Here is a 57,671-nt window from a genome sequence, read left to right on the forward strand (position 1 = left end):
GAAAATAATAGCTCCGATTATATCTTCTGCAAGAGCTCTAAATATAATTATAAAAAAATGGCTGAAGAAATATAATAGAAAACCTGATTTTATAGTTTTTGAAGGGCCAGAAGCTGGAGGACACTTAGGGTTTAAAGTAGAAGATTTAAATACAGATATATTTAAAGAACTGAGTGAAATTTTAAAAGTAAAAAATCAATTTGAAGAACATATACCACTTTTTATAGGTGGTGGCTTTGGAACTAAAGAGCATTTTGAAAAAGCACTTGAAGAAGGTGCTGACGGAGTTCAAATAGGAACTGGATTTTTGTTTACAGAAGAATCTTCGTTAGATAGAAGAGCTAAAGAAAATTTATTGAACTCACATAATCAAAACAAAGTTGGTGTAGAAGTAATAAAAAGTCCAGTTGGACTTCCAGCTAGAGCTATTGGTACAGAATTTGTTGAATATACTGTTAAAAATAGATTTCCTTCTAAGCACTGTGTGAATTGTATATCTACGTGTGAACCGGCAAGTACACCTTATTGCATAAATGAGGCTTTAATTAGAGCGGTTAAAGGTGATTTTAAAGAAGGATTATTTTTTTGTGGAACAGATATTAAAAATATAAAAAAAATATCATCTGTAAGAGAATATATAGCAAGTATACTTGGAGGGAAAGATGAGTAAAGTAGCAGTAGTATTTGGAGGACAGGGGTCTCAATATAGTGGGATGGGAAAAAAGTTATTAGAAAACTATCCTGAAATTTCTAATATATATTCTATTTTGGGAAAAGAATTATCGGATATTTCTTTTAACGGAGATATAGAAATTATTTCAAAGACAGACAATTTACAACCTATTATGTTGGCGTTTCAACTAAGTGTAGTTAAATTGATAAAAGAAAATTTAAATATCAGCGCAACTTGCGGGCTTAGTTTGGGAGAATATGGAGCATTGGTTTTAAGTGAAGTGATTGATGAGAAAGCAGCTTTGGAACTTGTAAAAGTTAGAGGCTTTGAAATGAACTTGGCTTCTAATGAAGTTGAGAGTGGGATGTTGGCTGTGATGAATTCAAATGAAGATGATTTGAAAAACTTTATAAATAATAACGAGTTAAAAGATAGAGTCTATGTAGCAAACATAAATAGCTCTAAACAAATTGTTATATCAGGAGAAAAAACTGGAATTCAAAAATTACAGATAATATTAAAAGAAAATGGAATAAAAGCTATTCCACTTAAAGTTAGTGGAGCATTTCACACTCCTTTTATGTATAGTGCGGCAAAAAATTATAAGCAGTTTCTTAAAAATGTTAAATTTAGCGAGCCAAAGATGGATTACTATCCTAATTTGAGTGGTGAAAAATATAACGGAGAAGAGATGGTAGATTTGTTGTGCGAACAAATAGTATCACCAGTTCTTTTATATAAGACTTTGAAAAATATGGTTGATGATGGAGTGGATACTTTTATCGAAATAGGTCCAGGAAGTGTAATTTCATCTATAGTAAAAAAAGAATTTAAGGGAATAGATGTACAGACGTTAAAAAATGACGATGAAATAATAAATTATATTGAGAGGTTTAAAAATGGAGAATAAAAAATTTGCTCTTGTAACAGGCGCAACAGGTGGAATAGGAAGTGCAATAGCAAGAGAGTTAAAAAATAAAGGCTATTCTTTGATAATACATGGTAATTCAAACGTTGAAAAATTAGAAAAACTAAAGTCAGAACTTGGAGAAGATGTATTCACAGTAGTAGGGGATTTATCTAAATTTGATATTTGTAAAAAAATCGTAGATAAATGTTTAGAGATAGCTGGCAGTATAGCTGTGTTGGTAAATAACGCAGGAATCACTAAAGACAATTTAATAATACGAATGACAGAAGAAGATTTTGTTGAAGTAATAGAAACTAATTTGAACAGTGCATTTTATCTAACTAAGTTATTGTGCAAATCAATGATAAGAAAAAAATTCGGAAGAATTATAAATATAACTTCGATTAGTGGAGTTCATGGAAATGTAGGACAGGCTAATTATTCATCTGCAAAAGCTGCAATGATAGGTCTCACTAAGTCAACAGCTAAAGAGTTAGCTTCTAAGAACGTGTTAGTAAATGCAATTGCTCCAGGATTTATTGAAACTAAGATGACAGATAAGTTGGGAGAAGATACAAAGGCGAAAATACTTACTGAAATACCACTTAGAAGAATTGGACAGCCTGAAGAAATTGCAAGTGTAGTCAGCTTTTTAGTATCGGATAGTGCAAATTACATAACCGGTCAAGTTATAAATGTTGATGGGGGAATGGGAATATGAGAAGAGTAGTTGTAACGGGAATAGGGGTTCTATGTCCGATAGGAGATGACCAAGTTTCTGTTTTAGAAAATGTTAAAAATAAAATATGTAGTATAGATAAAATAACACATTATGATACAATAGAGCGAGAGGTAAAACTTGCGGCGGAATTGAAAAATTTTAATGCAGATGAATACTTTGATAAGAGAGAACAAAAGAGGCTGGACAGAGTTAATCAACTTGGTATAGTCGCAGCTAGAAGAGCTTTAGAAAATGCTAAATTAACTGTTGAAGAAGTAGAGCAGATGAATGCGGGGGTGTATGTTTCTTCCGGAATAGGTGGTTTGGGAACTATAGAAAAAGAACACGAAAGAGGAATGAAGAGAGGATTTGATAAAGTTAGTCCTTATTTTATTCCAATGGCAATTTCAAATTTAACTGCATCAAACATTGCAATGGATATACACGCCCATGGTTCATGTCAATGTTTTGTTACAGCATGTGCAAGTTCAACTAATGCAATAGGAGAAGCTTTTAGAAATATAAAAGATGGGTATGAAGATATTATATTTGCAGGTGGAAGTGAAGCGAGTATAACTGAACTTGGAATAGGTGGCTTTACATCTATGAAAGCACTTTCTACATCACAAGACTGTGAAAAGGCTTCTATACCATTTGATAAAGACAGAAGCGGTTTTGTAATGGGAGAAGGTTCTGCAATATTAGTTTTAGAAGAATTAGAGCACGCTAAGAAGAGAAATGCAAATATTTTAGCTGAAATAGTAGGATATAGCACTAATTGTGATGCTTACCATATAACGTCTCCAGCTCCGAATGGAGAATATGCGGCTATGGCAATGGAACGAGCAATTAGAGAAGCAGGCATAGATAAAAAAGATGTTGATTATATAAATGCGCATGGCACTTCAACAGATTTGAACGACAAGTATGAAACTGCTGCTATAAAAAAGGTTTTTGGCGAAGACACTGATGTATTTGTTTCTTCATCTAAATCTCAAATAGGACACTTACTTGGAGCTTCTGGAGCAGTTGAAACAGCTATAAGTATTTTTTCTATGAATGAAAACATTCTTCCACCTCTTGTAAATTACAAAAATTTAGACCCTGAATGTAATTTAAATTTTGTAACGGATATAAATGAGTATGAAACAAAATATATGTTGAAAAATTCTTTGGGATTTGGTGGACACAACGCCACTTTAGTTATAAAGAGGTATTAAAATGAAACTAAATTTTGAAGAAGTAAAAAATATTTTGCCACATAGAGCACCTTTTTTAATGGTAGATAAAATAGTTGAGTTAGAAGAGGGCGAAAGTGCTGTAGGAATTAAGTGTGTTAGTGGGAATGAGCCATATTTTCAAGGGCATTTTCCAAACTATGCAGTGATGCCAGGGGTATTGCAAGTTGAAACGGTAGCTCAAGTTGGAGCAGTAGCTATTTTGATTAATGAACCAGGGAAAAACGCTTTTCTTGGTGGAATAAAAAAAGCTAGGTTTTACAAGCAAATTGTTCCTGGAGATTTATTAGAAATTCATTGTAAAATAATAAATAAGAAAGGGAATGTAGGCTTTGGAGAAGGATACATAATTGTAGATGGCGAGAAAGCTATGAGTTGTGAGATTTCTTTTGCAATTGCCTAAAATATAGGGAGGCTATTATGTTAAATGAAAAATTTTCAGAAGTTTATGATAAATTTAAGTTGAATTTGTATAAGAATATGTTCCGAAATTTGCAGGATAGAGAAGCAACATTAACTGCTACAGAAACATTTACAATTGAGGTTATACATGCACTAAAAAGACCAAGAGTGAGTGATTTAACTGAGTTTTTAGAAATGTCTCATCCTAATATTGCTTATAAAATAGCTTCCTTAGTTAAAAAGGGATATTTGAAAAAAATTCAATCTGAAGAAGACAAGAGAGAATTTTATTTAGAAGTAACTCAAAAGTTTTATGATTATTATGAAATGAAAGAGGAATATATAAACATAGTCATGGACAGACTAGAAGAGAGGATAAGCGAGGAAGATTCTAAAAAACTGGAAGCTCTTTTAACTATAATGAGCGAAGAGTTAATGCCTGAGGTAACAAATTTTATAGCAAAACATGAAAAAAATGATACAAAATAAAACAAAAAGGACATTTTAAATTTTACTTTTAAAGTGTCCTTTATTTTATATTTGATTTAAATTAGTTTAACACTCTTTTAAAATATCGATTAGATATTCTTTAAATTCTTTACCAAAATCCTTATCTTTTAATGCATACTCAACTGTTGCTTTTAAATAGCCAATTTTTGAACCAGTATCAAATCTTTTTCCGGTAATTTTTTGGCCCATTATCTTTTCATATTTTAATAGTTTCAAAAGTGCATCTGTGAGTTGAATTTCGCCGCCATAGCCTGGTTTTGTTTCTGAGATTAAATCAAATATTCTAGGGGTTATAACATATCTACCTATTATTGCAAGGTTTGATGGAGCGGATTCTATAGAAGGTTTTTCAACCATATCTACGATTTCATCATTGACAAGTTTAACAATACCATATTTATTTACATCATTCTTAGGGACTTCAAATAAACCTATTACACTTAAACCTGTTTTATTATACATTTCAATTAATCCCTTTGAAGCATTGTCATTTAAATCTATTATCTCATCTCCTAAGAGTAATAAAAATGGCTCATCAGAAACAAAAGATTTTGCGCAATTTACAGCATGACCAAGTCCAAGAGCTTTATGCTGTCTTATGAAGTGTATCTTAGCAAGAGAATTTAATTCATTTATTTGTTCAAGTTCATTAATTTTATTAGTAGATTTAAGTTTTTCTTCAAGTTCGATATTTGAATCAAAATAGTCTTCAATTGAATTTTTATTTCTTCCCAATATAATTAAAATCTCTTCTATACCAGCTTCAACAGCTTCACGAACTATGTATTCTATATTTGGAGTATCTATTATCGGCAACATTTCCTTTGGAACAGCTTTTGTGAAAGGTAGAAATCTAGTTCCCAAACCTGCCGCTGGAATTATAGCTTTTTTTATTTTCATAATTCACCTCTTAGGTTTATAATACAACAAAGTATAAATCTTTTAAAGTTTTAAGAATTCATAGTATAATTAATAATAAGAGGTGAAAGAAATGAGACCGACAAGAGAAAAAGCATTTAAGTTATTAAAAGAATATACAGAATCTGAAGCATTGATAATGCATGCACTACAAGTAGAAGCTGCAATGATTGAATTTGGAAAAATGTTTGGAGAAGATGAGGAACTATATGGAATAGTTGGACTTCTTCACGATATAGACTACGATAAATATCCAGATGAACATTTGAAATTAGCTCCAAAGATTTTAAAAGAAAATGATATAGACGAAGATATAATAAGAGCAGTTATGTCACATGGATATGGAATGTGCACAGATGTTAAACCGGAATCAAATATGGAAAAATCAATTTATACAGTAGATGAATTAACGGGGATTATAAACGCTTGTTGTTTACTGCGCCCTTCTAAGTCAGTATTGGATTTAAATGTAAAATCAGTAAACAAAAAATTCAAAGATAAAAAATTTGCCGCAGGTTGCGATAGAGATGTAATACTTAATGGGTGTGAGATGCTTGGCATGGATAAAAATGATGTAATTGAACATACTATTAAGGGACTTAAAGACAGAGCAGAGATAGTTGGATTAAAGGGTGAACTCTAAGGAGATACTATGTTTAAAATTTTAGTTGTAGATGATGAACCTAAGATAAGAGAAGTTATAAGAACTTATGCAGAATTTGAAGGCCATACAGTAATTGAGGCTGAAGATGGTCTTGATGCTATTGACAAAGTCAAAGAACAAAGCTTTGATGTAATAGTAATGGATATAATGATGCCTAAATTAGACGGGTTTTCGAGTTATAAAGAAATAAGAAAAATAGCAGATATTCCGGTGCTTATGTTATCAGCAAGGGGAGAGGAATATGATAAGTTATTTGGATTTGAAATAGGTATTGATGATTATGTTGTAAAACCTTTCTCCCCAAAAGAATTAATGGCGAGGTTAAATGTAATAGTAAAAAGGCATCAAAAAACTGTTGAAAATGAAACTTTGGAATTTGAAGGATTAAAAATTGATTTAGACGGAAGAGATGTATATGTAAATTCAGAAAAAGTTGATTTAACACCTAAGGAATACGATCTTTTAGTTTATTTAGCAGCTAATGAAAACATAGCATTGTCTAGAGATAAACTCTTATCAAAAGTATGGGGATATGATTTTTATGGAGATGATAGAACGGTAGATACTCATATAAAAATGCTTAGAAACTCAATAAAAGAGTACAGAAAATTTATCATCACAGTGAGAGGAATGGGCTATAAATTTGATACGTCGAAATTTGAATAATAAAGTTTTAGATAAAAAGAGTATGATGTTCAATTTTTGGAAATATTTCATGCTTTTTGCAGCTTCTATTTTATTAGCTCTTTGGTTATTCCAGATAGTTTTTCTAAATAGGTTTTACGAAACAATGAAAATTAGAGAGGTAACTAAGACTGGTGATACATTAAAAAACGAGTTCAAAGATAAAAATTTTGAAAATATAATTTTAAACTATTCACAAAACAAAGGGATGAATATAGAAGTTATAGACGAGGAAGGATATTTAGTTTATCCTCTTAATTGGGTGGAAGTCATAATGAACCCAAGGGTGTTAGATGAGAAAGGATTTGAAGAATTTTTTGAAAATGTTGGACCTGGAAAGAAAATGTATAGGGTAACGTTGAAAAAATTTAAATACCTCGAGAATTCGTCTATTGTATATGGAGGATATTTAGGGAAAGAAAGTGGCAAAGACCACTATATGCTTATTAAGACAAACTTGGAACCGGTAGACTCAGCTGTAGATATATTGAAAAATATTTTGTTGATTGTATTGGGATTATCTTTTGCACTATCGGTTATACTATCTTATTTTATTTCAAAAAGGTTATCAAGACCGCTTGTTGAAATGTCAAAAACAGCTAGAAAACTTGGAAAGGGAAACTATGAAGTCAATTTTAAGTATGGCTATTATACAGAGATAAACGACCTTTCAAAAACACTAAATTATGCAACTAATGAGTTGACTAAGACGATTGAAATGAGAAAAGATTTAATAGCAAATGTAAGTCACGATTTAAAGACTCCACTTACTGTAATAAAATCTTATGCTGAAATGATAAGAGATATTTCTGGAAGAAATGAAGTGCTTAGAAATGAGCATATAGATATAATTATTTCAGAATCAGATAAATTAACTCAGTTGGTAAATGACTTGTTGGATATATCTAAAATTGAATCTTCACTAGAAAGTATAAAAATGGAAAGGGTTGATTTGATAAAATTATCTCACATTGTTGCAGAGAGATTTGCTCTCCCAGAAGATGTAATAACTATAGAATCTAAAGGAGAATGTACTATATTTGCGGATAAGAGAAGGATAGAACAAGTTATATATAATTTTATAAGTAATGCTGTAAAATATACAAGAAAGGACAAAAAAATTGTAATCAAAATTTTTGAAGAAGATGACGAAGTTATTTTTAATTGCATAGATAATGGGGTTGGAATAGCAAAAGAAAATTTAGATTTAATTTGGGACAGATTTTATAGGATAAGAGATAATCACACTAGACCAAGGGTTGGAACCGGTTTAGGGCTTCATATTGTAAAAAGTATATTAGAAATACATCAATATAAATATGGAGTGGAGTCAGAGTTAAATAAAGGTTCAAATTTTTATTTTAGGGCAAAAAAATATAAATAATTTTAAGCATATGAAAAGGCTAAAGGTCAATAAAAAGGACTTGAGGCCTTTTTTTTATTGTGCATAAAATAAGATGGATATAAACAAAAAAATGATGTAGAATAGAGGTAAGTGGAAGATAGTGGTTTGAAGTGGTATATAATGGTGTGAAATGTTAATAGGCGAATACAGACATACCTTGGATACAAAAGGAAGGGTTATAATTCCTTCAAAGTTCCGAGATGAATTAAAAGACAATTTCATTATTACCAAAGGATTGGACAACTGCCTCTTTATTTATCCTCAAAGTGAGTGGATAAAAATAGAAAATAAGTTGAAAGAATTGCCTTTGACAAACAGAGATGTTAGAAGTTTTGTGAGAACTTTTTATTCTGGTGCCATAGATGAGTCTTTGGACAAGCAAGGAAGAGTTGTAATACCACAGTCACTACGAGAACATGCTAGCATTGAAAAAGATGTTGTAATTATAGGAGTAAGTACACGTGTTGAAATATGGAGTACGGAAAATTGGGATAATTACAATGATTCACTTGGGTTATCATATGAAGATATAGCTGAAAAAATGCAAGAATTGGGGATTTAAAATGGTTGAATTTGCACACAAGTCCGTTTTATTAAATGAGACGATAGATCTTTTGAATGTAAGAGAAGGTGGCATATATGTGGACGGCACTATAGGTGGAGCTGGGCACTCATGTGAAATTCTTAAACGCATTGGAAACGATGGTCTACTAATAGGTATAGATCAAGATACCAATGCACTTAAAAAAGCTGATTCAGTGCTTAGTAGAATAGGTTCAAACTATAAACTATTTCATTCCAATTATAAAAATTTTGAAGATATTTTAAATGAGTTAAACATAGATAAAGTTGATGGAATTCTATTGGATTTAGGCGTTTCTTCATACCAATTTGATGAAGGCAGTAGAGGTTTTTCTTATAATTATGATGCTAGATTGGATATGAGAATGGATACTACATCTAATTTAAGTGCTTGGGAAATTGTAAATGAATATTCAAAAGAAGAACTTACTAATATAATAAAAGATTATTCTGAAGAAAGATTTGCATCTAAAATAGCGGATAATATAGTTAAAAAAAGAAATATAAAGTCAATAGATACAACTTTTGAATTAGTTGAGGTAATAAAAGAGGCGATACCTTTAAAATTTAGAGTAAAGGGTGGCCATCCTGCAAAGAAGACTTTTCAAGCTCTTAGAATTGAGACAAATGATGAACTTGGAGTGTTGAGAAGTGCATTAGATAGTATGATTAACAGATTGAATAAGAATGGAAGAATAGCAATAATATCTTTCCATTCTCTTGAAGATAGAATTGTAAAAGAAACTTTTAAATACAGATTTTTAGATTGTATATGTCCACCCGAAAGTCCTGTATGTATTTGTGATAAAAAAAGAGATATTGAAATAATTACGAGAAAACCGGTAGTGGCTACTGAAAAAGAATTGAAAGAAAATAATAGAGCCCACAGTGCTAAGTTGAGGGTGGCAGAAAAAATATAGAGGTATTGTATAGATGTCTGAGCAAAGAAAATTTAGACAAGTAAAATTGAATAGCAGACAATTAAAAGTCAAAAAGAGAAAAAATTTGGCAAAACCATTGTATATGACGATAGCTATTGTTATTATAATGTTCTTAGGGGTTTCTATAGCATATTCTCATTTATCAAGCATAGATAAAGATATAATTGCAAAAGAAAAAGAAATTTCTGATTTGAAAAAGACTAAATTAGCTTTGGAAGCAGAAGTTAAGAGTATAAAAAGTTCTACTGAAATACAAGATGAAGCAATGTATAAATTAGGAATGGTATATCCATCGCAAGACCAAATTGTTTATGTAGATATAAGCGAAAATAAAAGACAGTTGGATGTGAATCATAATGTTTTTTTGAGTCCAATTTTATCGGTGCTTAAATCCTTCACTAAGGATTAGGGGGAAATATAATTGAAAGTAAATTTAAAAAGAGCTCGTGAGATAAATAGTTCGCAAAAGAATGCGAATTTTAAGATAAGTTTGATTTTTCTCGGGATGGCTCTTTTCTTTTTTATAATAATAATTAGAATTCTGTACATAAATATAGTAAGAGGAGAAGAACTAACCAGAAAGGGATTAAATCAGCTAACGAGTACAGAAATAGTTCAGGCTGACAGAGGTATAATTTATGACAGAAATAATAAAGAGTTAGTAGTAAATATAACCAAGTCAAATGTATACTATAATATGGATTTTAAAAGAGGAGATACTTACTCAGATAAGGAAATAAAAGAAAAAAAGAAAAAAATTGAAGAAGATTCTTTGGCTATTTCAAAAGTACTGAAAGTTCCTAAAGATGAAATAAAGAAAAAAATGGTTGGAGATAAGGTAGTACAAATTGTGTCTAATATAGATAGAGATACAGCAAGTGCATTAAGAGAACTCAAGATAGAAAAACTGTCTTTAGATGATGTGCCAAGGAGATTTTATCCTAATGGAAATATATTATCTAAAGTTTTGGGGTTTGTAACTGATGATGGAAATGGACAATACGGTCTTGAATCTAGTTATGATGGAATAATGAGTGGAATAGCAGGGAAAAATATTTCTATAAAAGCTAACACTCGTATGCAAATCCCACTTACAGACGAAGAATCTTATGCTCCAAAAGAAGGTCAAAACTTAATTCTTACAATAGATGACAATATACAAAAATTTGCTGAAGAAGCAGCTGAAAGATCGAGAATAAAGCATAATGCCGAAGAAGTCAATATAATAGTTCAGAGTACCAAGACCGGCGAAATTCTTGCCATGGCATCTTCACTAAGCTATGATGCGAACAACCCTAAATCTCCTGTTGGAGATGCTCAAAAGAAGGATTGGGATTTGCTTACTAAAGATGAAAAAGTCGTAGCTTGGTACAAAAACTGGACAAATTTCAATGTGAGCTCTCAGTATGAACCGGGTTCTACATTTAAATTGATAACTGCAGCAGCAGCACTTGAAGAAGCTACAACATATCCATTAAAAGAATATTATTGTCCTGGACAGATTAAATTTTTTGATAAAGTAATAAAATGCGCTTCAAAAAATAACGGCACTAAAACAATGCAGCAAGCTGTAGTTGAATCATGCAATATTACACTTATGAAAATGGCAGAAGAATTAGGATCTGAAAAATTTTATAAGTATATAAAAGCATTTGGATTTGGAGAAAAGACAGGAATAGACCTTCCTGCAGAAGCAGTTGGCTCAATTCCAAATAATTATAAAGATATTTCAGAAATAAGACTTGCAACTATGAGTTATGGGCATGGTATAGCTATAACTCCAATACAACTCATCAATTCTGTATCTGCAATAGCAAATGGAGGAGATTTAAAAGTTCCAAGAGTTGTAAAAAGACTAGAAGATAGAAATAGAAATGTTTTAAAGAAGTTTGATTCTGTTTCCAAGAGAAAGGTAATATCTTCTGAGACGTCGAAGACAATGTTGGATATCATGTATAAGGTTGTAGAAGATGGAACTGGTAAAAAGGCTAAGGTAGAAGGTTATAAAATTGGTGGTAAAACCGGTACAGCATATATACCTTCAAAAGCTGGAGGATATGAAGATGAATACATTTCATCATTTATAGGAGTTGCTCCAGTAGATAACCCTGAAATAACAGTTCTTGTAATAGTTCAAAAACCTAAGGGGGATTTCTTTGCGGCAACAGTTGCCACTCCGGCAGCTAAAGAAGTTTTCAAAAATTCTTTAGAATATTTAGGGATAGAGAAGACTCAACCTATAGATAATAAAGATAAAAAAGACGATCCTATATTGATTCCAAATTTAAAAAATATGTTAGTAAGTGATGCTGGAAGAGAATTAGTAGATTTAGGATTTAAATTCAACACTAATCAAAATTCTCTGTTTGATGCAAGTATAGTTTTAAAACAAGAACCAAAGGCAGGAACATTGGCAAAACCAGGAACTATCATAGATTTATATGTTTCTAATGACAAAGAAAAGTATATGCCTGATTTAATAGGTAAGAGCAAAGAAGAAATAGAGTTAGTTTTAAAAGCTATGGATGTAAGATATAATATAAAAGGGACTGGAGTTGTTTTAGGACAATCAGTATTTGCAGGAACAAAGTTAAAAACTGATAGTAAAATTGAATTTGAAATGAGTAATAGCGAAGAAAAGATAGACACTAAACTAAAAGATGAAGAAATTTCATCCAACTTAAAAGAAACAAGCAACAAAGATACAGAAATTAAAAATCGTGTTAAAGAAAAAGATGATAAATTAAATTCAAAAGTTAAGAAGACCAATGATTCAGAGAAGATAAAAAAATCTGAAAATAAAGATAATAAAACAGATAAATCTGTGAGGTAAGTTAAATGCAAAGTATCAAAAATAACATGTGGCTGATAGTAGTTTGTATTACAGTCGCAGCAGCTTTTCCAATTTGGGGAGCTATATCAATAGTAATTTCTCTTATATTAGGGTATTATTTAATACCTATTTTAAGAAGTTTAAAGGCAGGTCAATCCATTAGAGAAGATGGACCTCAAACACATTTGGTAAAGAGTGGAACACCTACAATAGGTGGGGTGATTTTTTTATTCACCATAATTATAGTGAATGTACTGGCGAGAAATTTAAATCTAGACTCTTTAATGATTTTATTCTCAACATTGGCTTTTGGTGCGGTAGGGTTTATAGATGACTATATAAAAGTTGTAAAAAAAAGAAATTTAGGACTTACAGCAAAACAAAAATTATTTTTGCAAATATTTGTGGCTTGCGTACTTTTAGCTTATCAATATAGTGGCGAAGCAGGTTCTACAGATATAATAATTCCAATAAGCATGAGTAGAATAAATTTACCTGTATTTTTATATATACCATTTATAATATTTGTGGTTGTAGGTACTGTTAACTCAGTTAATTTAACAGATGGACTTGATGGACTTTCAAGTGGAGTTACTATAATTTGTATGACTTTCTTTGGAGTGGTTGCTTATAAGTTCCAAAATATGGGAATAGCCATGTTTTGTTTGATATTTGCAAGCGCACTGGTAGGATTTTTATTTTACAATAAATATCCGGCGAAGGTGTTTATGGGGGATACGGGTTCGCTAGCTCTAGGCGGAGCTGTAAGTGCAATAGCAATTTTATTGAACTTACCTTTGATTTTACCTATAGCAGGTGGAATATACTTTATAGAAACTCTTTCTGTAATAATTCAAGTAGTTTCATTTAAGACAAGAGGAAAGAGAGTATTTTTGATGTCTCCATTACATCACCACTTCGAACAGTTGGTATGGAAAGAAACAAAAGTAGTTGCAGTATTCTGTGCAGTAGAATTACTTTTATGTGTAATTTCATATTTTATGATTTTTTAATGAGGGTATAAATGAAAAAAAATATATTAATACTAGGAATGGGCATAAGCGGGAAGGCAATATATAATGAATTGAAAAAAAAAGATATAAATATCTTTGTGCATGATGATAACCAAGAAAATTTAAAAGGATATAGAGAAATTTTTGAATCTTTTGAAAAAGACAAAATAGAATTAGTTATAAAAAGTCCAGGTATTAAACCAACAAATGAAATTTTAAATTTGGCAAGAAATAATGGTATAGAGATAATCACAGATTTAGAGTTGTTTTATGAGATGTCACATAAAGATATAATAGTTATAACAGGGACTAATGGCAAAACCACAACAACATCTTTGATATCTAGCATATTAAGTCAAGATTACAATGCCAAAGCGGTTGGGAACATAGGTGTTGGCGTTATGGATGTAGTAGACGAAAAAATCGATTTTGCGGTTATAGAAGCTAGTTCATTTCAATTAAATGATGTGAAAACTTTTAGACCTAAAATTTCTGTGATTACAAACATAACTCCAGACCATTTAGATTGGCATGGAAATTTTGAAAATTATAGAGATGCCAAGTTAAATATATTAAAAAATCAAACGGAGAAAGATTTTGCAGTTTTAAATTATACCGATGAAATTTTATCTAAAGTCTCTTCAAAAGCAAAAATATATTATTTTTCAATAGAAGATTCAGGGTTGAAGGGGGCTTTTATAAGAGAAGGACTTATTTATTTTAGGGATGATGATGAAGAAATAGTATTTGATACAAGAGATTTAAAGCTTTTAGGAAACCATAATTTAGAAAATGTATTAGCTGCTGTGTGTGTTTCCAAAATTATAAAGGTAAAACCTGAATCTATAAAAAAAGCACTTAGTGAGTTTGGCGGAGTTGAACACAGACTTGAATTTGTAAAAGAAGTAAATGGAGTTAAGTATTTTAATGATTCAAAAGGAACGAATCCAGCATCAACAATAAAAGCTGTGGACTCGTTTGAAAACAACTTGTTATTAATTGCAGGTGGATATCAAAAAAATGCTGATTATACAGAATTGCTTGAAATTGCAAAGGATAAACTAAAAGCTTTAATATTATTAGGTGAAACCAAGTATGATATAAAAAATACTGCTGATAAATTAGGGATAGAAAGTATAGTTGTAAATAATCTAGAAGAAGCCTTAAATCTATCTAAAGACATTTCTGTTATAGGAGACAATGTATTGTTAAGTCCGGCTTGTGCCTCGTGGGATATGTACAGTTCTTATGAAGAAAGAGGCAAACATTTTAAAGAGTTGGTGATGAATTTAAATGAAAAAATATAAAGAAGCTCTCAAGTCTTTGGACTTGGGTCTTTTTATAACGGCGCTTTTGTTGATAGGAATTGGGATTATATCTGTAATATCGGCATCATATCCGGTGGGGTCCAAAACATTTGGAGATGGACTTTATTTTGGGAAAAGATATTTCACTTTTATGATAGTGGGATTTTTTGGGATGTTAGTAGCTTATAAATTTCCAAGAAAATTTTTTAAGCGATATTCTTTTATACTTTTTTGTGGAACAATAATTTTAGTATTGATGTTATTTATTCCTGAATTTACAAAGTCTTCCCGTGGTTCAGGCAGATGGCTTAACTTACCTTTTCTTCCATTAATACAACCATCAGACTTTGTAAAAATATCTTCGATATTATATATGGGTAAGATATTGGCTGAGAATAGATATAAACTATATAAAAAAGAAATATTCTTTAAAATCATAGCAATAATTGGAATTGCAACTTTGCCGGTAATGTTAAAAGACTTGTCAACAGGATTTGTAATAGGAGCGACATTGATGCTTATGTATATAGTTGCAGGTATATCTATGCATCAATTTGTAACTTTATGTGGTATTGGAATTATTATTTTAATACCAATGGTATTTAAGTATGCATATAGATTGGAAAGAATTTTAGGTTTTTTAAATAGCAGCAAAGGTAGTTTGGACCAAAACTACCAAATAAATCAATCATTGTATGCAATTGCAATGGGTGGTATTGGTGGAGTTGGATATTTTCATTCAAGGCAAAAATATTTTAATTTAGCTGAAGCTCATAATGACTTTATTTTTTCTGTAATATGTGAAGAATTTGGTATGATAGGTGGTATATTTGTAGTAGCTTTATTTTTTATATTTATTTATAGAGGATTAAGGATTGCAAGTAGAACAAAAAATAATTATGATAAATATGTAGCTGTTGGATTGACATCTTATATCGGGATGCAAGCCATTATTAATATATGCGTTGGAGTTGGGATATTTCCGGTAACGGGGATAACACTACCTTTTATTTCGTATGGAGGTACAGCGCTTATAATGGCAATGGTAGCAGTTGGATTTTTACTTAAAATATCAAAGGATGTGTAATTTTGAAATATATACTTTCAGGAGGAGGAACCGGAGGTCACATATATCCGGCACTTGCCATAGCTGAAGAAATAAAAAAAAGAGACTCTTCAAGTGAGATACTATATGTAGGGAAAATAGCAGGACTTGAAGAAGAGCTTGCTAAAAAAGCGGGACTTGATTTTAAAGGGGTCCATATAGAGGGGTTACCTAGGAAAAAGGTAAATATAAAAACTGCAATTACCCTATTTAATCTTTTAAGAGGTTTGAGGGAGTGTGAGAAGATAATAAAGAACTTTAAACCCGACATTGTAATAGGAACTGGTGGGTATGTGTGCGCTCCTGTTGTCATGAAAGCTCAACAAAAGGGAATAAAGACAGTCATTCAGGAACAAAATGCCTATCCTGGAAAGACAAATAGATTTTTGGCGAGAAAAGCTTCTCTTTTGGCTTTAAGTTTCAAAGAAGCTGAAAAATATATAGATAATAAAAATATAATAATAACTGGGAATCCGGTAAGAGAAGACTTTACTTTAAAAACTCGTGAACAATCTAGAAAAGAATTGAATTTAAAACCTGATGAAGAATTGGTGTTATCTTTTGGTGGTAGTGGTGGACAAGAGTCTACTAATGATGCGATGCTTGAAATTTTAAAGAATGAATTGGATTTTAAGCTAGTTCATATAACAGGTAAACCACATTATGATGAATTTGCATCAAAGGTGACAAAAAATAGAAATGCAGAAATTTTAAATTATTCAGATGAAATTTCAAAGTATATTTTAGCAAGTGATTTAATAATAACAAGTTCTTCGGCAATGGCTTTAGCTGAGATATCACAAGTTGGTAGAGCTAGTATTTTAATACCAAAGGCATATACTGCGGGGAACCATCAATATCACAATGCTATGAGTTATAAAGATGCAGGGGCTTCCTTAGTTATCTTGGAAGATGAATTAACAGGGGATAAACTTTTAAATTCTATAAATGAATTGTTAAACAATCCTCAAAAGAGAGAGGAAATGGCAGAAAACTCTAAAAAACTAGGTAATTCAGGTGCTGTAACTAAATTAGTAGATGAAATGATTAAATTAATTTAATTGGGAAGCGAAAATATATGAAGAGACAGGTAAGACTTGCAAAATATGAATATAGAAGAAAACGAAAAAGATTTATGAACAGACTTTTTTTATTTTCAGTTATAATTTTGATCGCAATTTTTACTTTAAATAAATTTGGGGTATTTAATGTTATAAGTGTTAAAGTAGAGGGCGCCGAAAGACTAAAGTCTACAGAAGTTATAAAAGTTTCAGGAATAAAAGTTGGACAAAGTTATTTTTCTGTTTCGCCTAATAGTAGAGAGAGGGATTTAGAAAAAATACCTTTAGTAAAATCTGCAAAAATTAGTTTTAATTTTAAAAGAGAAGCTGTTATCAAACTTGAAGAAAGAATACCTAAATTTCAAATAGAAAATTTTTTGGAATACTATATGCTTGATGAAGATATGAAGATTATATCTAAAGAGAGTTCCAAAGCTGAAGTTCCAGAAATTAAAGACAATTTAAAGAAATTAAATTTAGGTGAAAAGATATACGAAGATGACAATAAAATTGAATTTTTTAAAGAACTTGTCAATCAACCTGTCTATTCAAAAATAGAAGATATAGATTTAAATGGGACCTATTCGTTGTTTACTAAAGATGGTATTCAAATTGTAATTGGGAAATTAGAAAATTTGGATTACAAGTTTAGAATGCTTGAAGAAATTTTAAAAGATATAGAAGCAACTGGGAAAAATGCCAGAATAATTGAATTGGACAAGGAAGATCCAATAGTTATGGTGGATGATCATAATAGAGAAAATATTGAAGAAAATTTAGATGAAAGTCAATAATTTTCTCTAAATATTGACTATTTGAAGATTATTTCATAAAATATAAATAAGTTTATGATAAAGACGTTTTAATAGGAGGATGTGTATGTTGGATTTCGATATGGACCATGACGAATTTGCAAAAATTAAAGTTGTGGGCGTAGGCGGCGGTGGAAACAACGCTGTAAACCGTATGATTAATGCGGGAGTAAAGGGTGTTGAATATATTGTAGCTAACACTGATAGACAAGCTTTAAAAAATGCATTAGCTGAAAATAAAATACAAATTGGAGAAAAATTAACAAAAGGACTAGGAGCCGGAGCTAACCCTGATGTTGGAGAATCGGCTGCAGAAGAGTCTAGAGATGAAATTAGAGAATCTTTAGAAGGAGCTGATATGGTATTTATAACTGCCGGAATGGGCGGTGGAACTGGTACAGGAGCTGCTCCTGTAATTGCAGATGTTGCAAAAGAAATGGGTCTTTTAACTGTTGGTGTAGTTACAAAACCATTTACATTTGAAGGACATAAGAGAGCAAAATCAGCAGAACGTGGAATTAATGCACTTAAGGGAGTTGTAGATACTCTTGTAATTATTCCAAACGATAGACTTTTATCTATTTCAGATAAAAAGACTAGCTTCTCAAAAGCATTTGAAATGGCAGATGATATCTTAAAACAAGGTATTCAAGGTATATCTGATTTGATTTCAGTACCTAATCTAATTAACTTAGACTTTGCCGATGTTAAGACAATTATGTATGATAAGGGTGTAGCCCATATGGGTATTGGTATTGCTTCAGGAGACGACAGAGCTCAAGAAGCTGCTAAGATGGCAATTAATTCGCCACTTCTTGAAACTTCAATTCAAGGTGCAAAATCTGTACTTCTTAACATTACAGCAGGTAATGATTTAGGAATTTTTGAAGTTAATGAAGCAGCTGACTTAATACGTGATTGCGTAGATGAAGATGCTAACATAATCTTTGGTGCAGGAATTGATGAAACACTTAAAGATGCAGTTAAGATTACTGTAATAGCTACTGAGTTTGACCAATATAAAGAAGAAAAACCAAAGACATCTTCTTTATTTCCAAGAACTGAGCTTAAAAGAGAAACTGAAAAGGCTAGTGAAAAAGATAGTGGGGATCTTAAAATTCCACCATTTTTAAGAAATATAAGAAAGTAGTACCTCATCTTAGATGAGGTCTTTTTTTTAAATAAATTCGGAGGTTAATTATGAAGTGTCCACATTGCGGTTATGGCGATTCAAAAGTTTTAGATTCAAGGCCTACAGATGAAGGTAATGCAATAAGGAGAAGAAGAGAGTGCAATAAGTGTAAAAATAGGTTTACAACATATGAAAAAATAGAAGAAACACCTATTATGGTAATTAAAAAAGATGGCACTCGCGAAACATTTGATGTATCAAAAATAATAAAGGGAATGATTAAGTCTGTAGAAAAAAGGCCTGTTTCTGTAGAAGATATTGAAAAAGCAGCATGGAACATTGAAAGAGAAGTAAATAGTTCATTTAAAGGAGAAATAACTTCGAATGAAATAGGTGATTTAGTAATGAGAGAGCTAAAAGATTTAGATGAGGTTTCCTATATAAGATTTGCATCTGTATATAGACAATTTAAAGATGTTGAGAGCTTTTTTATTGAGTTGGAGGAAATAATAAAGAATAGAAAGTGATGGATTTATTTAGTTTAAATTTAGAAAACAATTTAGAAGATAAACAACCTTTAGCTTCAAAGATGAGACCTAAAAGATTAAAAGACTTTATAGGACAAAAACATTTAGTTGGAAAGGGGAAATATCTTGAAAGAGTAATAAAATCTGATAGAGTTCCATCTATAATATTTTATGGGCCACCAGGAGTTGGCAAGACAACACTTGCAGAAATTATAGCCATAACTACAAATAAACAATTTTTGAGACTTTCAGCAGTTACTTCAAACTTGAAAGAATTGAGAGAAACTTTGGCTACAGCTGAAGACTCTCTAAAATTTGAAAACATTAACTCTATATTATTTATAGATGAAATACACAGATTCAATAAAACTCAGCAAGATGCGCTACTACCATTTGTTGAGAAAGGAATAATAACACTAATAGGAGCAACTACAGAAAATCCATATTTTGAAGTGAATAGAGCTTTGATATCCAGATGTCAAATTTTGAACTTAAATCCATTGTCAGTAGATGAAATCGAAGAGTTGATAAGAGCGACGTTAAAAAAAGAAAAAGCTTTCAATGGTCTTAATCTAGAAATAGATGAAGAAGCGATAAAGTTTTTAGCTGAAGTCTGCTCAGGTGATGCAAGGCTTGCACTTAATTCTTTAGAAATAGCTGTATTTTCCACTGATTCAGTAGATGGAATAGTTCATGTAACAGTTGAGGATGTTGAAAACTGTATTCAAAAGAAAAACTTAGTTTATGATAAAAATGGAAATAATCACTATGATGTAATTTCTGCATTTATAAAATCTGTTAGAGGCTCAGACCCAGATGCAGCTATATTTTATCTGGCAAAGATGCTTGAATCAGGAGAAGACCCAAAATTTATAGCTAGAAGGCTTATTATCTTAGCTTCAGAAGATATATCTAATGCGGATCCAATGGGTTTAGTCTTAGCTAATGCAGCTTTTGATGCAGTCAATGTGATAGGAATGCCTGAATGTAGAATAAATTTAGCTCAAGTAACAACTTATCTTGCTTGTGCGCCTAAGTCGAATGCAGCTTATCTTGCAATAAATGAGGCGCTGGAAGATGTGAAAAAGGGCAATTATAGTGTACCTATGCATTTAAGAGACAGACATTCTCCAAATATAGATGAGAGCAAAAAATATATGTATCCACATAATTATCCTAATGGATATGTTGAACAAAGATATCTTCCAGAAGAGATTAATAAAATTTATTATCGTCCAACAGAGCATGGATATGAAGAAAAATTTAATAGATTTTTATCTAAAATCAGACATTATAAATAGCCCTTAAATTGACAAAATCACGGTATTTGTCTATAATGAAATACATTGTTACGATAGGAGGAAGTATGAAATTAACAGTTAGAGAAGTTTTAAAAAACAGTAAAGATTATTTGAATAAAGAAATTGTAATTGAAGGTTGGATTAAGACAAGTAGAGCATCTAAAAATTTCGGTTTTATAGAACTGAATGACGGCTCATCTTTTTCAAGCCTTCAAATAGTTTATGGTGACGAAGTGGACAACTTCTCAGAAATTGAAAAGTATACTATCAGCTCTTCCTTAAAAATAGAAGGTACTGTAGTTGAAAGCCCAGGGTCAAAACAAAGTATAGAAGTACATGCTAAAAAAGTTACTCCTATTAGTATATCCGAACCAACTTATCCACTTCAAAAGAAAAGACACACTGTGGAATATTTGAGAACTCAAGCACATTTAAGACCTAGAACAAATTTATTCAATGCAGTGTTTAGAGTTAGATCTATAATTGCATATGCAATTCATAAATTTTTCCAAGACAGAGGATTTGTGTACGTTCACACACCAATTATAACTGCATCAGATGCAGAAGGCGCTGGAGAAATGTTCCAAGTTACAACTTTAGATTTAAATGATGTTCCTAAGAAAGAAGGTAAAGTAGATTTTTCTGAAGATTTCTTTTCAAAAGCTACTAATTTAACTGTATCAGGTCAACTTGAAGCAGAAGTTTTTGCAGAAGCCTTTGGAAATGTATATACATTTGGGCCTACATTTAGAGCCGAAAATTCAAATACTCAAAGACACGCTGCAGAGTTTTGGATGATTGAGCCGGAAATTGCATTTGCTGATATTAACGTAAATATGGATATCGCTGAAGAAATGCTTAAATATATAATAAAATATGTTCTTGAAAATGCAGAAGAAGAAATGAATTTCTTTAATAGTTTTGTAGATAAGGGACTTTTAGAAAGACTGGACAATGTAGTCAACTCTGATTTTGGTAGAGTTACTTACACAGAAGCTATAGAAGTTCTTAAGAATTCAAAGACTGAGTTTAAATATCCTGTTGAATGGGGCGTTGATTTACAAACTGAACACGAAAGATATTTAACAGAAGAAGTTTATAAAAAGCCTGTATTCGTTACAAACTACCCTAAGGAAATAAAAGCTTTCTATATGAAAGAAAATGAAGATAAGAAAACAGTAGCGGCAATGGACTTATTAGTTCCAGGAGTTGGAGAAATAATCGGGGGAAGCCAAAGAGAGGACAAGTTAGAAGTCCTAGAAGGAAAAATGAAATCTTTGGGAATGAATTTAGAAGACTATTATTGGTATCTAGACCTTAGAAGATATGGTTCAGTGCCTCACTCAGGATACGGATTAGGATTTGAAAGAGCAGTTATGTATATAACAGGAGTTAAGAATATAAGAGATGTCATACCATTCCCAAGAACGGTAGGAACAGCAGAATTTTAGGAGGAAATATGTCAGTTTATAATCCAAAAGATATTGAAAAGAAATGGCAAGATTTTTGGGACGAACATGATACTTATGTAACAAAAAATGACTATGATAAAGAACCATTCTATGCATTGGTAGAGTTTCCTTATCCGTCAGGACAAGGACTACATGTAGGACATCCAAGACCTTACACAGCACTTGATATAGTTGCAAGAAAGAGAAGATATGAAGGTTATAATGTACTTTATCCAATGGGATGGGATGCATTTGGACTTCCTACAGAAAACTATGCTATAAAGAATAAAATACATCCAGCAAAAGTTACAGCTGATAATGTTGCAAGATTTAAACAACAATTAAAATCTATAGGATTCTCATTTGATTGGTCTAGAGAAATCAACACAACTGACCCAGAATACTATAAATGGACACAATGGATATTCTTACAATTATACAAAAAAGGACTTGCTTATAAACATGAAATGCCTATAAACTGGTGTCCGTCATGTAAAGTAGGGCTTTCTAACGAAGAAGTTATCGGAGGACATTGTGAGAGATGTGGAACTGAAGTAATAAGAAAAGTAAAAAGCCAATGGATGTTGAAAATCACAGAATATGCTGAAAGACTTATCAATGATTTAGACGATGTAGATTACATTGAAAGAGTGAAAACTCAACAAAAAAATTGGATTGGTAGAAGTGAAGGAGCTGAGATCAAATTCCCATTAAAAGATTTGAATTATGAACTTGAAATATTCACTACAAGACCTGATACAATTTTTGGAGCAACATATATGGTTGTTGCACCAGAACATCCATTAATTGAAGAGTTCAAAGATAAATTAGAAAATATAGATGAAATAGAAGCTTATAAAGAAGAAGTTTCAAAGAAATCTGACTTTGAAAGAAGTGAATTAAACCAAGGTAAAACAGGTGTTGAATTAAAGGGAATAAAAGCTATAAATCCTATTTCAAACAGAGAAATACCTATTTGGATATCAGATTACGTGCTTATGACTTATGGAAGCGGAGCTATAATGGCTGTTCCTGCACATGATACACGTGACTTTGAATTTGCTAAAAAATTCGGATTAGAAATAGTTCCGGTTATTGAAGGTGGAAATATTGAAGAAGAAGCTTTCGTAGATACTAACACTGGAATTATGATTAACTCAGGCTTTATGAATGGCTTAAATGTAAAAGAAGCAATTGAAGCCATGTTAAAACACGTCGAAGATAAGGGTATAGGACATAGAAAAGTAAATTATAAGTTAAGAGATTGGGTATTTTCAAGACAACGCTATTGGGGAGAACCAATACCTCTAGTTTATTGTGAAGATTGTGGTTGGGTTCCAGTTCCGGAAGAAGAACTTCCTGTACTTTTACCGGAAGTAGAAAACTATGAACCGACAGATGATGGAGAAAGCCCTCTTTCAAACATAGATTCATGGGTTAATACTACTTGTCCGCATTGTGGAAAACCTGCAAAACGTGAAACAGATACTATGCCACAATGGGCTGGATCTTCTTGGTACTATCTAAGATATACAGACCCTAAAAATGATAAATCATTGGCTGATCCTGAAGCTCTTAAATATTGGACTCCAGTTAATTGGTATAATGGCGGAATGGAACATACAACGCTACACTTACTATATTCAAGATTCTGGCATAAATTCTTATATGATTTAGGAATTGTACCTACTAAAGAACCATATGCTAAGAGAACATCTCATGGTATGATTCTTGGTGGTAATGGTGAAAAGATGTCTAAATCAAGAGGAAATGTAGTAAATCCTGATGAGATAGTTGACCAATATGGCGCAGATACTTTGAGAACTTATGAGATGTTCATAGGGGACTTTGAAAAGAATGCACCTTGGTCAGACAATGGGGTAAAAGGTTCTAGAAGATTTTTAGAAAGAGTTTGGAATCTTCAAGAGCTTTTGACAGACTTAGAAGAATACACACCTGAACTTGAAAAGTCAATTCATAAGACGATTAAGAAAGTATCAGAAGACTATGAACATCTAAAGGCAAACACTGCTATTGCGGCTCTTATGAGTCTAACTAATGAATTTAATAGTTTTGGTAAGATATCAAGAAAAGATTTTAGAACTTTCTTAATGTTGTTAAATCCTGTTGCGCCACATATAACTGAAGAGTTATGGAGTGCAAATAAACTAGGCGGATATTTGAATGAGAGTAAATGGCCTATATATGATAAATCTAAAACCGTTGATGACGAAATAGAAATACCTGTTCAATTCAATGGTAAAGTTAGATACACTGTAAAAATAACTCAGTATGCAACTCAAGATGAAGTAAAAAAAGTAGTTGAAGAAGATGAAAACTATAAGACACAAATAGAAGGAAAACAAGTGATAAAAGAAATCTATGTGCCTAAGAAAATATATAATATAGTTGTAAAATAAAATATTGAGTTCTGCTTATTTGCAGGACCCATATTTAAATTTTAAATAATCTAAGTCTTGTTGCTAAAAAAAGTAAGAGGGTCTTTGAGATTCTCTTATTTTTTTGTAACTTTATAACTAATATGGCATAAAAGTCTCATGTGAGTTATAATTGTTAAAATGAGGTGAACTATGAGAAGTATGACCGGATACGGAGTTGGAAGAATTGAAAATGAAAACTACGATTTGAAAGTTGAAATAAGGTCGGTGAATAGTAGGTTTACTGATATAAATATACGACTTCCTAAAATTATATTTAATCTTGAAGAATCAGTTAGGAAGAGTATAAAAGAAAGAATTTCAAGAGGGAAATTGGATGTTTATATAAATTTAAATATATATAATTCTGACAACATGAAAGTAAAGGCTAACTTAGAACTTGCAAGAAACTATCATAGTGCTTTAAGTTCCCTAAGTGAAGAATTTGACATTCAAAAACCTATTGGGCTTAGTGATTTATATTTAAGAGAAGGTGTACTTGAAGTACATCAAGTTGAAAATGACTCAACTTTCTACAAGGAATCTATTCTTGAAACGACCAAAATAGCAATAGATACTTTGATAGAGATGAGAGAAGAAGAAGGAAAGAATTTAAAAGAGATACTTAAAAAAGATAAATCTATCCTTTATAAAATGGTTTGTGATGCAGAAGAAAGAGCGCCTAAAGTTATAGAAGAGAACTTAAAGAAAATTGAAGATAAAATAAAATCTATCATAAGTGAAGAAAAGTTAGACATTCAAAGGCTCACTACTGAAGTAACTATAATGGCGGACAAGTTAGCAATAGATGAAGAAATAGGAAGGCTTTTTTCACATCTTTCACAATTTGATAGTATAATAGAATCTAATGAGCCGGTGGGTAGAAAACTCGACTTTTTAGTTCAAGAGATTAATAGAGAAATTAATACTATAGGGTCTAAATCTACAAATGTTGAAATTTTAAGTCTAGTAGTAGATATGAAATCACAAGTAGAGAAATTAAGAGAACAAATTCAAAATATAGAATAGAGGGGAGTGGTCTTTTGTCAGCAGGATTTTTATTAGTATTATCAGGTCCTTCAGGTAGTGGTAAAGGAACAGTTAGTCAAGCTTTAATGGAGAAAAATGACAAGATATCTTTTTCAACATCAGTGACTACTAGGACACCTAGACCTAACGAAGTAAATGGAGAAAATTATTTCTTCACTACAATTGAAGAATTTGAAAACATGGTTGAGCAAGATGAATTATTAGAATATGCCTTTGTTCATACCAACTATTATGGAACTCCAAAAAAGTTTGTATTTGATGAAATAGAAAAGGGTGAAATTGTATTACTTGAAATAGATGTTCAAGGAGCTCTACAAATTAAGAAAAGATATAAGGAAGCTGTATTTATTTTTCTTTTACCACCAACAATGGATGAATTGAAGTCTAGACTTATAAAGAGAGATACGGAAACGGAAGAGGAAATTAATACACGTTTTAAAAATGCTTTTAAAGAACTTGACTTTGTTGGAGAATATGACTATTTTGTAGTTAATAATAAAGTTGAAAATGCAGTAAAAGATATAGAAAACATAATTGAAGCTGAAAAGTTGAGGGTAAAACGTCATAAAGATATTAAAGCGGAAGTTATGTCAGAAAGAGGAGGAAATAAGGAATGAACATTCCTTCATTTAATGAATTAAGAAAAATATCAAGCAGTAGATATGGACTTGTAATGTTAGTTTCTAAAAGGTCTAGAAAAATAGTGGATGGAAATGAACCACTAATAAAAACTGAACATGAAAAACCGGTTTCTATTGCAATAGAAGAAATTATAGATGGTGCTGTGAAATTTGGAAAACCAATGAGTGATAAAGAATATTCACAAAAAATAGCAGCGCAAAGAGAGGCTAAGTTAAATAGTCTAAAGAATAATGATGAATCAGATGTTGAAGCAAGTATAGAAATTGAAACAACTGGAGAAGATTTAATTGGATCTCAAGGATAAAAATATATTATTAGGTGTGACTGGAGGGATTGCAGCATATAAATCTCCAGAAATAGTAAGCATATTAAAGAAAAATGGAGCTAATGTAAAAGTTGTAATGACGGAGTCCGCCATAGAGTTTGTAACTCCCCTAACTTTTCAGACAATGTCAAATAATGTTGTGCACTATAAGATGTTTGAACAATTATCAAATATGGATGTAGAACATATATCTTTGGCAAAATGGGCAGATATGATTGTTGTTGCTCCTGCAAGTGCAAACACGATTGCAAAATTTGCTATGGGAATGGCAGATAATTTATTGACTACTGTACTAAGTGCGAGTAGATCAAAAATTATGATAGTTCCAGCAATGAATACTTATATGTTAAATTCAGTAGCAAATGTTGAAAATATGAATAAATTAAAAAATCGTGGAGTAATTGTAACACAGACACTACACGATTTGCTTGCATGCAATGATATTGGCGATGGGAAGATGTTAGAACCATCACAAATTGTAGACTTGATAGATTTTCATTTAACTGAGAAAGATTTAGAAGGATATAATTTTGTCATTACAGCAGGACCAACTCAAGAGTCTATAGACCCAGTTAGATTTATATCAAATCATTCAAGTGGGAAAATGGGATATGAATTGGCGAAGGCAGCCACTAAAAGAGGTGCCAATGTAACTTTGATTTCAGGTCCTACAAATTTAACAATACCTAATGTTGATAAGTTTGTATCAGTACTTAGTACACAAGATATGTATAATGCAGTAGAGGAATATTTTAAAAAAACTGATGTGTTGATAAAAGCAGCAGCTCCGGCTGATTTTAAACCTAAAAATTATAGTCAAGAAAAGTTGAAAAAAACTGATGCGAACATGAATTCAATAGAGCTTGTTCCAAATACTGACATAGCGAAACATTTCGGGGCGATAAAAACGAAACAAGTTATAGTTGGGTTTGCAGCAGAGTCAAGAGATGAACTCAACTATGGATTAAAAAAATTAGAGTCTAAAAATTTTGATATGATTGTTATAAATAATATAACTCAAGAAAATGCGGGCTTTAAGAAAGATATAAATACCGTAAAAATAGTCGATAGAAATAAAAATATTACTGAGCCGGGAACAATGCCTAAAGAGCAGCTTTCCCATGTGATATTAGACAAAGTATTAGAATTTTTAAAAGCAAGATAATTTCTTGCTTTTTTTATGATGTTGAGGTTTAAATGAAATTTGTAGAAGTTTTCATAAAGAATAATATATCCAAAATAGACATTTTGTATACATACTCCACTGATTTTGATTTAAAACCGGGGATGAGAGTTTTAGTGCCATTTGGGCAAGGAAATTCAACAAAAGTTGCAATGGTTTTAAAAGTTTTAAATTCATGTGAGAGTGAATATAAAATAAAAAAGGTATTAAGACAAATCGATTATGAACCAATTTTAACGGAAGATTTGATTCAATTAGGGTTCTATATGAATGAAAGATATCTAACAAGTTTTAACCGAAGTTTTGCTCCCATTATGCCTCCTGGAGATTTTAAAACAGTGAGGACAAAATTTAAAATACTCTCAAAAGAAGGTTTATCTGAAGAAGAGATATTAAAATTAGATGATTTAGAAAATCAGAGTAAAAATTTTATCTCTACGATGATAGAACTTAAAAAGATAAAAACTGAAGTCTTGGTTGATACTGAAAGTGGAGTTAAAACTCAAATATTCATAGAGCTTGAAGAAGATTACTTGGATAAAATATCTGATGAGAATTTCAAACTCACAGACAAACAATCTGCAGTAATAAAATATCTATCTAAAAATGGAAGTGTAAAACAATCTGAGTTGTTAGCTGACTTGAAAATTTCAAATTCACCAGTAAAGTCATTACAGAGTAAAAATTTAATAAGACTAGTTGATAGAGAAGTATATAGAGATTTAAGAAAATTTAAGGACTATAGAGCTCATACACTTAATATAGAGCAATTGAGTGCCGTGGAAGGTGTTTTAAGCACTAATAAGACTGTATCTCTTCTACATGGGATGACAGGAAGTGGGAAAACTGAAGTATATCTTAAATTAGCTGAGAATATTGTAAAGAGAAATGGACAAGTCATTATGTTAGTGCCTGAAATAGGGCTGACTCCTCAAATGATAGAAAGATTTTTAGGTAGATTTAAAGATAGAGTTGCAGTCATTCATTCGAAATTATCAAGGGGGGAGAGATATGATGCGTGGCGTAAGATAAAGAATTCAGAAGTTGATATAGTTGTTGGTGCAAGGTCAGCGGTGTTCGCTCCGTTTGAAAATTTAAAGCTTATAATAATAGATGAAGAACACGACAACTCTTACAGATTTCATAATTCTCTTAGATATGACACGATTGAAATAGCTAAGAAGAGAATGGAGTTATTAAAAGGGAAAGTTGTTTTGGGAAGTGCGACTCCTGATGTAACAAGTTATTTTAAAGCTAAAGAAGGCGAATATAATTTACTAACTTTGAATAAAAGAGCTGTAACAGGGGCAAAGTTACCTGAAATAGAAATAGTAGATATGAGGGAAGAACTTTTAAATGGAAATATTTCTATTTTTAGTGAAAGTCTTAAAAGGAAACTTGAAAATACAATGAATCAAAACAAACAGGCAATACTATTTTTAAACAGACGTGGTTTTTCTCACTTCATATCTTGCAGAAGTTGTGGACATGTAATAAATTGTGATAACTGTGATATCTCAATGACATATCATAAATCGATTAATAGATTGAGATGTCATTATTGTGGAGAAACAAAGCCTGTTCCAAAAGTTTGCCCTAATTGTGGAAGTAAGTACATAAAGCAATTTGGAATAGGAACGCAAAAAGTTGAAGAAGAGTGTCAAAAGCTCTTTCCTGATAAAAAAATAATAAGAATGGATAGAGATACAACAACTAAGAAGGATTCATATGAATCTTTTTATAAAATGATGAAGAATGGAGAAGCTGATATTCTCATAGGAACTCAAATGTTGGCTAAAGGATTGGATTTTGAAAATGTAACTCTTGTTGGAGTTATAGCTGCTGATTTATCACTTCATATTTCAGATTATAAAGCTGAAGAAAGCACATTTGACCTTCTAACGCAAGTAGCAGGTAGGGCAGGCAGGTCAGTAGATCAAGGATATGTAGTAGTACAGACTTATTCACCTGATAATTATTCTATAAAATATTCAGCAAGTTCTGATTATGGAGAATTTTATAAGAAAGAAATAGAAAATAGAAAATTGTATGATTATCCACCGTTTGTTGAAATGATAAATATATATTTTTTATCAGAAGTGAATCCAAGTTTAGAAAAATTTGCTCATGAAATTTTAATGGATATAGGAAGTAAAATAGTCGGTTATGAAGTACAATATAGTAGAGTAATATCAATGCCTAAAATTAAAAATGTACACAAGGTTAAATTTACTTTAAAAGTGGAACCTGAAAGCGTAGATGAGTTATCTAAACAGATAAAAAGGGTATTAGATGAACATAAAAATGAAAGTGAACGTTTAAATATATATATAGATGTAGAATTTAAGAGGTGATTTAATGGCGATTAGAAATGTTAGAATAGATGGAGATCCGATTTTGAGAAAAAAATCAAAGGAAGTTAGTGAAATAACACCAAAAGTTAAAGAATTGATAAGCGATATGTATGATACAATGTATCGCGAAAATGGTGTGGGGATAGCAGCTGTTCAAGTTGGAATTTTAAAGAGAATAGTAGTTATAGATGATAGGGAAGAAAATAGGTTAACTTTAATAAATCCAGTTATAAAAAATTCTAAAGGAGAGCAAGTTGGGATGGAAGGTTGTTTATCAATTCCAAAAAAACAAGGGAAAGTTAAGAGATATAGCGAACTTGAACTTGAGTATATGGATGAAGATGGCAATAAAAATGAAATTATAGCAAGTGAATTTTTAGCTACAGTGATACAACACGAGCTAGACCATTTAGATGGAATTTTATATTCTGACAGAGCAGAAGAGATGTTTGATTTAGATGATTTAGAAGATATAAGTGAGGAAGAGTAATTTGAAGATAGTGTTTATGGGTACACCTGAATTCTCTGTGATGCCTCTTGAGGCGATTAATAAACACCATGATGTGAAGTTAGTTGTAACTCAAGAAGATAGAAAAAAAGGAAGAGGAAAAAAACTATTACCACCCGAAGTTAAGATAAGTGCAGAAAATTTAGGACTAAAAGTTTATCAACCTGAAGATATAAACAGTGAAGAAGCTATTGAAGTGTTGAGAAGTGTAGAGGCTGATGTGTTTGTAGTAGTTGCGTATGGACAAATTCTTAGAAAAGAAATACTTGAAATGCCAAAGTATGGTTGCATAAATATACACGCTTCGTTACTTCCAAGATTCAGAGGGGCAGCACCTATAAATAGAGCTATAATTGATGGCGATATTGAAACAGGTATATCAATTATGAAAATGAACAAGGGTCTTGATACAGGTGATGTTGCATTATCAGAATCTATGTCTATAGAAAATTTGAATTCAGAAGAATTGAGTGCGGAACTTTCTAAGTTGGGTTCAAAACTAATTTTAAAATTTTTATTAGACTTGGAGAATGGAAATATAAATTACACTCCTCAAGACGAGTCAATTTCAACTTACGCAGAAAAGATAACAAAAGAAACAGCTAATATAGACTTCAACACAATGAATACTTTTCAAATTGAAAGATTAGTTAGAGGTATGGTAGATAGAGGCGGAGCTTTTACTACATACAAAGGAGAAAGATTAAAAATATTTAAAGTGGAAAAGGCAGAAAATGTATATGGTAAAATAGCAGGAGAATTATTAGATGATTTAAAGGTTAAGACTATTGATGGAGTAATACGGATAACAGAACTTCAGATGCCAAATAAAAAGAGAATGGATTCAAAGAGTTTTATGTTGGGAAATAGTCTTGAAAAAGGGATTGTATTAGGAGGTTGATTTTTTGTACGGATATAATTATTTAGTTTATATAATGCCGGCGATACTGCTTACGTTGTTTGCTCAATACAAAGTTAAAAAAGCATACTCTGAATATTCCAAAATTGATTCAGGAACGGGAATGACAGGAGCGGAAGTTGCCAAGAGTATATTACAAAGTCATGGATTATACGACGTTAGAATAAATAGAGTATCTGGGAATTTAACGGATCATTATAATCCACAGACAAGAGAATTAAATCTATCTGATGGAGTATATTCAAAAAAAAGTATAGCATCTCTTGGAATTGCAGCACATGAAGTAGGTCATGCCATACAACATCAAGAAGGATATTCTCCTTTAAAACTTAGAAGTGTTTTAATTCCAATGGCTAATATAGGCTCAAATTTTGGTATATATATGGTAATCATGGGAATGATTTTTTCAAGAGTTTTAGTTAATGTTGGAATAGTATTTTTTGCTGCGTCAGTTGCATTCACTATAATTACACTACCTGTTGAATTTGATGCTTCAAGAAGAGCACAAATAGAATTAGAAAATTATATGAGTCAAGAGGCTCTTGCCGGTTCGAGAAAAGTTTTAAGTGCAGCTGCACTTACTTATGTAGCTTCAACAGTTATGGCAGTTCTTCAACTGTTGAGATTGTTGAGTATTTCGAGGGATAGATAGAATAATGAAAGATATTAGAAGAAAGGCGCTCTCTATAATTGACAATGTCCTTTATAAAGGGGCCTTTTTAAATGAAGAACTTTTAATAGCATATAATTTTAGAGATGATATTAGAGATTACAATTTATTAACTCAAATAACAACAGGGGTAGTTAAAAATAGATTGTTGTTAGAATATGTAATAAGGAAAAATTCAAAGATTAGAATAAAAAAAATACATAAGACTATTTTAAATATTCTTATGATAGGAATTTATCAAATTTTATTTTTAGACAAAGTACCGAATTATTCAGTGGTTGATGAATCTGTAAAACTTGCCAAAATATATGGCAATAAAGGCTCTATAGGATTTACAAATGCGATACTTAGAAACATATCAAACTCAAAAGAAAAGATAATACAGTCTGCATTTTATACTGAGGAAATTGAAAATGTGGCGGAGAAGTTTTCTATACTCTACTCACATCCGATAGAGTATGTTCAAAGTTTATTAAAAGAATATGATGAAATTTTTGTGAAATCTCTTTTAATGGCTAATAATGAAAAGCCACCTTTTACAATAAGGGTAAATACTAATCTAATAGACAGAGAATCGTTGAAAAAAGATTTGGAAAATCAAGGATATATAGTAGACAAGACAAAGATGTCAGAATATGGACTTTCAATTGAAAATCCAAGCGGTATCATAGATACAAAAAATTTCAAACAAGGACAATTTTATGTTCAGGATGAAGCATCAATTTTAGCTGTTGAGCTATCAGATTATAAGGCGGAAGATATTTTAGATTTGTGCTCAGCACCGGGTGGGAAATCTATAAATGCAAAACTTTTGAATCCAAATGCTACTATAGTTTCTTGTGATATATCAGACAAGAAAGTATCTCTTGTAGGCGAAAATTTTATAAGATTAAACCTTAGAACGAATGGAATAATAAAAAATGACGCTACAATATATAATAAGAATTTAGAAAACAAATTTGATTTAGTTATTGTAGATGCTCCTTGCTCAGGCTTGGGGTTGATAAGAAGAAAACCTGAAATAAAATGGAATAGAAGTTTAGAAAATATTAAAGGTTTATCAAAGATTCAAAGTGATATACTAAAAAATGCAGCAAGATATGTTAAAATTAAAGGTATGATAATATATTCAACTTGTACTATCACAAGTGAAGAGAATGAAGATGTTATCTTGGAATTTTTAAAAGAAAATCCAAACTTTGAAGTACTTAAGACAATGGATAGAGAAACTTTAAAATTGTATCCTAATGTTCAAGGAACAGATGGTTTCGCTATCACTAGATTGGTAAAGATAAATGAAAATTAATAATATGACACTAAAAGAGCTTGAGGATTGGATAGTTGAGAAAAAATATCCAAAGTTTCGAGCAAAACAACTATACACTTTTTTTAATAAAAACAAGAGAATAGACATTGAAAATTCAAATCTACCCAAAGATATTATATCGGAAATTGGAAGTTTAGATATTGCAGAAATAGAATGTGAATTTTCTTCTAAACTAGATGATACTAAAAAATATTTATTTAAGCTGAGTGATGGAAATTTAGTAGAAGGAGTTTTGATGAAGTATAAGCATGGCTATTCACAATGTATATCCACTCAAGTTGGGTGTAGAATGGGTTGCGTATTTTGCGCTTCAACAAAGGCAGGACTCATAAGAAATTTAACTCCGGCAGAGATGTTAAGACAAGTATATAGCGTTGAAAATAAATTGGGAATAAGAGTTTCCAATATAATTTTGATGGGAAGCGGAGAACCTTTGGATAATTATGAAAATACATTAAAATTTTTAAAAATTCTTCATTCAGAAGAAGGACACAACATGAGTTATAGAAATATGACTATTTCAACTTGTGGCATAGTGGATAGAATATATGATTTAGCAAAGGAAAACTTACCGATTACATTGGCTATATCTTTACACAGTCCAAATGATGACACGAGGTCTAAAGTGCTTCCGGTAAATAGAAAGTATAATTTAAAAAGCCTAATTGAGGCTTGTAAGTATTATTCAGATGAAAATAATAGTAGAATAACTTTTGAATACACACTTATTAGTGGAGAAAATTCGTCTATATCAGATGCTTACGAACTATTTAATTTATTAAAGGGATTTAAATATCATATAAATTTAATTCCTTTGAATTCAATAGAAGAGTATCATAAAGGTAGACCGTCAGCTGAAGAAATAGATATGTTTAAGTACAAACTCATATCTTATGGAGCAGAAGTAACTGTAAGAAGAGAACTTGGTAGAGATATAAGTGCATCATGCGGACAACTGAGAAGGAAGTATGAAGGTGGTATTAATGAAGTTTGTTCATAGAACTCATAAGGGGAACATTAGAGAAATAAACGAAGATTTTTATTATGTTCCATATGAGAATGGAAATTTATTTATTTTGGCAGACGGAATGGGAGGTCATTTAGCCGGAGAAACGGCATCTAGGATGGCTGTTGAAACGGTTGTTGAAGAGTTAAGTGGTGAATTTAAAACTTCCGATGAGCTCGTCACCAAAATAAAAGAAGCAGTTAAAATTGCTAATGAAGTTGTTTACAAAAAATCCTTAGAAGATTTAAATTTAAGAGGAATGGGAACAACTATTAGCATAGGGTATATATATCAAGGTAAATTTTACTATACAAATGTCGGAGATAGCAGAATTTATAAAATAGCCGAAGAAATTGAACAAGTAACCAAAGATGATTCCTTTGTAAATTACTTAGTAGAAATAGGAGAAATAACAGAGGAAGAAGCAAAACAACACCCTAAGAAAAATGTTATAACAAGGGCGATTGGAACTGCTGAAGATTTGAATGCTGAAGTTAAGAATTTTGATTTAGCAACTGGAGAAATACTTATGTGTTCAGATGGTTTGTCTAATATGGTTTCAAATGAAGAAATATTAGAAGTTTTAAAGAATTCTGAGATGAAAAATTGGGGAGATAATCTCTTAAGTAAAGCTCTTGATGCAGGCGGAATGGATAATATTACATTTATTATTATAGAAATTGAGTAGGTGTTTAAATGATAGGGAAAATACTTGGCAATAGATATGAAATATTGGAGAAAATTGGCACAGGTGGTATGGGAGATGTCTATAAAGCTCATTGCCACAAGCTAGATAGAATAGTAGCGATAAAAGTGCTAAAAGCTCAATATAATGACGATAACAATTTTATAAGAAAATTTAAAAGAGAATCTTTAGCTGCTGCTAGTATTTCTCATCCTAATATAGTTAGTATTTATGACGTTGGAACTGAAGAAGTTGATAGCGAAAAAGTGCACTATATAGTGATGGAATTTATAGATGGAAAAACTTTAAAAGAGTTAATAGCTGATGATGGTAAAATTCCTGAAAAAAGAGCTTTAAATTATTTAGCTCAAATTACAGAAGCACTTAAAGTAGCTCATAATAAAGGAATAGTTCACAGAGATATAAAAAGTCAAAATATAATGGTGACAAAAGACCACAGGGTAAAAGTTACAGATTTTGGAATTGCAAGAGTTGCTGATAATGCTACTGTAACAGCAACCAATGCAATAATGGGTTCTGTACACTATTTTTCACCGGAACAAGCAAGGGGCTCAAAAGTAGATAACAGATCAGATATTTACTCTCTAGGAATTGTAATGTTTGAAATGCTAACCGGAAGAGTTCCTTTTGATGCGGATAATCCTGTATCAGTTGCTCTTATGCAAGTTCAGGGGAATATGCCGATACCTTCTACTGTGGTTCCTGAAATTTCTAAAGAAACTGATTCAATAGTTTTAAAAATGACACAAAAATACCCAGATGATAGATATTCAGATGTTTCGGAATTGATGAATGATATAAAAAATATTCAACTTGGAAAAACTAATCCTAATATGTATACAAGTACAGCAAGAACAGAAAGAACTTCTAATTTATATTCAAACAATGGCAGAGAGCCATCAAAGAAAGCTTTACGCAGGCCTGAAAATTATAACCGTGAGGCAAAGAGAATAGAGCCCAGAGAACCAAAAAAGAAAGAAAAATCTTCGCTACCTGTTATATTAGGTATTATATGTGCAGTTTTACTCGTATTTTTAATAATATTTGTTGGACCAAATGCATTTAAATCTTCACAAAAAGCAGATTTAATAACAGTACCCGAACTTATCGGTAAGAATGATAAAATAGCACAAGAAGAGTTGGAAACATTGGGGTTTATAGTTGATATAGAGGCTGTAGAAGACCAGGGTGAAAATTCAAATGTAAAAGATAGAGAAGTATTAGACCAGGATCCAAAGGCAGGAGAACAGATAAAAAAGGGAAGCAAAGTCACTATTAAAGTAAATGTAAAACCTCAAGAAGTCTCGGCTCCTGGACTTGTAGGGAAGACATTGGATCAAGCAAAAATATTATTAGACCAAGCGGGACTTTTAGTGGGAGATATTACGAATTTACCATCGACAGAAGTCGAAGAAGGTCAAATATTTAAACAAGAACCTGCTAGTGGAGAAAATGTCCCGGCTGGTTCAAAGATAAAGCTTTATATTTCATCGGGCAAAGATAAGGAACTTGTAAATATTCCCAAGGTCTCCGGCTTAAGTGCTGAAGATGCTGAGTTTACATTGAGAAGTTTGGGATTTGAAGTTAAGATAGAAGAAGTTAATTCATCAAGCGTAGAGTTTGGAGAAGTGTCAGATTATAATCCAAAGGGAGAAGCAAATAAAGGTACAACTATAGAATTATTTGTAAGTAAAGGACAAGATGAAAGTTCTAATGAAAATATAGATAGTGAAAGTTCAAGTAAACAAACTAGAGAAGAACATACTACAGGGCCTTCTGAAATAAATGTAGATATACCTGATGATGGTGAAACTCATAGTTTAACAATAACAAGATATACTAAAAATGGAAAGCAATATGTACTTGCCGATTTTAAAAATTTAAAGGAAGATTTTGTACAAAACATTGAGTATGCTAAAAAGGGAGATAGATTTGAAATTGTTCTTGACGGGAAAGTTATTAAAAACACTGTTTTTGAATAGGTGAAATATGAAGGGTAAAATTGTAAAACTTACGGGCGGATTTTACTATGTAATGAGTGATGAAGTTGTTTATGAAACTAGAGCTAGAGGACTTTTTAGGAATGAAGATAAAAAACCATTAGTTGGGGATATAGTTGAATTTAAAATGGAAAATAATCTAGGATATATTGAAAAGATATATCCTAGAAAAAACATATTAAAGAGGCCAAAAGTTGCAAACGTGGATCAGGTTTTAGTGCTTATACCTACAAAGGAACCAGTATATAACTTAAATTTAGTAGATAAAATAATTGCTTCTTATGAAGAAGAAGTTGAAGTTTTAGTAGCAATCAATAAATATGACTTAGATAAATCAGAGGGGGAGTACCTTTTTGAAATATACAGAAAAGCCGGGTTCAAAACTTTCTTGATATCTTATAAATATACTTTTACAATTGATTTATTAAGAGAATATTTAAAAGGAAAGACAACAGCTTTATCAGGTGTATCTGCTGCTGGAAAATCTACTGTAATAAGTCATATATTAAAAAAAGAAGTACAAGTAGGAAGTGTTTCAGAAAAAACTAAGAGGGGGACTCACACTACGAGACACGTTGAAATAATATCAGGAGATGAAGATACATATGTATTTGATACTCCTGGATTTTCAAGTTTTGAATTAGATGTAAAAGCTGATGACTTGAAAGAACATTTTAGAGAGTTTGAAAAAAATAGAAGACATTGCAAATTTCAAGATTGTTGTCATATAAATGAACCTGGATGTAAAATAAAAAAATTAGTTGAAGAAGGAGAAATACCTGAATCTAGGTATAACAGTTATTTACAAATATACAATGAACTTAAAGAAAGGGAGCGCTCATGATTTCACCATCAATACTAGCATGTGATTTTACCAAAATAAGAGAACAATTTGAAATAATGAATAAATCTAAAGTAGATTATGTACATCTTGATGTAATGGATGGTATGTATGTGCCAAACATTTCATTTGGATCGGATATAATATCTCAGCTTAGAAATATTACAGATATACCTTTTGATGTGCACTTGATGATAGAACAGCCTGAAAGATATATAGATGATTTTGTGAAGGCTGGGGCAGATATAATCACAATTCATCCAAGTACTACAAAACATTTAAATAGAACCTTAAATTTGGTAAAAGAAAAAGGCGTAAAAGTAGGAATGGCTATAAATCCGGCAGAAGATTTAAGTATACTTGACTATACAATTAAAGATTTAGATTTAGTTTTAATTATGAGCGTGAATCCAGGCTTTGGTGGACAAAAATTTATAGAACAAGTTTATAAAAAGATAGCATCTGTTAGAAAAATAATAGACAGAGAAAATCCTGAGTGTATACTTGAAGTAGATGGCGGAGTTAAATTAGAGAATGCTCTTAAAGTTTATGAAAGTGGAGCAGATTTATTGGTAGCCGGTTCAGCAATCTTTGGTTCAGAAGACCCAATGAAGGCAATAGAATCATTCAAGGAAATAGAAAAGTGAGAGGAATAGTTGTATCCGCCGGAAATAAAGTATCTGAAGAGATATTAAAAAAATATTTGAATGATTCATATATAGTATGTTGTGATGGTGGAATTAAAAATTTTTACGAATTAAATGTTTTACCAAATTTAATAGTTGGAGATTTTGACTCCATAGATGAAACAGGACGAAAATTTATTGAAGATAATAATATAGAAAAGAACGTGTACAACACAGTTAAAAATTTTACAGACACAGAAGCTGCAATTGAGATATTACTTGAAAGAGAATTTGAAGAGATAGTGATATTCGGAGCTACTGGCACAAGATTAGACCATACGTTGGCAAATATATTTTTGCTGCAAAAGTTGTTTGGCAAATCAAAAGCTATAATGGTAGACAACAACAATATAATAGAATATGTTGAAAAGGGTGAATATTTTTTTGAAAAAGACGAACATATTTATATAAGTGTTGTAGCCATTAGTGAGGAAATGATTTATTCTACATATGGAATGGAATATGAAGCTGATGAATTAAAAATTTTGACAAGTGAAATTAGAGGTGTCAGTAACGAATTAAAAGGTGACACAGGCAAAATAATAGTACACGAAGGAAGAGGATTTATCATCAGGTCAATTGATTGATAAATCCTTTTTTGATAAGAGATAGCTAATTATGATATTATAGGAGAATAAAGATGATTATTTTAGCACTTATTTTTGGAATAATAATTGCAAAAATATTTGGAAAAACTGAATTGAGCATTATAAATATAAAATATTTGTGGATTTTGATTATAGGAGTTCTAATAGATGTTATGCTCACAGTTTTTACTATATATGATTTTGGGATTTTAACTCATTTGTTTACAAATTATTACAGTTTTATTCATGTGCTATACCTTTTATTATTGGGAATAGGACTTTTATTAAATTTACAAAATAAAGGCATGAATATTATAGGAATGGGTTTTATTTTAAATTCAATTCCTATAATTCTTAATAAAAAGATGCCGGTAAAGTATGAACTTTTAAATAAAATTCCAATTGATAGAGCTAAAATAATACTGGAAGGTAAGAGCTTAAGCCATGGACTTTTTAGAAGCCCTAAAATGTATTGGCTTTCGGATATAATTTATTTACCTTTTCCGTATAAAACTATTATAAGTGTAGGAGATATACTGATAGCTGTTGGTTTGTTTTTAACAATAATAATTCAAGCGGATGTGACATTTAAACGGGAGATATAAATGAATTTACAAGAAATTTTTAATTATATACGAATAATAGATATAATAGACATTTTTATAATTGCAGTCCTAACATATAATTGTCTAAAGCTGTGGCAAGGCACACGTGCGGAACAGTTAGCAAAGGGTATTATTGTAATTTTAATTTTAACTAAGCTTAGTGAATGGGGAGAGTTTTACACTATATATTGGCTGTTGGATAAGGTTATGACTTGGGGAATAGTTGCAATTTTAGTTGTGTTCCAACCTGAACTTAGAAGGGGACTTGAATTGATAGGAAGGTCTTCAAGCTCGTTTAGAAACTCAAGAGAAGTTGTAGTAATACCTAAGACAGTTACTGAAATATGTGATGCTATAGGCTCTTTGGCACGTCAAAAAATAGGGGCACTTATAATAATTGAAAGGCAAACGGGATTAAATGAAATTGTAGAAACTGGTACTAAAGTTGACGGATTAGTATCTAGTAGTTTGATTATAAACATCTTTATCCCAAATACCCCGCTTCATGATGGAGCTGTTATAGTAAAAGGAGATAGAATTGTTGCGGCATCTTGTTTCTTGCCTTTAAGTGACTCAGACAATATATCTAAAGAGCTTGGAACAAGACATAGAGCAGGAATTGGCATAAGTGAAAAATCAGACTGTTTAAGTATAATGGTGAGTGAAGAAACCGGGTCTATATCTGTGGCTGAAAAAGGTAAGATTTCAAGGTATTTGGATTTAGAAACATTGGAAACAATTTTAAATAAGATATATAATCCATCATTAGTAAATCAAAATGCTTTATTTAAATGGAAATTTGGCGGTGAAAGAAATGCGAAAAATGAGTAAAAATACTATGTTTAAATTTATATCTATAATATTTTCACTTTTTTTATGGTCATATGTTAGAAGTGAAGTAGATCCAGAGAGGACTGTAACTTATAAAGATATAGATGTGCGTTTTGAAAATTTAGCTGAAATAAAAGAACATAATTTAGCGATAGTCTCAAATATGAAGTTGAGAACGGATGTTTCTATTTCAGGGAAAACTTCTGAAATAAGCAGAATGAATAGAGAAAATATTTCAGCTTCAGTTAATCTTTCAGGATATTCAGAAGGTGAAAGCAGTATACCGATAAAGGTAAGTTTGGATACTAGTAGTAGTGGAATTAGAGTAGTATCTAAGGATCCGTCAAGAGTTACAGTGAAGATAGACGAAGTTATAAATGAAAAAATGGAAGCATTTATATCGGCTATTGGAGATTTAGAAGAAGGATATGTTCTTGGGAATATAAAGCCTTCGGAAAAAGTTGAAGTAAAAGGTCCTTCAAGTGTAGTTCATGGAATAGAAAAAATTGTTTCTGAAGTTGATGTTACAGGTATGTCTAATAGCGGTGTAAAAACAGGTGAAATATTAGCTTACGATAAAGATGGAGTAGAAATAGAAAATGTATCTATAACGCCAAGCTCAATAGATATTGAAGTACCAGTGCTTAAGACTATGACTGTTCCAATAAGATTAAATATTGTAGGTAAAATTCCAGAAGGTATGGACACTCAAGCATTTTCTATAGAACCAAGTTCTGTAATGATTAGGGGGAATTCAGCTGTAATAAATGGCATAACTGAACTTACTACACAACCGGTAGATGTAAAAAGATTGGTAGGTAATAGAGTTGAAGTTGGACTTGTGCTCCCTGATGGAGTTGGGCTTGTAGACAAAGATATAAAAATTGTGGCGTCTTCAGAAGATTTGACACCTAAGAAAACTAGTATTAATTTCTCTAAAGAAGATATAATATTTGAAAATTTAAAAGATAGAGAAGTAATATCAGATATAGACAGTTTGAACATTGAGTTTGTTCAAAAAAATGTTTTAGAAGATTTAAATATAAAAAAAGAAGATGTAAAAGTAATTTTAAACTTAAAGGATTTAGGAGTGGGGGTTTATGAATTAACACCTAAAATAGAATCTCCTGAACAATTTAAAGTAGAAAGAATGAATCCTAAAACCGTGAAAATTGAAATAAAAAAGAAGGGAATTTTTTAAGAAGGTATAATATGACGAAAATACTTTTAGTAGAGGATGAAGAATCCATTAGAAAATTTGTTAAAATAAACTTGGAAAGAGAGTTTTATGATGTATATGAAGCTGGAACTGGAGAAGATGGAATAAGTATAGCAAGGAAAGTAAAGCCGGAAATTGTTGTTCTGGACGTTATGCTTCCAGGAATAGACGGATTTGAAGTATGCCAAACGCTAAGAGAAGAATTTCCAGATCTTGGGATAATAATGCTAACAGCTAAAGCTGAAGATTATGATAAGATAATGGGTTTGCAGTATGGTACAGATGATTATATGACAAAGCCATTCAATCCTACAGAACTGACACTTAGAATAAAATCTTTAGAGAGAAGACTTGAAATAGAAGATACAGAAAAAAGTATGATGATTGATGGCCCATTCAAACTTGATACTTATTCAAGAAGATTTTATAAAGATAATATTGAATTGATTTTAACTCCAACAGAGTATCAAATAATGAAAATATTTATGGGAAACCCGGGTAAAGCTTTAAAGAGAGATGAAATTTTGAAAATGGTTTGGGGAGAGGAATTTATCGGAGATTCTAAAATTGTCGATGTAAATATTAGAAGGTTACGTTCCAAAATTGAAAAAAATGCTGCCAAACCTGTGTATATAGAAACAGTTTGGGGAATAGGGTATAGATGGTCAGGGGTGTAAGTTGAAGTATTCAATAGGGAAAAAACTTGTAAGAAATTTCCTGTTTATTATTATACTAACAATAGCTATAATAAGCTTATTTTTAATATTTGGATTTAGAAGTTTTTATTATTCAAATATAGAAAATGAACTTTCTTCGAGGCTCAATTTATCCATTGATTCATTTGAAAAATTTTATTCTGATAGGACATTGGAAGATTTGATTTTAGAAGATACAGAAATGTTATGGGCTAATACGAATTCAGAAGTACAGATTTTAAATAATGACAAATATGTAATCTATGATTCGATAGGGGCAATGCCAACTGATAAAATTATTACTTATGATGTAAAAGCAGCTGAAAATGGAACGAAAATAACTTATATAGGTTCAAACAATTATACAAATGACAATGTAATGGCATTGACTGGAAAATTGAGAAATTCAGCTGGAATGGACATAGGTTATTTGAGATTTATAAGCTCTTTGGAAGAACCTAATAAGGAAATATTAAAAACTTCTCTTGGAATACTCGGCTTAGGACTTATTGTGGTTGTAATAACTACTATAATGAGTTTGATTTTGGCAAACTCAATAGTAAAGCCAATGAAAGAATTGATTTCTGTTGCAACGAAGATGGCAGATGGACAATATAAAATTAGGTCTGAGTTAAATACTCCGGACGAGTTTGGTCAGATTGGTAGTACGTTAAACTCCATGGCTGAAGAAATAATTAAGAGAGAACAGATAAAAAATGACTTTATATCATCAATATCACATGAACTTAGAACACCGTTGACTTCAATAAAAGGTTGGGCTGTAGTTTTAAAAAGTGCAAGAGAAGATGAGAGAACTCTTATAAATGATGGTTTGAATATAATAGAAAATGAAACTGATAGATTGTCTAAGATGGTTGAAGAACTTTTGGACTTCTCCAGATTTATTTCAGGAAGAATACAATTAGAAAAAGACTCTTTGAATATTACTGATGTGCTAAATGACATAGCAAAACAAATGAGGCCTAGAGCAGAACTTAATAAGATTGAATTTCAGTCGAATATAGACCCTGAGAAAGCAATTTTAATAGGAGATGAAAATAGGATAAGGCAATTACTTATAAATTTATTAGATAATGCTATTAAATTTACAGCAACTGATGGGTTTGTTAGATTGACGTCAAACGTATTAGAAGATGTTATAGTAATTTTGATAACAGACAATGGACAGGGAATAGATAAGGACGAAATTCAACATGTAAAAGAAAAGTTTTATAAGGGAAAACATTCAAAAAGTCACAGTGGGATAGGCCTTTCAATAGCTGATGAAATTGCCAATCTACATCAAGGAGAGTTAAATATATATTCTGAAAAAAATATTGGAACTACTGTAAAGGTAACTCTTCCTATAGTAAAGGTACAAAAAGATGAAGAAGAGAATTAAAATTTTAATATTTTTGTTTATGATTACGACTCTTACAGGATGCTCTTTTATAAACACTAATATGAGAAATATAACTGAGCCAAAGATCAATAAAACTCCAATAAATGGAAGTTGGACTGTTACAAAAGTCATATTTATAAAAAATGATAGAGAATATTTTGATTACAAAGATAAAATAGGCTCAGATGTATATTTTTCCAATAGGGGTTTTATAATAGATGGATATTATTTTGAAAATCCTTCAATAAGGTCTAAGGTGGTAAATACAGAGAAATTTTTGGAAAGAAAATATCAAATTGAACCAAGTACATTGGGTATTGACAAAGAAAAACTAACTATTGTCAACTTATATAACTCAAAAGATTTGGTTTATCAGATTTTGAAGGTTGAAGAAAATGAAAGCTACGTGTATTTAGACGGAGTATTTTTACAACTATCAAGAGTATCTGAAGATATCAGTGAAGAGGAATTTGAAAGTATAAAAAGTAGAGGGGAATCAAAACTTATAAACTTAAAAGAACAACTTGACGCAAATTCAAAAGATAATGGTATTTTATTGGGAATAAAATATAAAAATGAAAACAATATAAAGTACAGGAGTTTTTATTTGAAATTCAACAATGATGATTTAGAATCTGTCGAAGAATCAAAAGGTTTAAAAATTCCGACTGATAAAGGGTTATTATCCATAGATGAAAATAATAAACAAGTTACACTTATAAACGAAAGTGGAGAAGAAAAAAAAGAAAATATAGATTCAAATTCTGAAATTAATGAAATAATGTATGTTTCAGATGACTATTTAAGCTTGAGGCAAGAGACTATAGATGGTAGAAATAGTTTGGTTTTTAAGTATACGGCTGATATTGAAAAAGATAGAGCTATTCCCTTTTCAAAATTAATTGATGATGGAGATAAAATTTTTAAAAAGCAAGCATTAAAATACGGTGAAGAAGGATATATAAACGATGTTAATTTTGGAATAAAGAGAAAAGATGGAAAGTTTATTGTATTTGGTCTTATGTCGTATAGAGATTCAGACAAAGAAGATGTGTGGTTTGATTTGGGAGTAGATATAAATAGAATTCTTGATCATACAGCAGAGCTCAATATGCCGTTTGAAAATATCAAAACATATTTACCTGATTTAAGAGATGCTGTCATCTCATCTAACAATAGATTTATTGTAACTATGGAAAATAGTACTTTGAACATTTATAATATAGTTAATGCAGAATTGGGTTCGAAAAAAATATATTCTATAGAAATACCACAAGGTTCTGAAATTGTTCAGATTGAAAGATATGTAGGAAATAACTCAATTGAAGTTAGAAAAAGATTAAATACAAATTAGAGGTGTAAGATGTCCAAAATTATGGAGCTTGTTGGGGGAAATACAGAATTTATAATGCTTTCGATTTATGCAATAGTCATCACTATAGCAGTTACAATTGCTATTAGTGTTGTAGCTAAAAGGCTTAAGTTTGCAAAGTATTTACCTGGTATTTTTTTAATTACAATAGGAATATTTGTATTATTTTCTGTAATAAATGATTTATTCAATCCAGCTAATGTAAATTCGATAGCGATATTTTTAATAGGGTGTTCAAGTGGCGTTATTTCGCTTTTAGTTGCCCTGATTTTTGGAATAATACAAAACGGAAGATAAATTAAACTCCTGATAAAATTTCAGGAGTTTTTTATTTTGAAGGTTTAAAGTTTTTTATTAAAAGAATTTTTTTATCCCTACTTAAATTTTTTATAGCACATTCTCTTTTTAAAGCTTCACTCTTGGTGTTAAAAATTTCATAATACACTAACTCTACAGGGGTTCTAGCACGAGTGTATTTTGCTCCGGTTTTATTGTTGTGAGTAGCGACTCTTTTTTCTAAGTTTATAGTGTATCCACAATAGAGAGAATCATCTCTACACTTTAATAGGTATACATAATATTTTTTATCTATCATATTTAAAGTCAAACTCTTTTAAAATTTCTTTTATCATATCGTATTGATACCCCTTATAAATAAGGTGGTTTATCAATTTTGATTTTGTGTTGTGGTCTTTTTTTAAAGTATTGAATTTTTTTTGAGCATGGAGTTTTAAATTTTCAAATTCAATATCTTCGTCTAAATCAAGAACGGCTATTTCGGCAAGATCTTTATCTATTCCATGCATTAATAAATGATTTTTGATTTTATTTCTACCGTATTTATTAATTTTGAGCTTGTCGTGAACAAAAGCAGAGGCATATTTTTTATCATCAATATAGCCTTTTTCAATTAAATAATTGGAAGTGAGTTCAACAATATCTTCATCATAACCTTTTTTCGAGAGATAGTCTTTAACTTCTCTAACTGTTTTTTTATTTTGTATATATCTAAATACAGAATTTGCTGCTTCAAATTTTTGATTTTGTTTTCTTATATTTGAAATTTCATCATCTTCTATTTCCATGCCTTTGTATAAATTAAATTTGACCAGTGTATCTTCAACGACTTCTACACTAGTCCCATTGCTAAAAAATATGGCATATTTTTTATTTTTATTTAGAAATACAATTTTTTCAATAATCATTTTATCACCTAATTAAATTTTAACATTTTTGAGTGGTAAAAGCTTGATTTTAATTAATATTGTTATAGTTTTAAAGTATTTCCATTTATGATATTATATTTAATAGAAATTTATAGAGGTGCACAATGTTTGAAATAATCTCACAAGGTTTAAGATATGTATTCATAGTTATAATATATTTATTTTTATTAAGTATTATAAGACTTATATACATGGATATAAAAAAAATGGATATGAAAGGGTCTTATATGGATGCAGCTTATTTAAAAGTTGTAAATCGATTAGATTCTTTAGATTTTAAAATGGATGAATTTTACGTTTTAAAGGGTATTACAGTTATAGGAAGATCTTCAAAGTGTGATATTGCTATAAAAGATAAATTTGTTTCAAAAGAACATATTGAAATTAGGGAAGAAGATGGGGTTTATTTCTTAGAAGATTTAAATTCTGCAAATGGCACTTTTTTAAATGGTGAGGAAGTTCACGATATAATAGAATTGAGAAACGGGGATAAAATTGGTGTTGGATTCATACAACTTTTATTCGTGGATGACAGGGGGTAGAAGATGATTAGTAAAGTTTTTAGATCTGATCAACCAAGAAATCTACTCCTAGTATTTGAAATTTTAGCAGTGTTATTGCTTTTCTTTTTTAATAACCAACATGTAGATAAATATATAGTAATATTATTTTTTGGGCTAATTTCAGTAATTTATATTTCAAATTTCATATTAGGTAGGATATCAACTGGGGACAATTATATTTTCCTCATTGTTTCCATGCTCTTAACCATAGGAATTTTGACCATATACAGATTAAATCCTGATTTAGGACTTAGACAGTTAGTATGGGCATTAGTTGGTATATTAGTTTTTTATATAACTTATTTTGTGATGAGAGCGCTTAGAAAAATAGAAAATTGGACGTATTTTTATGGGGCTATATCTTTATTTTTATTCTTTATAACTTTGGTGTTTGGAGTTGAAAGAGGGGGTTCAAAAAACTGGATAAAGCTTAGTGAAAGTGTTTTATTACAGCCTACAGAGCTTACAAAAATAGTATTGGTATTTTTAATAGCATCTTATTATACAGAGTATCAATACAAAATACCAAAGAAATTTAAGTATAAATCTGTTGTGTTGATGGGAGTAGTGTATTTTTTAATAGGCCTACTTTTTATACAAAAGGACTTGGGAACAGCAGCGATATTTCTTTCAATTTTTTCAGGCATACAATTTATATATGAAGAGGATAGAAAGATGATTTTGTTAAATATTCTTTTAGTTATAGTGGGTAGTGTTGTAGGATACTTTTTGTTTAGACATGTGAGAGTTAGAATAGGAATTTGGTTAGATCCATGGAATCCTGAGACCATATATAAGAGCTCAGCTCAAATAGTTCAATCTCTATTTGCTATTGCTGAAGGGGGATTCTTTGGTAAGGGAATTGGTTTAGGTTATCCTAAGTTGGTTCCGGTTGGAAGTTCGGATTTTATATTCCCGGTTATATGTGAAGAGATGGGAATATTTGCCGGAATTGGAATTATAATGTTGTTTTTATTGCTTGCATATAGAGCTGTAAAAATAAGCATAAGACAAGAATTTAAATTTTACAGAATACTTGCAATAGGCATTGGAATTTTATTTGCAGTACAATGCTTTTTAAACATAGGCGGAGTAATAAAACTTATACCTATGACAGGTTTGACATTGCCGTTTGTATCTTATGGCGGTTCTTCAATGCTTTCAAGTTTCATAGCTCTTGGGGTTCTACAGGTAACAAGTGAAGATATGTCGTATAAGTACGAGGGATAGAGATGAATATAAAAGAAAATAGGAGAATGTTAGTGGTCCTTGTGGGGCTTATTATAATGTTCTTAGGTTTGATATTTTATTTGAGTTATTTTACAATATTTGATGCTAAAGAAATTGTAAAACATCCTGCAAATAGACGCGATGCAATTAAAGTTGCGGCTTTGAAGCGAGGGACTATAGTAGATAGGAATGGAGAAGTACTAGCCCAAACCGAAGGAGAAAAGTATAAATATACTAGAGTTTATCCTCATCCAAGGGCCTATGCACATGTAGTTGGGTATTCAAGTAAGACTAAGGGCAGTTCCGGGTTAGAGGCCTCATATAGTAAACAACTTTTGGGAATTGAAGGTTCCGGTACATTGAAGTCAATCCGTGCATTCTTTAATAATAAAGTAGATTCTGATGTTGGAAATGATTTGACATTGACAACAAGCACTAAAATACAACAGTATATAAGAGATAAATTAGCTGAAAGTGGAGAAAAGGGTGCAGCTGTTGTTATGAATCCGAAAACTGGAGAAATTTTAGGAATGGTGTCTTATCCGGACTTTAATATTCAAAACATAGATTCTGATTATAGCGCCATAGTTGAGCGAAATAATGGTGCGTTTTTTAATAATGCAATTCAAGGGGGATATGCTCCGGGTTCTATTTTTAAGATAATATCTACTGCAGCAATAATAGAATCTGGAATAGACCAAAAGTATAAAGATACTGGAGAAGAAGAAATTTTGGGCCGTGCAATAAAAAATGCAGGTGGAAAAGAGTATGGAGATCTTAATTTAAATAAAGCATTTACTCATTCTGTAAATACTTATTTTGCAAATAAAGTTGCAGAAGTTGGAAAAGATAAATTTGTAGAAGTTGCAGAGAGATTTATGATGAATAAAAAAGTGGACTTTGATTTAAATACAAAGACAACTTATCTTGCAAAATCTTCGTTCAATTCCTCAAATTGGGATCAACATGCTTTGGCGAGTGCCGGTATAGGGCAGGCAGATATTCTAACTACGCCATTAGAAATGTGTATGGTAGCATCTGCAATAGCTAATGAGGGAAAGATGATGGCTCCATACTTGGTAAGTAATATAAAATCACCTGAAGGTTCTAATATATTTACAAGAGAACCACAAGTTTTATCAGAAGCAGTATCTCCGGAAGTTGCGAAACAGATAGGTGATATGATGGTGAATGTAGTGCGAAGTGGTTCTGGGAAAACTGCCAAAATAAGAAGAGCTCAAGTTGCAGGGAAGACTGGGACAGCGCAGATATCTAAGGATGCAGATAAGTATAATGCTTGGTTTGTAGGATATGCACCTGCAAAAGACCCTGAAGTTGCGGTGGCAGTAATTATTCAAAACGTTGAAAAATTTGGAGGAGAAATAGCAGCCCCTATAGCTGGAGATATAATAAATTATTCACTGGGAGTGTTGGACTGATGATAAATGGGCAATATGTGAGCGCTATGGTGGCAGCAGCTGGAATGGGTAGAAGGATGAAAACTGATTTAAATAAACAGTTTTTAGAAATAAGCGGGGATAAGATATTATCTCATACATTAAAAAAGATATTGGAGTCAAAATATATTGATCATTTGACAATTATAATAAAGGATACAGACTTGAACTATTTGAATGGCATATTGGAAACCTTAAAAATAAATATACCTTATAATATAGTATACGGTGGAACGGAAAGACAGGATTCAATTTACAATGGTCTTTTACAAATTCCAGATAATACAAAAATAGTTTTGACACACGATGGAGCAAGGCCTCTAGTTAAACCATCTAAGATAGATGAAGTTATAGAAGCGGCTTTTGAAACAGGAGCTGCAACTCTTGCAAATACAGTTAAAGACACTATAAAAATTTCTCACAATGGTAAAACTGTAGACTACACTCCAAATAGAAATGAACTTTGGGCAGTGCAAACTCCACAGGTGTTTTTTAAAGAAGTTTTGATGAGTGCTTATAATCAAGCTTATCAAGAAGGCTATTATGGAACGGATGATTGTTCTTTGGTGGAAAAAACCGGAAGAAAAGTTAAATTGGTTTGGAATGACTATGGTAACTTAAAGATAACTACTCCAGAAGACTTGATTTTAGCTGAAGCATTAATAGGAAGTGACATATGAAGATAGGCATAGGGTATGATGTACACAAATTAGTTGAAGGAAGGGATTTGTTCCTTGGCGGTCTGAAAATAGAATATGAAAAGGGACTTTTGGGACATTCAGATGCAGATGTTTTGATACATGCGATAATGGATGCAATTTTGGGAGCTCTTGCCTTGGGAGATATTGGCAAATTATTTCCTGACAATGACATGGCATACAAAGATATAGATTCTAAAATCCTACTAGAAAGAGTTGTTGAAGTTATGGAATCTAAAGGTTATATGATAGGGAATTTAGATTCTATAGTTATTTGCGAAGAACCTAAGTTAAAAAATCATATAGAAGCTATTAGAACTATATTGGCGAAAATTTTGAAGACAGATGTGGATAATGTGTCCGTAAAAGCCACAACAACTGAAAAATTGGGATTTGAAGGAAGAAAAGAAGGAATAGCGGCGCAAAGTGTTGTGCTATTAGAGAGGAGAAATATATGAAATTTTTTATCGATACTGCAGATGTAGAAGAAATAAGAGAAATTAATTCATGGGGAGTTGTTTCAGGAGTAACTACAAACCCAAGTTTAATAGCAAAAGAGGGAAAAGTTTTTGAAGATGTTGTCAAAGAGATCACTGAAATAGTAGATGGACCAATTTCTGCAGAAGTAACAGCCCTTGATGCAGAGACTATGGTTGCTCAAGCTATGGAACTTGTAAAGATTTCAGACAATATTGTAATTAAGATTCCAATGACAGATGAAGGATTAAAAGCAGTTAAAGTATTATCTAAAGAAGGTATAAAGACAAATGTAACTTTGATATTTTCTGCTAATCAAGCACTTCTGGCAGCAAGAGCCGGTGCTAGCTATGTAAGTCCGTTTATAGGCAGACTTGATGATATAGGACAAGACGGAATGGAGCTTATCAGAGATTTAGCTGTAATTTTTAATATTTATGGTATTGAAACAGAAGTTATTGCAGCTTCAGTAAGACACACAGGCCACGTCTTAGAGTGTATGAAGGCTGGAGCAGATATTGCAACAATACCTTACAAAGTTTTCAAACAAATGCTTTCACATCCTTTAACTAATTCAGGAATAGAGAAGTTTTTAGAAGATTTTAAAACAGTTGAGACAAAAGGAGAATTTTAATGAATAGAAATTTAGCGCTTAATTTAGCAAGAGTTACAGAAGCGGCGGCAATAAATGCGGCAAAATGGCTTGGTAAAGGAGATAAAAACGGAGCTGACGGAGCAGCTGTAGATGCTATGAGAAGAATGCTTGACCAAATCGAAGTTGATGCAGAAGTTGTAATCGGAGAAGGAGAAATGGACGAAGCACCTATGCTTTACATAGGTGAAAAAATTGGCGAAGGCAAATTAAATGCAGATAAGGTTGATATTGCAGTGGACCCAGTTGACGGAACAACAGCAGTTTCAAAGGGGATGAACAATGCAATAGCTGTAATAGCAATGGCACCAAGAGGATGTCTATTATTTGCACCAGATGTATATATGGATAAAATAGCATGTGGTCCAAAAGCTAAAGGCTGTATCAATTTAAATGATTCTCCAACTGAAAACATAAAGAGAGTAGCTAAAGCATTAGATAAAAATATTGAAGACATAACAGTTGCAATATTAGATAGAGAACGTCATCAAAAAATAGTAGATGAAGTTAGAGCACTTGGTGCAAAGATAAAATCTTTCTCAGAAGGAGATATCATAACTGCAGTTGAAACTTGTTTTGAAGATTCAGGGGTTGACTTATTACTTGGAATAGGTGGAGCACCTGAAGGAGTAATAGCGGCAGCGGCAATCAAGTGTCTTGGTGGAGATTTTCAAGGAAGACTTGCGCCATCAGATGAAGAGCAAGTTGAAAGATGTAAAACTTTAAATGCTGATTTAAATAAAATTTATACAATAGATGATTTAGTAAAGGGAGATGAAGTTGTATTCTCAGCAACTGGAGTTTCAAAAGGGGAACTTTTAGATGCAGTTAAATTCATTTCAAAAGATGTTGCAACTACTGAAACATTAGTGCTTAGACTTCCAAGCGGTACAGCAAGATACGTAAAATCACAACATAAACTGTCTCAAAAACCTGAATATGCTCAATAATTTGGAGGGAAAATTGCCTAATAATAGTTTCAATAGCGAAGTATTAAACAATAAAACTATAGAAGATTTGAGAAATATAGCAGTTTCCATGGGGCTAATAGACCATAAGTCTTTAACCCGTGGAGACTATTATAATTATATAGTAAGTGGTAAAAAGCCAATAATAGATAGCTATGACGAAGAATTTTTAGAAAAGTTATCTTTAGTGGATTTAAGAAAAATAGCCACAGATATGGGTGTACAGAGCTCATATAAATTAAAGAAAGAAGAATTGATTAAAACCATATTAGAAACTCAAGTTAACTTATCAGATCAAGATATAAACAGGTCCAAACTTAATTCCATGACACTTATAAAACTTCGAGAAATGGCAGATGAACTTGGAGTAGAAAAATCATATACATTAAAAAAACAAGAAATAGTAGATAAAATTTTAAACATCCAATCAGACCAAGATGTAGAAGAATTTAATGAATTTTGTGAAGATTTTATTTCAGAAGATACTAATGAGAAAGAGACTATAGATGTTTCTGACTTATCAGACAATGCTACAGAGATAATCGAAGATATGGAAGATATAAATTATGTGAGCGGTATCCTAGATTTATATCAAGACGGATATGGGTTTTTAAGAGTAAATAATTATATTCCTGGAGAGGGAGATATATACGTTTCTCCAAGTCAAATTAGAAGATTTAAACTTAGAAACGGGGATGAAATAGTAGGGGTGCCAAGACCTGATAAAGAAGGGGAATCGTATAATGCACTAATATATATTAAATCAGTAAATGGAATAGAGCCTAACAAGATTGTAAAAAGACCTTATTTTGACAACTTAACTCCGATTTATCCAAACCAAAGATACATTCTTGAAAGCGATTCAAAAGATACTGCAACAAGAATGATTGATTTGATAGCGCCAATAGGAAAAGGACAGAGAGGGCTTATAGTATCTCAACCAAAGAGTGGTAAGACTACATTGTTGAAAAAAATAGCACACTCAATTTCTAAAAATTATCCTGAAGCACATTTGATGGTTTTACTAATAGATGAAAGACCGGAAGAAGTTACAGATATGATGAGGTCTGTAAAAGGAGAAGTAATATATTCTACATTTGACGAACAACCTAAAAATCATACGAAGGTTGCTGAAGCTGCAATAGAGAGGGCTAAGAGATTAGCAGAGCAGAAAAAAGATGTAATAATTTTGCTCGACTCACTTACAAGACTTACAAGAGCCTATAACTTAATAACTCCGGCAAGTGGAAAGACACTATCCGGTGGACTTGACCCGCTTTCTCTACACAAACCTAAGAGATTTTTTGGCGCTGCAAGAAATATTGAAGAGGGTGGTTCGCTTACAATATTGGCGACTGCTCTAGTAGATACAGGCTCAAGAATGGACGATGTAATATTTGAAGAGTTTAAAGGAACTGGAAATATGGAAGTCCATTTAGATAGAAAGCTGTCTGAAAAGAGAATTTTCCCTGCAATTGACATCTTTAAATCAGGTACGAGAAAAGAAGAGCTACTATTGAATGAAGAAGAAATGGAATTTAACTGGGCGGTTAGAAGAGCTATGAGTAGTGAATCAACACAAGAGCTTACAGAATTTTTGTTAGATACAATTCAAAAATATGACAAGAACAAGGATTTGTTGAGAGTTTCAATAGAGAAGTTGAATAAAATATGATAAATATAAATAGCAAAGAAAATAAAATTTATAAATATTTAAAATCACTACAACAAAAAAAATACAGAGATAAAGAGAATTTATTTTATATAGAGGGCTTCGTTGTTTTAAATGAAGCTCTTCAATATAAAATTCCAAAATTTATAGCTGTGAGCGAATCTAAATTTTCAGAGCTTTTGGAGTTAAATATAAAAGCTGAAATTTATATAATAGCAGATAAAATATTTAAAGGCCTTTCAGATACAGTTAATTCCCAAGGTGTGATAGCATATTTTGAACAAATTCACAGTAGGGGAATAGAAAGTATAAGAGATGGAAAATATATATTGCTTGACGATGTGAGAGATCCTGGAAACGTTGGTGGAATAATAAGAAGTGCAGACGGTTTTGGAGTTAAGCTTATTATGACACCGGAGTGTGTTGAACTCTACAATCCAAAACTCATTCGCTCAACAATGGCATCCATCTTTAGAACCGAAATTCACATTTTAAAAGATAAAGCAGAAGTTTTAAAACTCAGAGAAAAATTTTTTGAAATTATAGTCACAGATGTAAACGGTGGAGAAATATCCAAAGACTTTGAATTTAAAAAAGATACTGTATTAGTTTTGGGGAATGAAGCAAAGGGAGTTTCAAAAGAAATTTCAAGTTTGGCCGACAGAAAAATATATATAAAAACTCAAAACATTGAATCGTTGAATGTAAACGTAGCGGGCTCAATATTGATGTATGAGATGATGAGATAAATGATAGTTGTAGATTACTATACAAACGAAACAATTAAGAATAAATTAAAAAATTATGGTGAAGTTGTAACCACACTTCCGAATTCAAAAATATATGAGGGGATAGATGCACACCCTGACATTCTAATAAGAAAGTTGGACGAAGAAACCATTGCTGTGGATTCACAAAATATAGAGTACTATTCAAATATTTTTAAGAACAAAAAAATAATTCCAATTGAAAATATTGAAAGCCCATATCCAAACCATGTAAAGTTAAATTTTGCAGTGTATAGAGATTTTTTTATACACAACTTAAAGTTTACAGACAAAGAGATTTTAAATTTCTATAAGAATAGGGGATTTAAATTAATAGATGTGAAACAAGGCTATACAAAATGCAATCTTGCAGTTGGTAAAAGGTGTCTAATAACTTCAGACGTTGGAATTTATGAAAAATTAAAAAATATTTCAAATATATTGTTGATTGAGCACAAACAAATCGAGCTTAGAAATTTTGAATATGGTTTTATTGGCGGTGCGACAGGTTTAGTAGGAGATAGATTGTTTTTTACAGGTGTATTAGAAGGGCATTCATCAAAAGATAAAATTATAAAATTTTTAGAAGCTAATAATGAAAATTTTGAGTTTTTAACAGAAAGTAATATAATCGATATAGGAAGTATTATTGAGATTTAGATTTAGAGTCTGATTTATTTCAGGCTCTTTTTTATAGAGGAAGAAATGAATATAGAACTTACAAGAGAAGAAGAAAACAAAATTTTAGAATTTAGACACTATATGCACGAATATCCAGAACTTTCTAATATGGAGTTCAACACTACAAAAAATATAAAAGAATTTTTGAGTACAATTGATGGAGTTGAGATAATTCCACTTGACGTTGAAACGGGAGTGGTTGCTAAAATAAAAGGAGCTAAAGAGGGGAAGACCATAGGGATTAGATGTGATATAGATGCAATCAGCCAAACAGAAAAGTATAATTGGGAGTATAAGTCAAAAGTTGATGGAGTAATGCATGCTTGTGGTCATGATTTTCATACTGCTTCGCTACTTGGAGCGGCAATCATTTTAAGTAAATTGAGAAGTAAAATGCAAGGAAATACTATTTTACTTTTCCAAAAAGCTGAAGAGACTACCACTGGTGCAAAAGAAATGTTAGAAGCAGGACTTTTAGAAATTACAAAACCGGATATGTTCTTCGGTCTACACAATTGGCCTTTAGTACCGGCAGGAAAAGTAATTTGCAAAAATGGAGCACTTATGTCAGCAAAGACAAATTTTGAAATAGAAATTATTGGAAGAGGAGGACACGGTTCAATGCCTCATTTAAATATTGACCCAATAGTTTGTACCTCAGCTGTGATAATGTCTTTACAAACTGTTTTGAGTAGAAATATAGACCCTTTTGAACAAGTTGTATTTTCTATAAATTATGTAAACGGCGGGAGTAAAGAAAATTTAGTTGTAGATAATACAATAATGACAGCTACAATTCGTTCGTTGAGTAGTGAAGCTATGACAAGAGCCAAAGAGAGAATGGAGAGAATTGTAAAAGACACTTGTTCCGCCTATGAATGTGATTATAAAATTACATACTATGAAGATATCCCTCTAACGTTCAATTCAGGAGAAATGTATAATTTAGCCGTTAAAGCTGCTGGGAAAATAGTTGGAAGAGAAGATATAATTGATATAAAACCGACAATGGCTAGTGAAGACTTTGCAATTATAATGCAAAACGTTCCGTCATTTATGTATTGGTTTGGAAGTGGAATAGTTGGCGCAGAAAATCAAGCACTACACCATTCATATTATCATGCAGCAGATAGTGGAATAAAAACAGCATCCGAAGTTTTGGCAAGCGCAGTTATAACAGCTCAAGAATAAAGTTTTTGATTGTTAAGTAAAAATATTTAGGTGATGTTGCAGAGTAGAATCATCTATTCTGCAACATCACCATAAATTTATTATTCAACACCAACCATTACGTTGCTTGTTTTTACAATCGCACTTGCTTCTTTTCCAACTTCAAGGCCAAGTTCTTCAATAGCAGTATTTGTAATAGATGAAGTGATTACTACATCATTTCCAAGGTCGATTTTAACGATTCCGTTAACTGCTCCCTTTTGAATTTCAACAATTTTACACTTAAACATGTTATGTGCGATAATTTTCATAAATTTTCCTCCTAAAAAATTTTTAAAAAATTTTGCTTTTATTTTACACTTATCACTAATGAAAGATAAATTTAATTAAGGAAAATAAAATTATTGATTATTTTCCCAAGTTGTGCTATCATATCTTACAACGTTGAAGGGACGAGTAGTATAACTATCTCTTTAGAGAGGAGCCGGTTGGTGAAAGGCTTTGAGTAACGATATGAAAACTAACCCTGAGTACTTCGGTAATGCGAAGCGTGT

Annotated in this window: 60 protein-coding genes (1 of these 60 cut by a window edge); 56 read left to right on the forward strand and 4 right to left on the reverse strand. The window is 31.3% G+C overall.

The genetic code is table 11. The annotated features are described in order from the left end of the window. The 6 genes in view from DYE58_RS08260 to DYE58_RS08285 are tightly spaced (at most 17 nt apart) and all read left to right on the forward strand, a layout consistent with a single transcriptional unit that may run on beyond the window. A protein-coding gene (locus DYE58_RS08260) for an NAD(P)H-dependent flavin oxidoreductase (RefSeq protein WP_004821279.1) crosses the window boundary here: on the forward strand, window positions 1–670 show its 3' portion. Its footprint begins 374 nt before the window's first position; 670 of the gene's 1,044 nt are visible here — the last part of the coding sequence; its start codon lies off the left edge, out of view; its stop codon occupies window positions 668–670. Beyond that, the gene (locus DYE58_RS08265) at window positions 663–1,583 is read left to right on the forward strand and encodes an ACP S-malonyltransferase (RefSeq protein ID WP_004821281.1); all 921 of its coding nucleotides are present in this window, start codon (window positions 663–665) and stop codon (window positions 1,581–1,583) included. Before DYE58_RS08260 ends, DYE58_RS08265 begins: the two co-directional genes overlap by 8 nt. After that, entirely contained in the window at window positions 1,573–2,304 is a 732-nt protein-coding gene (gene fabG / locus DYE58_RS08270) for a 3-oxoacyl-[acyl-carrier-protein] reductase (protein WP_004821283.1), read from the forward strand. Before DYE58_RS08265 ends, fabG begins: the two co-directional genes overlap by 11 nt. Then, the gene (gene fabF / locus DYE58_RS08275) at window positions 2,301–3,524 is read left to right on the forward strand and encodes a beta-ketoacyl-ACP synthase II (RefSeq protein ID WP_004821285.1); all 1,224 of its coding nucleotides are present in this window, start codon (window positions 2,301–2,303) and stop codon (window positions 3,522–3,524) included. Before fabG ends, fabF begins: the two co-directional genes overlap by 4 nt. Before the next feature lies 1 nt (window position 3,525). Beyond that, on the forward strand, window positions 3,526–3,945 hold the full coding sequence (fabZ, locus tag DYE58_RS08280) for a 3-hydroxyacyl-ACP dehydratase FabZ (RefSeq protein WP_004821287.1): 420 nt from the start codon (window positions 3,526–3,528) through the stop codon (window positions 3,943–3,945). A 17-nt stretch (window positions 3,946–3,962) separates the two neighbouring features. Further along, on the forward strand, window positions 3,963–4,433 hold the full coding sequence (locus DYE58_RS08285; RefSeq protein WP_004821289.1) for a MarR family transcriptional regulator: 471 nt from the start codon (window positions 3,963–3,965) through the stop codon (window positions 4,431–4,433). Between the two features lie 66 nt (window positions 4,434–4,499). Here DYE58_RS08285 and galU read toward each other — a convergent pair whose 3' ends face one another. Next, window positions 4,500–5,354 carry a UTP--glucose-1-phosphate uridylyltransferase GalU gene (gene galU, locus DYE58_RS08290; protein ID WP_115312194.1) on the reverse strand — a complete coding sequence of 285 codons (855 nt, stop codon included), beginning with the start codon at window positions 5,352–5,354 and terminating at the stop codon, window positions 4,500–4,502. 91 nt (window positions 5,355–5,445) lie between these two features. Between galU and DYE58_RS08295 the strand changes: the two genes are divergently transcribed. From DYE58_RS08295 to DYE58_RS08485, 39 genes are all read left to right on the forward strand, one after another. Then, window positions 5,446–6,015 (forward strand): HD domain-containing protein, encoded by a 570-nt coding sequence (locus DYE58_RS08295; RefSeq protein ID WP_040552363.1) that lies wholly within the window; start codon window positions 5,446–5,448, stop codon window positions 6,013–6,015. A 9-nt stretch (window positions 6,016–6,024) separates the two neighbouring features. Next, window positions 6,025–6,702 carry a response regulator transcription factor gene (locus DYE58_RS08300; protein WP_004821294.1) on the forward strand — a complete coding sequence of 226 codons (678 nt, stop codon included), beginning with the start codon at window positions 6,025–6,027 and terminating at the stop codon, window positions 6,700–6,702. Next, window positions 6,695–8,104 carry a sensor histidine kinase gene (locus DYE58_RS08305; protein ID WP_004821296.1) on the forward strand — a complete coding sequence of 470 codons (1,410 nt, stop codon included), beginning with the start codon at window positions 6,695–6,697 and terminating at the stop codon, window positions 8,102–8,104. Before DYE58_RS08300 ends, DYE58_RS08305 begins: the two co-directional genes overlap by 8 nt. 151 nt (window positions 8,105–8,255) lie before the next feature. Continuing rightward, on the forward strand, window positions 8,256–8,687 hold the full coding sequence (gene mraZ / locus DYE58_RS08310; RefSeq protein ID WP_004821298.1) for a division/cell wall cluster transcriptional repressor MraZ: 432 nt from the start codon (window positions 8,256–8,258) through the stop codon (window positions 8,685–8,687). A 1-nt stretch (window position 8,688) separates the two neighbouring features. Beyond that, window positions 8,689–9,627: a 16S rRNA (cytosine(1402)-N(4))-methyltransferase RsmH gene (gene rsmH / locus DYE58_RS08315; protein ID WP_004821302.1), complete on the forward strand. Its 939-nt coding sequence runs from the start codon at window positions 8,689–8,691 to the stop codon at window positions 9,625–9,627. Between the two features lie 13 nt (window positions 9,628–9,640). Further along, window positions 9,641–10,057 carry an FtsB family cell division protein gene (locus tag DYE58_RS08320; RefSeq protein WP_004821304.1) on the forward strand — a complete coding sequence of 139 codons (417 nt, stop codon included), beginning with the start codon at window positions 9,641–9,643 and terminating at the stop codon, window positions 10,055–10,057. A 12-nt stretch (window positions 10,058–10,069) separates the two neighbouring features. Next, window positions 10,070–12,481, forward strand: a complete 2,412-nt coding sequence (locus DYE58_RS08325) for a penicillin-binding transpeptidase domain-containing protein (protein WP_245946077.1) — start codon at window positions 10,070–10,072, stop codon at window positions 12,479–12,481. A gap of 26 nt (window positions 12,482–12,507) precedes the next feature. Further along, window positions 12,508–13,494 carry a phospho-N-acetylmuramoyl-pentapeptide-transferase gene (mraY, locus tag DYE58_RS08330; protein WP_083827179.1) on the forward strand — a complete coding sequence of 329 codons (987 nt, stop codon included), beginning with the start codon at window positions 12,508–12,510 and terminating at the stop codon, window positions 13,492–13,494. An 11-nt stretch (window positions 13,495–13,505) separates the two neighbouring features. After that, window positions 13,506–14,801 carry a UDP-N-acetylmuramoyl-L-alanine--D-glutamate ligase gene (gene murD / locus DYE58_RS08335; RefSeq protein ID WP_004821311.1) on the forward strand — a complete coding sequence of 432 codons (1,296 nt, stop codon included), beginning with the start codon at window positions 13,506–13,508 and terminating at the stop codon, window positions 14,799–14,801. Beyond that, window positions 14,788–15,888, forward strand: coding sequence for an FtsW/RodA/SpoVE family cell cycle protein (locus DYE58_RS08340; RefSeq protein ID WP_115312195.1), 1,101 nt, complete (start codon window positions 14,788–14,790; stop codon window positions 15,886–15,888). Before murD ends, DYE58_RS08340 begins: the two co-directional genes overlap by 14 nt. 2 nt (window positions 15,889–15,890) lie before the next feature. Beyond that, window positions 15,891–16,967: an undecaprenyldiphospho-muramoylpentapeptide beta-N-acetylglucosaminyltransferase gene (gene murG / locus DYE58_RS08345; RefSeq protein ID WP_115312196.1), complete on the forward strand. Its 1,077-nt coding sequence runs from the start codon at window positions 15,891–15,893 to the stop codon at window positions 16,965–16,967. Window positions 16,968–16,984: 17 nt separating this feature from the next. Beyond that, window positions 16,985–17,761, forward strand: a complete 777-nt coding sequence (locus DYE58_RS08350) for a cell division protein FtsQ/DivIB (RefSeq protein ID WP_004821320.1) — start codon at window positions 16,985–16,987, stop codon at window positions 17,759–17,761. 85 nt (window positions 17,762–17,846) lie between these two features. Next, window positions 17,847–18,929, forward strand: a complete 1,083-nt coding sequence (ftsZ, locus tag DYE58_RS08355; RefSeq protein WP_004821322.1) for a cell division protein FtsZ — start codon at window positions 17,847–17,849, stop codon at window positions 18,927–18,929. Window positions 18,930–18,979: 50 nt separating this feature from the next. Further along, window positions 18,980–19,438 carry a transcriptional regulator NrdR gene (nrdR, locus tag DYE58_RS08360; RefSeq protein WP_004821324.1) on the forward strand — a complete coding sequence of 153 codons (459 nt, stop codon included), beginning with the start codon at window positions 18,980–18,982 and terminating at the stop codon, window positions 19,436–19,438. Continuing rightward, window positions 19,438–20,739 carry a replication-associated recombination protein A gene (locus DYE58_RS08365; protein ID WP_004821326.1) on the forward strand — a complete coding sequence of 434 codons (1,302 nt, stop codon included), beginning with the start codon at window positions 19,438–19,440 and terminating at the stop codon, window positions 20,737–20,739. Before nrdR ends, DYE58_RS08365 begins: the two co-directional genes overlap by 1 nt. 65 nt (window positions 20,740–20,804) lie before the next feature. Further along, window positions 20,805–22,190: an asparagine--tRNA ligase gene (gene asnS, locus DYE58_RS08370; protein ID WP_115312197.1), complete on the forward strand. Its 1,386-nt coding sequence runs from the start codon at window positions 20,805–20,807 to the stop codon at window positions 22,188–22,190. A gap of 8 nt (window positions 22,191–22,198) precedes the next feature. Continuing rightward, complete coding sequence (leuS, locus tag DYE58_RS08375; protein ID WP_004821329.1) at window positions 22,199–24,610, forward strand: leucine--tRNA ligase; 2,412 nt, start codon at window positions 22,199–22,201, stop codon at window positions 24,608–24,610. A 171-nt stretch (window positions 24,611–24,781) separates the two neighbouring features. Next, window positions 24,782–25,657 (forward strand): YicC/YloC family endoribonuclease, encoded by an 876-nt coding sequence (locus DYE58_RS08380; RefSeq protein ID WP_115312198.1) that lies wholly within the window; start codon window positions 24,782–24,784, stop codon window positions 25,655–25,657. A 14-nt stretch (window positions 25,658–25,671) separates the two neighbouring features. Further along, a complete protein-coding gene (gmk, locus tag DYE58_RS08385) occupies window positions 25,672–26,295 on the forward strand; it encodes a guanylate kinase (protein ID WP_004821334.1) in 624 nt (207 codons plus the stop codon). Then, entirely contained in the window at window positions 26,292–26,624 is a 333-nt protein-coding gene (gene rpoZ, locus DYE58_RS08390; RefSeq protein ID WP_004821336.1) for a DNA-directed RNA polymerase subunit omega, read from the forward strand. Before gmk ends, rpoZ begins: the two co-directional genes overlap by 4 nt. Next, a complete protein-coding gene (coaBC, locus tag DYE58_RS08395; RefSeq protein ID WP_004821338.1) occupies window positions 26,608–27,810 on the forward strand; it encodes a bifunctional phosphopantothenoylcysteine decarboxylase/phosphopantothenate--cysteine ligase CoaBC in 1,203 nt (400 codons plus the stop codon). The genes rpoZ and coaBC overlap by 17 nt, the downstream gene beginning before the upstream one ends. Before the next feature lie 32 nt (window positions 27,811–27,842). Further along, the gene (priA, locus tag DYE58_RS08400; RefSeq protein WP_115312199.1) at window positions 27,843–30,182 is read left to right on the forward strand and encodes a primosomal protein N'; all 2,340 of its coding nucleotides are present in this window, start codon (window positions 27,843–27,845) and stop codon (window positions 30,180–30,182) included. Between the two features lie 4 nt (window positions 30,183–30,186). Then, window positions 30,187–30,672 carry a peptide deformylase gene (gene def, locus DYE58_RS08405; RefSeq protein WP_004821342.1) on the forward strand — a complete coding sequence of 162 codons (486 nt, stop codon included), beginning with the start codon at window positions 30,187–30,189 and terminating at the stop codon, window positions 30,670–30,672. Window positions 30,673–30,682: 10 nt separating this feature from the next. Next, window positions 30,683–31,591, forward strand: a complete 909-nt coding sequence (gene fmt / locus DYE58_RS08410; RefSeq protein WP_245946121.1) for a methionyl-tRNA formyltransferase — start codon at window positions 30,683–30,685, stop codon at window positions 31,589–31,591. Window positions 31,592–31,595: 4 nt separating this feature from the next. After that, window positions 31,596–32,261 (forward strand): zinc metallopeptidase, encoded by a 666-nt coding sequence (locus DYE58_RS08415; protein WP_004821345.1) that lies wholly within the window; start codon window positions 31,596–31,598, stop codon window positions 32,259–32,261. Window positions 32,262–32,265: 4 nt separating this feature from the next. Continuing rightward, window positions 32,266–33,585 (forward strand): 16S rRNA (cytosine(967)-C(5))-methyltransferase RsmB, encoded by a 1,320-nt coding sequence (gene rsmB, locus DYE58_RS08420; RefSeq protein WP_115312200.1) that lies wholly within the window; start codon window positions 32,266–32,268, stop codon window positions 33,583–33,585. Continuing rightward, on the forward strand, window positions 33,575–34,606 hold the full coding sequence (gene rlmN, locus DYE58_RS08425) for a dual-specificity RNA methyltransferase RlmN (protein ID WP_004821352.1): 1,032 nt from the start codon (window positions 33,575–33,577) through the stop codon (window positions 34,604–34,606). The genes rsmB and rlmN overlap by 11 nt, the downstream gene beginning before the upstream one ends. After that, the gene (locus tag DYE58_RS08430; RefSeq protein WP_004821353.1) at window positions 34,590–35,300 is read left to right on the forward strand and encodes a Stp1/IreP family PP2C-type Ser/Thr phosphatase; all 711 of its coding nucleotides are present in this window, start codon (window positions 34,590–34,592) and stop codon (window positions 35,298–35,300) included. Before rlmN ends, DYE58_RS08430 begins: the two co-directional genes overlap by 17 nt. Window positions 35,301–35,308: 8 nt before the next feature. Next, window positions 35,309–37,300, forward strand: coding sequence for a Stk1 family PASTA domain-containing Ser/Thr kinase (pknB, locus tag DYE58_RS08435; RefSeq protein ID WP_004821355.1), 1,992 nt, complete (start codon window positions 35,309–35,311; stop codon window positions 37,298–37,300). A gap of 7 nt (window positions 37,301–37,307) precedes the next feature. Next, entirely contained in the window at window positions 37,308–38,162 is an 855-nt protein-coding gene (gene rsgA, locus DYE58_RS08440) for a ribosome small subunit-dependent GTPase A (protein ID WP_115312201.1), read from the forward strand. Beyond that, window positions 38,159–38,806 (forward strand): ribulose-phosphate 3-epimerase, encoded by a 648-nt coding sequence (gene rpe, locus DYE58_RS08445; protein WP_004821361.1) that lies wholly within the window; start codon window positions 38,159–38,161, stop codon window positions 38,804–38,806. The genes rsgA and rpe overlap by 4 nt, the downstream gene beginning before the upstream one ends. Continuing rightward, window positions 38,803–39,432: a thiamine diphosphokinase gene (locus DYE58_RS08450; RefSeq protein WP_004821365.1), complete on the forward strand. Its 630-nt coding sequence runs from the start codon at window positions 38,803–38,805 to the stop codon at window positions 39,430–39,432. Before rpe ends, DYE58_RS08450 begins: the two co-directional genes overlap by 4 nt. A 53-nt stretch (window positions 39,433–39,485) precedes the next feature. Continuing rightward, on the forward strand, window positions 39,486–40,037 hold the full coding sequence (locus tag DYE58_RS08455) for a DUF5317 domain-containing protein (protein WP_004821370.1): 552 nt from the start codon (window positions 39,486–39,488) through the stop codon (window positions 40,035–40,037). Continuing rightward, window positions 40,038–40,868 (forward strand): diadenylate cyclase CdaA, encoded by an 831-nt coding sequence (gene cdaA, locus DYE58_RS08460; protein ID WP_004821371.1) that lies wholly within the window; start codon window positions 40,038–40,040, stop codon window positions 40,866–40,868. 7 nt (window positions 40,869–40,875) lie between these two features. Continuing rightward, on the forward strand, window positions 40,876–42,069 hold the full coding sequence (locus DYE58_RS08465; RefSeq protein WP_172463328.1) for a CdaR family protein: 1,194 nt from the start codon (window positions 40,876–40,878) through the stop codon (window positions 42,067–42,069). An 11-nt stretch (window positions 42,070–42,080) separates the two neighbouring features. Continuing rightward, on the forward strand, window positions 42,081–42,764 hold the full coding sequence (locus DYE58_RS08470; protein WP_004821375.1) for a response regulator transcription factor: 684 nt from the start codon (window positions 42,081–42,083) through the stop codon (window positions 42,762–42,764). Between the two features lies 1 nt (window position 42,765). Next, window positions 42,766–44,184, forward strand: coding sequence for a sensor histidine kinase (locus DYE58_RS08475; protein ID WP_115312203.1), 1,419 nt, complete (start codon window positions 42,766–42,768; stop codon window positions 44,182–44,184). 19 nt (window positions 44,185–44,203) lie between these two features. After that, window positions 44,204–45,538, forward strand: a complete 1,335-nt coding sequence (locus DYE58_RS08480) for a hypothetical protein (RefSeq protein ID WP_147285879.1) — start codon at window positions 44,204–44,206, stop codon at window positions 45,536–45,538. A 9-nt stretch (window positions 45,539–45,547) separates the two neighbouring features. Next, window positions 45,548–45,853, forward strand: coding sequence for a hypothetical protein (locus DYE58_RS08485; RefSeq protein WP_004821381.1), 306 nt, complete (start codon window positions 45,548–45,550; stop codon window positions 45,851–45,853). A gap of 31 nt (window positions 45,854–45,884) precedes the next feature. On the opposite strand, the gene DYE58_RS08490 is transcribed toward DYE58_RS08485, so the two are convergent. Both DYE58_RS08490 and DYE58_RS08495 read right to left on the reverse strand, forming a co-directional pair. Next, window positions 45,885–46,151, reverse strand: coding sequence for a GIY-YIG nuclease family protein (locus tag DYE58_RS08490; protein ID WP_115312204.1), 267 nt, complete (start codon window positions 46,149–46,151; stop codon window positions 45,885–45,887). Continuing rightward, window positions 46,141–46,761 carry a regulatory protein RecX gene (locus DYE58_RS08495; protein ID WP_115312205.1) on the reverse strand — a complete coding sequence of 207 codons (621 nt, stop codon included), beginning with the start codon at window positions 46,759–46,761 and terminating at the stop codon, window positions 46,141–46,143. The genes DYE58_RS08490 and DYE58_RS08495 overlap by 11 nt, the downstream gene beginning before the upstream one ends. Window positions 46,762–46,886: 125 nt before the next feature. Between DYE58_RS08495 and DYE58_RS08500 the strand changes: the two genes are divergently transcribed. The 11 genes from DYE58_RS08500 to DYE58_RS08550 are packed head-to-tail and all read left to right on the forward strand — an operon-like array spanning window position 46,887 to window position 57,138. Further along, window positions 46,887–47,324 (forward strand): FHA domain-containing protein, encoded by a 438-nt coding sequence (locus DYE58_RS08500; RefSeq protein WP_115312206.1) that lies wholly within the window; start codon window positions 46,887–46,889, stop codon window positions 47,322–47,324. Window positions 47,325–47,327: 3 nt separating this feature from the next. Beyond that, window positions 47,328–48,575 (forward strand): FtsW/RodA/SpoVE family cell cycle protein, encoded by a 1,248-nt coding sequence (locus tag DYE58_RS08505; protein WP_115312207.1) that lies wholly within the window; start codon window positions 47,328–47,330, stop codon window positions 48,573–48,575. Window positions 48,576–48,577: 2 nt separating this feature from the next. Further along, window positions 48,578–50,014, forward strand: coding sequence for a peptidoglycan D,D-transpeptidase FtsI family protein (locus tag DYE58_RS08510; RefSeq protein ID WP_004821390.1), 1,437 nt, complete (start codon window positions 48,578–48,580; stop codon window positions 50,012–50,014). Continuing rightward, window positions 50,014–50,712, forward strand: coding sequence for a 2-C-methyl-D-erythritol 4-phosphate cytidylyltransferase (gene ispD, locus DYE58_RS08515; protein ID WP_004821391.1), 699 nt, complete (start codon window positions 50,014–50,016; stop codon window positions 50,710–50,712). The genes DYE58_RS08510 and ispD overlap by 1 nt, the downstream gene beginning before the upstream one ends. Beyond that, window positions 50,709–51,188: a 2-C-methyl-D-erythritol 2,4-cyclodiphosphate synthase gene (gene ispF, locus DYE58_RS08520; RefSeq protein WP_004821393.1), complete on the forward strand. Its 480-nt coding sequence runs from the start codon at window positions 50,709–50,711 to the stop codon at window positions 51,186–51,188. The genes ispD and ispF overlap by 4 nt, the downstream gene beginning before the upstream one ends. Beyond that, window positions 51,185–51,841 (forward strand): fructose-6-phosphate aldolase, encoded by a 657-nt coding sequence (gene fsa, locus DYE58_RS08525; protein WP_004821394.1) that lies wholly within the window; start codon window positions 51,185–51,187, stop codon window positions 51,839–51,841. Before ispF ends, fsa begins: the two co-directional genes overlap by 4 nt. Then, complete coding sequence (glpX, locus tag DYE58_RS08530) at window positions 51,841–52,809, forward strand: class II fructose-bisphosphatase (protein ID WP_004821396.1); 969 nt, start codon at window positions 51,841–51,843, stop codon at window positions 52,807–52,809. Before fsa ends, glpX begins: the two co-directional genes overlap by 1 nt. Continuing rightward, window positions 52,799–54,502, forward strand: a complete 1,704-nt coding sequence (gene rho, locus DYE58_RS08535; RefSeq protein ID WP_004821398.1) for a transcription termination factor Rho — start codon at window positions 52,799–52,801, stop codon at window positions 54,500–54,502. The genes glpX and rho overlap by 11 nt, the downstream gene beginning before the upstream one ends. Beyond that, complete coding sequence (locus DYE58_RS08540; protein ID WP_004821400.1) at window positions 54,499–55,248, forward strand: TrmH family RNA methyltransferase; 750 nt, start codon at window positions 54,499–54,501, stop codon at window positions 55,246–55,248. Before rho ends, DYE58_RS08540 begins: the two co-directional genes overlap by 4 nt. Further along, window positions 55,249–55,926, forward strand: coding sequence for a DUF6873 family GME fold protein (locus tag DYE58_RS08545; RefSeq protein WP_004821402.1), 678 nt, complete (start codon window positions 55,249–55,251; stop codon window positions 55,924–55,926). It begins immediately after the preceding gene. Window positions 55,927–55,971: 45 nt separating this feature from the next. Continuing rightward, on the forward strand, window positions 55,972–57,138 hold the full coding sequence (locus tag DYE58_RS08550) for a M20 metallopeptidase family protein (protein ID WP_004821405.1): 1,167 nt from the start codon (window positions 55,972–55,974) through the stop codon (window positions 57,136–57,138). 80 nt (window positions 57,139–57,218) lie between these two features. Here the strand turns inward: DYE58_RS08550 and DYE58_RS08555 are convergent, their stop codons facing one another. Then, window positions 57,219–57,428: a TOBE domain-containing protein gene (locus DYE58_RS08555; protein ID WP_004821407.1), complete on the reverse strand. Its 210-nt coding sequence runs from the start codon at window positions 57,426–57,428 to the stop codon at window positions 57,219–57,221. Window positions 57,429–57,671: the final 243 nt, after the last annotated feature.

Source organism: Peptoniphilus indolicus (genome assembly GCF_900454665.1).
GTDB lineage: Bacteria > Bacillota > Clostridia > Tissierellales > Peptoniphilaceae > Peptoniphilus > Peptoniphilus indolicus.

Coding starts and splice junctions, on each gene's coding strand:
- DYE58_RS08265 (WP_004821281.1), top strand. CDS start 663: ATGAGTAAAGTAGCAGTAGTATTTGGAGGACAGGGGTCTCAATATAGT.
- fabG (WP_004821283.1), top strand. CDS start 1,573: ATGGAGAATAAAAAATTTGCTCTTGTAACAGGCGCAACAGGTGGAATA.
- fabF (WP_004821285.1), top strand. CDS start 2,301: ATGAGAAGAGTAGTTGTAACGGGAATAGGGGTTCTATGTCCGATAGGA.
- fabZ (WP_004821287.1), top strand. CDS start 3,526: ATGAAACTAAATTTTGAAGAAGTAAAAAATATTTTGCCACATAGAGCA.
- DYE58_RS08285 (WP_004821289.1), top strand. CDS start 3,963: ATGTTAAATGAAAAATTTTCAGAAGTTTATGATAAATTTAAGTTGAAT.
- galU (WP_115312194.1), bottom strand. CDS start 5,354: ATGAAAATAAAAAAAGCTATAATTCCAGCGGCAGGTTTGGGAACTAGA.
- DYE58_RS08295 (WP_040552363.1), top strand. CDS start 5,446: ATGAGACCGACAAGAGAAAAAGCATTTAAGTTATTAAAAGAATATACA.
- DYE58_RS08300 (WP_004821294.1), top strand. CDS start 6,025: ATGTTTAAAATTTTAGTTGTAGATGATGAACCTAAGATAAGAGAAGTT.
- mraZ (WP_004821298.1), top strand. CDS start 8,256: ATGTTAATAGGCGAATACAGACATACCTTGGATACAAAAGGAAGGGTT.
- rsmH (WP_004821302.1), top strand. CDS start 8,689: ATGGTTGAATTTGCACACAAGTCCGTTTTATTAAATGAGACGATAGAT.
- DYE58_RS08320 (WP_004821304.1), top strand. CDS start 9,641: ATGTCTGAGCAAAGAAAATTTAGACAAGTAAAATTGAATAGCAGACAA.
- mraY (WP_083827179.1), top strand. CDS start 12,508: ATGTGGCTGATAGTAGTTTGTATTACAGTCGCAGCAGCTTTTCCAATT.
- murD (WP_004821311.1), top strand. CDS start 13,506: ATGAAAAAAAATATATTAATACTAGGAATGGGCATAAGCGGGAAGGCA.
- DYE58_RS08340 (WP_115312195.1), top strand. CDS start 14,788: ATGAAAAAATATAAAGAAGCTCTCAAGTCTTTGGACTTGGGTCTTTTT.
- DYE58_RS08350 (WP_004821320.1), top strand. CDS start 16,985: ATGAAGAGACAGGTAAGACTTGCAAAATATGAATATAGAAGAAAACGA.
- ftsZ (WP_004821322.1), top strand. CDS start 17,847: ATGTTGGATTTCGATATGGACCATGACGAATTTGCAAAAATTAAAGTT.
- nrdR (WP_004821324.1), top strand. CDS start 18,980: ATGAAGTGTCCACATTGCGGTTATGGCGATTCAAAAGTTTTAGATTCA.
- DYE58_RS08365 (WP_004821326.1), top strand. CDS start 19,438: ATGGATTTATTTAGTTTAAATTTAGAAAACAATTTAGAAGATAAACAA.
- asnS (WP_115312197.1), top strand. CDS start 20,805: ATGAAATTAACAGTTAGAGAAGTTTTAAAAAACAGTAAAGATTATTTG.
- leuS (WP_004821329.1), top strand. CDS start 22,199: ATGTCAGTTTATAATCCAAAAGATATTGAAAAGAAATGGCAAGATTTT.
- DYE58_RS08380 (WP_115312198.1), top strand. CDS start 24,782: ATGAGAAGTATGACCGGATACGGAGTTGGAAGAATTGAAAATGAAAAC.
- rpoZ (WP_004821336.1), top strand. CDS start 26,292: ATGAACATTCCTTCATTTAATGAATTAAGAAAAATATCAAGCAGTAGA.
- priA (WP_115312199.1), top strand. CDS start 27,843: ATGAAATTTGTAGAAGTTTTCATAAAGAATAATATATCCAAAATAGAC.
- def (WP_004821342.1), top strand. CDS start 30,187: ATGGCGATTAGAAATGTTAGAATAGATGGAGATCCGATTTTGAGAAAA.
- rsmB (WP_115312200.1), top strand. CDS start 32,266: ATGAAAGATATTAGAAGAAAGGCGCTCTCTATAATTGACAATGTCCTT.
- rlmN (WP_004821352.1), top strand. CDS start 33,575: ATGAAAATTAATAATATGACACTAAAAGAGCTTGAGGATTGGATAGTT.
- DYE58_RS08430 (WP_004821353.1), top strand. CDS start 34,590: ATGAAGTTTGTTCATAGAACTCATAAGGGGAACATTAGAGAAATAAAC.
- pknB (WP_004821355.1), top strand. CDS start 35,309: ATGATAGGGAAAATACTTGGCAATAGATATGAAATATTGGAGAAAATT.
- rsgA (WP_115312201.1), top strand. CDS start 37,308: ATGAAGGGTAAAATTGTAAAACTTACGGGCGGATTTTACTATGTAATG.
- rpe (WP_004821361.1), top strand. CDS start 38,159: ATGATTTCACCATCAATACTAGCATGTGATTTTACCAAAATAAGAGAA.
- DYE58_RS08455 (WP_004821370.1), top strand. CDS start 39,486: ATGATTATTTTAGCACTTATTTTTGGAATAATAATTGCAAAAATATTT.
- cdaA (WP_004821371.1), top strand. CDS start 40,038: ATGAATTTACAAGAAATTTTTAATTATATACGAATAATAGATATAATA.
- DYE58_RS08465 (WP_172463328.1), top strand. CDS start 40,876: ATGTTTAAATTTATATCTATAATATTTTCACTTTTTTTATGGTCATAT.
- DYE58_RS08470 (WP_004821375.1), top strand. CDS start 42,081: ATGACGAAAATACTTTTAGTAGAGGATGAAGAATCCATTAGAAAATTT.
- DYE58_RS08480 (WP_147285879.1), top strand. CDS start 44,204: ATGATTACGACTCTTACAGGATGCTCTTTTATAAACACTAATATGAGA.
- DYE58_RS08485 (WP_004821381.1), top strand. CDS start 45,548: ATGTCCAAAATTATGGAGCTTGTTGGGGGAAATACAGAATTTATAATG.
- DYE58_RS08490 (WP_115312204.1), bottom strand. CDS start 46,151: ATGATAGATAAAAAATATTATGTATACCTATTAAAGTGTAGAGATGAT.
- DYE58_RS08495 (WP_115312205.1), bottom strand. CDS start 46,761: ATGATTATTGAAAAAATTGTATTTCTAAATAAAAATAAAAAATATGCC.
- DYE58_RS08500 (WP_115312206.1), top strand. CDS start 46,887: ATGTTTGAAATAATCTCACAAGGTTTAAGATATGTATTCATAGTTATA.
- DYE58_RS08505 (WP_115312207.1), top strand. CDS start 47,328: ATGATTAGTAAAGTTTTTAGATCTGATCAACCAAGAAATCTACTCCTA.
- DYE58_RS08510 (WP_004821390.1), top strand. CDS start 48,578: ATGAATATAAAAGAAAATAGGAGAATGTTAGTGGTCCTTGTGGGGCTT.
- ispD (WP_004821391.1), top strand. CDS start 50,014: ATGATAAATGGGCAATATGTGAGCGCTATGGTGGCAGCAGCTGGAATG.
- ispF (WP_004821393.1), top strand. CDS start 50,709: ATGAAGATAGGCATAGGGTATGATGTACACAAATTAGTTGAAGGAAGG.
- fsa (WP_004821394.1), top strand. CDS start 51,185: ATGAAATTTTTTATCGATACTGCAGATGTAGAAGAAATAAGAGAAATT.
- glpX (WP_004821396.1), top strand. CDS start 51,841: ATGAATAGAAATTTAGCGCTTAATTTAGCAAGAGTTACAGAAGCGGCG.
- rho (WP_004821398.1), top strand. CDS start 52,799: ATGCTCAATAATTTGGAGGGAAAATTGCCTAATAATAGTTTCAATAGC.
- DYE58_RS08540 (WP_004821400.1), top strand. CDS start 54,499: ATGATAAATATAAATAGCAAAGAAAATAAAATTTATAAATATTTAAAA.
- DYE58_RS08545 (WP_004821402.1), top strand. CDS start 55,249: ATGATAGTTGTAGATTACTATACAAACGAAACAATTAAGAATAAATTA.
- DYE58_RS08550 (WP_004821405.1), top strand. CDS start 55,972: ATGAATATAGAACTTACAAGAGAAGAAGAAAACAAAATTTTAGAATTT.
- DYE58_RS08555 (WP_004821407.1), bottom strand. CDS start 57,428: ATGAAAATTATCGCACATAACATGTTTAAGTGTAAAATTGTTGAAATT.